The sequence below is a fragment of the Myxococcota bacterium genome (assembly GCA_039030075.1).
Classification (GTDB): domain Bacteria; phylum Myxococcota_A; class UBA9160; order UBA9160; family SMWR01; genus JAHEJV01.
Genome location: JBCCEW010000005.1, coordinates 230686 through 287601, shown reverse-complemented (window position 1 = coordinate 287601; position 56916 = coordinate 230686). Strand labels below are relative to the sequence as shown.

The 56916-nt window shown below is 69.2% G+C and carries 56 protein-coding genes (2 of these 56 cut by a window edge); 21 read left to right on the top strand and 35 right to left on the bottom strand.

The genetic code is table 11. From position 1 onward, the window contains the following. Positions 1-883 carry the 3' portion of a VCBS repeat-containing protein gene (locus AAF430_07960; GenBank protein MEM7410151.1) on the top strand. 704 nt of this gene lie to the left of the window's left edge, so only the last 883 of its 1587 coding nucleotides appear in the window; its start codon lies beyond the left edge, outside the window; the stop codon is at positions 881-883. Here the strand turns inward: AAF430_07960 and AAF430_07955 are convergent. The 6 genes from AAF430_07955 to AAF430_07930 all read right to left on the bottom strand — a co-directional run bounded on the left by AAF430_07955 (position 880) and on the right by AAF430_07930 (position 9217). Then, complete coding sequence (locus tag AAF430_07955; GenBank protein MEM7410150.1) at positions 880-2346, bottom strand: PQQ-dependent sugar dehydrogenase; 1467 nt, start codon at positions 2344-2346, stop codon at positions 880-882. The genes AAF430_07960 and AAF430_07955 overlap by 4 nt on opposite strands. Before the next feature lie 77 nt (positions 2347-2423). Beyond that, positions 2424-4169 (bottom strand): amidohydrolase, encoded by a 1746-nt coding sequence (locus AAF430_07950; protein ID MEM7410149.1) that lies wholly within the window; start codon positions 4167-4169, stop codon positions 2424-2426. Between the two features lie 58 nt (positions 4170-4227). Continuing rightward, positions 4228-5985, bottom strand: a complete 1758-nt coding sequence (locus tag AAF430_07945; protein MEM7410148.1) for an amidohydrolase — start codon at positions 5983-5985, stop codon at positions 4228-4230. A gap of 100 nt (positions 5986-6085) precedes the next feature. Then, positions 6086-7447: a sigma-54 dependent transcriptional regulator gene (locus AAF430_07940; protein MEM7410147.1), complete on the bottom strand. Its 1362-nt coding sequence runs from the start codon at positions 7445-7447 to the stop codon at positions 6086-6088. A gap of 1 nt (position 7448) precedes the next feature. Then, positions 7449-8723: a protoglobin domain-containing protein gene (locus AAF430_07935; protein ID MEM7410146.1), complete on the bottom strand. Its 1275-nt coding sequence runs from the start codon at positions 8721-8723 to the stop codon at positions 7449-7451. Between the two features lie 35 nt (positions 8724-8758). Further along, positions 8759-9217, bottom strand: coding sequence for a universal stress protein (locus AAF430_07930; GenBank protein MEM7410145.1), 459 nt, complete (start codon positions 9215-9217; stop codon positions 8759-8761). A 96-nt stretch (positions 9218-9313) separates the two neighbouring features. Between AAF430_07930 and AAF430_07925 the strand changes: the two genes are divergently transcribed. Continuing rightward, entirely contained in the window at positions 9314-9766 is a 453-nt protein-coding gene (locus AAF430_07925) for a hemerythrin domain-containing protein (protein MEM7410144.1), read from the top strand. Positions 9767-9772: 6 nt separating this feature from the next. Here AAF430_07925 and AAF430_07920 read toward each other — a convergent pair whose 3' ends face one another. Further along, positions 9773-10183, bottom strand: coding sequence for a hemerythrin domain-containing protein (locus AAF430_07920; GenBank protein ID MEM7410143.1), 411 nt, complete (start codon positions 10181-10183; stop codon positions 9773-9775). Between the two features lie 262 nt (positions 10184-10445). Between AAF430_07920 and AAF430_07915 the strand changes: the two genes are divergently transcribed. The 9 genes from AAF430_07915 (at position 10446) to AAF430_07875 (ending at position 19423) form a co-directional block, all read left to right on the top strand. Beyond that, entirely contained in the window at positions 10446-10886 is a 441-nt protein-coding gene (locus AAF430_07915; protein MEM7410142.1) for a c-type cytochrome, read from the top strand. Next, positions 10886-12097, top strand: coding sequence for a hypothetical protein (locus AAF430_07910; GenBank protein ID MEM7410141.1), 1212 nt, complete (start codon positions 10886-10888; stop codon positions 12095-12097). The genes AAF430_07915 and AAF430_07910 overlap by 1 nt, the downstream gene beginning before the upstream one ends. A 99-nt stretch (positions 12098-12196) precedes the next feature. Then, positions 12197-12556, top strand: a complete 360-nt coding sequence (locus tag AAF430_07905) for a YciI family protein (GenBank protein MEM7410140.1) — start codon at positions 12197-12199, stop codon at positions 12554-12556. Positions 12557-12586: 30 nt separating this feature from the next. Further along, entirely contained in the window at positions 12587-13822 is a 1236-nt protein-coding gene (locus AAF430_07900; protein ID MEM7410139.1) for a sigma-70 family RNA polymerase sigma factor, read from the top strand. A gap of 146 nt (positions 13823-13968) precedes the next feature. Next, positions 13969-14529 carry a hypothetical protein gene (locus tag AAF430_07895; protein MEM7410138.1) on the top strand — a complete coding sequence of 187 codons (561 nt, stop codon included), beginning with the start codon at positions 13969-13971 and terminating at the stop codon, positions 14527-14529. Positions 14530-14566: 37 nt separating this feature from the next. Continuing rightward, on the top strand, positions 14567-15907 hold the full coding sequence (locus AAF430_07890) for a hypothetical protein (protein MEM7410137.1): 1341 nt from the start codon (positions 14567-14569) through the stop codon (positions 15905-15907). Then, entirely contained in the window at positions 15907-16416 is a 510-nt protein-coding gene (locus AAF430_07885; protein MEM7410136.1) for a hypothetical protein, read from the top strand. The genes AAF430_07890 and AAF430_07885 overlap by 1 nt, the downstream gene beginning before the upstream one ends. Beyond that, a complete protein-coding gene (locus tag AAF430_07880; protein MEM7410135.1) occupies positions 16409-16789 on the top strand; it encodes a hypothetical protein in 381 nt (126 codons plus the stop codon). Before AAF430_07885 ends, AAF430_07880 begins: the two co-directional genes overlap by 8 nt. A gap of 93 nt (positions 16790-16882) precedes the next feature. Beyond that, positions 16883-19423, top strand: coding sequence for a hypothetical protein (locus AAF430_07875; GenBank protein MEM7410134.1), 2541 nt, complete (start codon positions 16883-16885; stop codon positions 19421-19423). Positions 19424-19447: 24 nt separating this feature from the next. Here the strand turns inward: AAF430_07875 and AAF430_07870 are convergent, their stop codons facing one another. The 14 genes from AAF430_07870 to prfA all read right to left on the bottom strand — a co-directional run bounded on the left by AAF430_07870 (position 19448) and on the right by prfA (position 34360). Further along, positions 19448-20254: an amidohydrolase family protein gene (locus tag AAF430_07870; GenBank protein MEM7410133.1), complete on the bottom strand. Its 807-nt coding sequence runs from the start codon at positions 20252-20254 to the stop codon at positions 19448-19450. Between the two features lie 209 nt (positions 20255-20463). After that, positions 20464-22281, bottom strand: coding sequence for an RNA polymerase sigma factor RpoD (gene rpoD / locus AAF430_07865; GenBank protein MEM7410132.1), 1818 nt, complete (start codon positions 22279-22281; stop codon positions 20464-20466). A 39-nt stretch (positions 22282-22320) separates the two neighbouring features. Beyond that, positions 22321-24084, bottom strand: coding sequence for a DNA primase (gene dnaG / locus AAF430_07860; protein ID MEM7410131.1), 1764 nt, complete (start codon positions 24082-24084; stop codon positions 22321-22323). A 13-nt stretch (positions 24085-24097) separates the two neighbouring features. Next, on the bottom strand, positions 24098-24295 hold the full coding sequence (gene rpsU, locus AAF430_07855) for a 30S ribosomal protein S21 (protein MEM7410130.1): 198 nt from the start codon (positions 24293-24295) through the stop codon (positions 24098-24100). Between the two features lie 272 nt (positions 24296-24567). Then, complete coding sequence (gene hisF, locus AAF430_07850; GenBank protein MEM7410129.1) at positions 24568-25380, bottom strand: imidazole glycerol phosphate synthase subunit HisF; 813 nt, start codon at positions 25378-25380, stop codon at positions 24568-24570. Further along, on the bottom strand, positions 25374-26120 hold the full coding sequence (hisA, locus tag AAF430_07845; protein MEM7410128.1) for a 1-(5-phosphoribosyl)-5-[(5-phosphoribosylamino)methylideneamino]imidazole-4-carboxamide isomerase: 747 nt from the start codon (positions 26118-26120) through the stop codon (positions 25374-25376). The genes hisF and hisA overlap by 7 nt, the downstream gene beginning before the upstream one ends. Beyond that, positions 26117-26761, bottom strand: coding sequence for a hypothetical protein (locus AAF430_07840; GenBank protein ID MEM7410127.1), 645 nt, complete (start codon positions 26759-26761; stop codon positions 26117-26119). The genes hisA and AAF430_07840 overlap by 4 nt, the downstream gene beginning before the upstream one ends. Then, positions 26758-27411 carry an imidazole glycerol phosphate synthase subunit HisH gene (hisH, locus tag AAF430_07835; GenBank protein ID MEM7410126.1) on the bottom strand — a complete coding sequence of 218 codons (654 nt, stop codon included), beginning with the start codon at positions 27409-27411 and terminating at the stop codon, positions 26758-26760. The genes AAF430_07840 and hisH overlap by 4 nt, the downstream gene beginning before the upstream one ends. Before the next feature lie 105 nt (positions 27412-27516). Then, positions 27517-29010 carry an arylsulfatase gene (locus tag AAF430_07830; protein ID MEM7410125.1) on the bottom strand — a complete coding sequence of 498 codons (1494 nt, stop codon included), beginning with the start codon at positions 29008-29010 and terminating at the stop codon, positions 27517-27519. 56 nt (positions 29011-29066) lie between these two features. Beyond that, entirely contained in the window at positions 29067-29675 is a 609-nt protein-coding gene (hisB, locus tag AAF430_07825) for an imidazoleglycerol-phosphate dehydratase HisB (GenBank protein ID MEM7410124.1), read from the bottom strand. Continuing rightward, positions 29672-31045: a histidinol dehydrogenase gene (gene hisD, locus AAF430_07820; protein ID MEM7410123.1), complete on the bottom strand. Its 1374-nt coding sequence runs from the start codon at positions 31043-31045 to the stop codon at positions 29672-29674. Before hisD ends, hisB begins: the two co-directional genes overlap by 4 nt. A gap of 2 nt (positions 31046-31047) precedes the next feature. After that, on the bottom strand, positions 31048-32307 hold the full coding sequence (gene murA, locus AAF430_07815) for a UDP-N-acetylglucosamine 1-carboxyvinyltransferase (protein ID MEM7410122.1): 1260 nt from the start codon (positions 32305-32307) through the stop codon (positions 31048-31050). Beyond that, a complete protein-coding gene (gene prmC / locus AAF430_07810; GenBank protein MEM7410121.1) occupies positions 32307-33287 on the bottom strand; it encodes a peptide chain release factor N(5)-glutamine methyltransferase in 981 nt (326 codons plus the stop codon). The genes murA and prmC overlap by 1 nt, the downstream gene beginning before the upstream one ends. Continuing rightward, positions 33284-34360 carry a peptide chain release factor 1 gene (gene prfA / locus AAF430_07805; GenBank protein MEM7410120.1) on the bottom strand — a complete coding sequence of 359 codons (1077 nt, stop codon included), beginning with the start codon at positions 34358-34360 and terminating at the stop codon, positions 33284-33286. The genes prmC and prfA overlap by 4 nt, the downstream gene beginning before the upstream one ends. Positions 34361-34911: 551 nt before the next feature. On the opposite strand from prfA, the gene AAF430_07800 reads away from it, so the two are divergent. Next, complete coding sequence (locus AAF430_07800) at positions 34912-35313, top strand: nuclear transport factor 2 family protein (protein ID MEM7410119.1); 402 nt, start codon at positions 34912-34914, stop codon at positions 35311-35313. A 12-nt stretch (positions 35314-35325) separates the two neighbouring features. Here the strand turns inward: AAF430_07800 and AAF430_07795 are convergent, their stop codons facing one another. The 9 genes from AAF430_07795 to selA all read right to left on the bottom strand — a co-directional run bounded on the left by AAF430_07795 (position 35326) and on the right by selA (position 43962). Next, complete coding sequence (locus tag AAF430_07795) at positions 35326-35673, bottom strand: putative quinol monooxygenase (protein MEM7410118.1); 348 nt, start codon at positions 35671-35673, stop codon at positions 35326-35328. A gap of 2 nt (positions 35674-35675) precedes the next feature. After that, positions 35676-36644: a TIGR03621 family F420-dependent LLM class oxidoreductase gene (locus AAF430_07790; GenBank protein MEM7410117.1), complete on the bottom strand. Its 969-nt coding sequence runs from the start codon at positions 36642-36644 to the stop codon at positions 35676-35678. A 345-nt stretch (positions 36645-36989) separates the two neighbouring features. Next, positions 36990-38279 (bottom strand): transcription termination factor Rho, encoded by a 1290-nt coding sequence (gene rho, locus AAF430_07785; protein MEM7410116.1) that lies wholly within the window; start codon positions 38277-38279, stop codon positions 36990-36992. A gap of 309 nt (positions 38280-38588) precedes the next feature. After that, the gene (locus tag AAF430_07780; GenBank protein MEM7410115.1) at positions 38589-39236 is read right to left on the bottom strand and encodes a polyphenol oxidase family protein; all 648 of its coding nucleotides are present in this window, start codon (positions 39234-39236) and stop codon (positions 38589-38591) included. After that, entirely contained in the window at positions 39233-40189 is a 957-nt protein-coding gene (locus AAF430_07775) for an RluA family pseudouridine synthase (protein MEM7410114.1), read from the bottom strand. Before AAF430_07775 ends, AAF430_07780 begins: the two co-directional genes overlap by 4 nt. Before the next feature lie 3 nt (positions 40190-40192). After that, a complete protein-coding gene (locus tag AAF430_07770) occupies positions 40193-40834 on the bottom strand; it encodes a helix-turn-helix domain-containing protein (protein ID MEM7410113.1) in 642 nt (213 codons plus the stop codon). Further along, positions 40831-41820 (bottom strand): P-loop NTPase, encoded by a 990-nt coding sequence (locus tag AAF430_07765; GenBank protein ID MEM7410112.1) that lies wholly within the window; start codon positions 41818-41820, stop codon positions 40831-40833. The genes AAF430_07770 and AAF430_07765 overlap by 4 nt, the downstream gene beginning before the upstream one ends. 116 nt (positions 41821-41936) lie before the next feature. Further along, positions 41937-42527: an HNH endonuclease gene (locus tag AAF430_07760; GenBank protein ID MEM7410111.1), complete on the bottom strand. Its 591-nt coding sequence runs from the start codon at positions 42525-42527 to the stop codon at positions 41937-41939. Positions 42528-42567: 40 nt separating this feature from the next. Further along, positions 42568-43962, bottom strand: a complete 1395-nt coding sequence (gene selA, locus AAF430_07755; GenBank protein ID MEM7410110.1) for an L-seryl-tRNA(Sec) selenium transferase — start codon at positions 43960-43962, stop codon at positions 42568-42570. Positions 43963-44402: 440 nt separating this feature from the next. On the opposite strand from selA, the gene AAF430_07750 reads away from it, so the two are divergent. The 8 genes from AAF430_07750 (at position 44403) to rsfS (ending at position 51808) form a co-directional block, all read left to right on the top strand. Then, the gene (locus tag AAF430_07750) at positions 44403-46472 is read left to right on the top strand and encodes an Rne/Rng family ribonuclease (protein ID MEM7410109.1); all 2070 of its coding nucleotides are present in this window, start codon (positions 44403-44405) and stop codon (positions 46470-46472) included. Continuing rightward, positions 46472-46783 carry a 50S ribosomal protein L21 gene (gene rplU, locus AAF430_07745; GenBank protein ID MEM7410108.1) on the top strand — a complete coding sequence of 104 codons (312 nt, stop codon included), beginning with the start codon at positions 46472-46474 and terminating at the stop codon, positions 46781-46783. Before AAF430_07750 ends, rplU begins: the two co-directional genes overlap by 1 nt. A gap of 3 nt (positions 46784-46786) precedes the next feature. Further along, positions 46787-47032, top strand: a complete 246-nt coding sequence (gene rpmA, locus AAF430_07740) for a 50S ribosomal protein L27 (protein MEM7410107.1) — start codon at positions 46787-46789, stop codon at positions 47030-47032. Between the two features lie 135 nt (positions 47033-47167). Then, positions 47168-48205, top strand: coding sequence for a GTPase ObgE (obgE, locus tag AAF430_07735; protein MEM7410106.1), 1038 nt, complete (start codon positions 47168-47170; stop codon positions 48203-48205). Further along, complete coding sequence (gene proB / locus AAF430_07730) at positions 48202-49338, top strand: glutamate 5-kinase (GenBank protein MEM7410105.1); 1137 nt, start codon at positions 48202-48204, stop codon at positions 49336-49338. The genes obgE and proB overlap by 4 nt, the downstream gene beginning before the upstream one ends. Positions 49339-49447: 109 nt before the next feature. Further along, a complete protein-coding gene (locus tag AAF430_07725) occupies positions 49448-50704 on the top strand; it encodes a glutamate-5-semialdehyde dehydrogenase (GenBank protein ID MEM7410104.1) in 1257 nt (418 codons plus the stop codon). Continuing rightward, positions 50701-51366 carry a nicotinate-nucleotide adenylyltransferase gene (nadD, locus tag AAF430_07720; GenBank protein MEM7410103.1) on the top strand — a complete coding sequence of 222 codons (666 nt, stop codon included), beginning with the start codon at positions 50701-50703 and terminating at the stop codon, positions 51364-51366. The genes AAF430_07725 and nadD overlap by 4 nt, the downstream gene beginning before the upstream one ends. Positions 51367-51436: 70 nt before the next feature. Further along, a complete protein-coding gene (rsfS, locus tag AAF430_07715; protein ID MEM7410102.1) occupies positions 51437-51808 on the top strand; it encodes a ribosome silencing factor in 372 nt (123 codons plus the stop codon). Here rsfS and AAF430_07710 read toward each other — a convergent pair. Continuing rightward, positions 51782-52060, bottom strand: a complete 279-nt coding sequence (locus AAF430_07710; protein MEM7410101.1) for a DUF6356 family protein — start codon at positions 52058-52060, stop codon at positions 51782-51784. The two genes, rsfS and AAF430_07710, sit on opposite strands and share 27 nt — an antisense overlap. 138 nt (positions 52061-52198) lie before the next feature. Between AAF430_07710 and AAF430_07705 the strand changes: the two genes are divergently transcribed. Continuing rightward, entirely contained in the window at positions 52199-52948 is a 750-nt protein-coding gene (locus tag AAF430_07705; protein MEM7410100.1) for a ComF family protein, read from the top strand. On the opposite strand, the gene AAF430_07700 is transcribed toward AAF430_07705, so the two are convergent. From AAF430_07700 to AAF430_07685, 4 genes are all read right to left on the bottom strand, one after another. Beyond that, positions 52945-54018 carry a response regulator gene (locus tag AAF430_07700; protein ID MEM7410099.1) on the bottom strand — a complete coding sequence of 358 codons (1074 nt, stop codon included), beginning with the start codon at positions 54016-54018 and terminating at the stop codon, positions 52945-52947. The genes AAF430_07705 and AAF430_07700 overlap by 4 nt on opposite strands. A gap of 49 nt (positions 54019-54067) precedes the next feature. Beyond that, complete coding sequence (gene trxB / locus AAF430_07695; protein ID MEM7410098.1) at positions 54068-55003, bottom strand: thioredoxin-disulfide reductase; 936 nt, start codon at positions 55001-55003, stop codon at positions 54068-54070. Then, positions 55000-55263, bottom strand: a complete 264-nt coding sequence (gene grxC, locus AAF430_07690) for a glutaredoxin 3 (protein ID MEM7410097.1) — start codon at positions 55261-55263, stop codon at positions 55000-55002. The genes trxB and grxC overlap by 4 nt, the downstream gene beginning before the upstream one ends. Positions 55264-55373: 110 nt before the next feature. Then, positions 55374-56916 carry the 3' portion of a hypothetical protein gene (locus AAF430_07685; protein ID MEM7410096.1) on the bottom strand. Its footprint extends 119 nt past the window's final position, so 1543 of the gene's 1662 nt are visible here — the last part of the coding sequence; the start codon falls outside the window, past its right edge — the gene reads right to left on this strand; the stop codon is at positions 55374-55376.

Sequence of the window (56916 nt, the reverse complement as noted above, 5' to 3'; positions counted from 1 at the left end):
CGACGGCGACCGCCTGCCCGAGCTCGTCGTCGCCCAGAACACGGGCGAGGTCGAGATCCTCGCCAACCGAGGCGACGGCCGCTTCGAGCGCATCCCCGTCGACACGGGCTTCGGCTTCTGGATGGGCCTCGCGATCGGCGACGTCGACGCCGACGGCGATGTCGATCTCTTCTTCAGCAACCTCGGCAACTCGATTCCCAACCTCTTCACCCGGGGCGACCTGCAGGACGGCCAGCGCCACGCGCCCGAGTGGTTGCTCCTGCGCAACGACGGCGGGCTGCGCTTCACCGACATCACCGCCGCTTCCGGGCTCACCGGCTACGGCTTCGCCTGGGGCGCCCTCTTCGAAGACCTCGACCTCGACGGCCGCCTCGATCTGCTGGTCGCGGAGAACTACGTGCGCTGGCCGCTGCACGGGCTGCGCAAGCTCCCGGGGAAGGGCCTCGTGCAGCGCGGGGAAGGCACACGTTTCTTCGCGAGCGAAGCCATCGACAACCGGGCCTTCGGCCAGACGCCGCTCTTCGCCGACTTCGACGGCGATGCCCGCCTCGATCTCTTCTGGTTGAACAACGACGCGCCGAGCCGGGCGTTCCGGAACCGGAGCGACCGCCCCTTCCTCTACCTGGACCTGCCCGACACGGCCTCGGCCGTGGGCGCGCAGGTCCGGCTCCTCGGCACCCAGGGCGCCGTCCACCAGGTGGCCAACGGCCAGGGTCTCGCCAGCGACAGCAGTGCGGCGAAGGTCTACGGCTTCGCCCCCGGCGCGCGGCCCACCGCCGTCGAGGTGACCTGGGCGAACGGGACCACCTGGCGCCTCGATCGGCCGCTCCTCGGGGTCAAGATCGCGGTGCCCCCGCCTTGGCGCGAAGGGTCGGTTCCCTAGCGAGACGGCGCTACGCGCTCGCGACACACCCGCGCGGCCGCGACCCCCAGCACGGACGCCAGGAGCCAGGGCCCGAACGGTCCGGGTGTGGCCGGCAGCGCCGCCGCGAACTCGGGGACGAGCCGGCGCAGCATGCCGTCCTGCTTCGTGGTGACGTAGAGCGTGCCCGCCGCGTCCGTGGCGAAGCGCAGGTCGACCCGCGGCAGCAGCGGGTTGCCGACGGCGTCGCGCACCACCTCGAGCAGCGTGTCCGGGCTGCCGCCGACGAGCAGGGTGAGCTCGTAGACCTGTGCGGTGGTGGCCGGGTCCCCGTCATCGGCGGCGAGCATCTGGGCGACATCAGTATAGAAGACGCGCCCGGTGACGATGTCGCCGAACACGAACTTGCCGTAGAGCGGGCTGCCGATCTGACCCTCGAAGATGACGCCGCCGGCGATCGCCGCGCCCTCGTCGTGGTCGTACTGGGCCACCGGGTAGCGGAAGCCGAAGGTCGAATCGTTCGGCGGGAGGCCGAACACGACGGTCGGGTTGATGAGGACGTCGATGGCGTAGGTGCCCTCGCGCTCGGGCCACCCGTAGTTCTCGCCTGCGACGAGACGGTTCACCTCTTCGAGGTTCGACTCGCCGATGTCGCTCACCCAGGGCCCGTCGAACTTCTCCGAGAAGTGGATCCGGTGGGCGTTGCGAAAGCCGTGGGCCAGGATCTCGGCGAAGGTGTTCGGGTCTCCGTCGCTGCCATACGGGTTGGACGCGGGGATGCCGTAGGAATAGGGCATGCCGGTGCCGCCGAGCGGGTCGATCCGCAGCACGGCGCCATAGAGCGTGTCGAGGCGCTGCAGCTGGCTGGGCTGGGACGTCACGACCGAACCGAAGTCGCCCGCGCCGATGTAGAGCCAGCCGTAGCCGGTGTCGCCCGGGCCCAGAGCCGGGTCGAAGGCGACCTCACCCAGGTTGTGGAAGTGATGGGGCGACTCGATCCGCAGCAGCTCGCGGGAGGTCCCCGCGAAGGTCGTGGCCGCCGGGTTCGTCGCGGTCCACTCGGTGACCACCGCGTGCTGGGCGATCGCCGTGGCCACGGCCGGCCCATGGGTGGCGGCGATCGAACCGACGTCGGCCGTGTGCACCGTGTAGAAGTGCCCGTTGCTCGCGAAGTCCGGGTGGAAGGCGAAGCTCACGAAGCCCGCCGCCAGGCCGGGCGCCGTGCGGAAGTCGACCACCGCGCTCGAGAGGTCGAGATAGGGGGTGAGCGCGGCGCCGTCCCAGGCGTAGAGCGGCCCGCGCAAATCATTCACGAACAGGCGCCCGCTGCCGTCGGGGGCCTCCTTCGTCTCATTGATCCGGGTGAGCGGCGAGCCGCCCGTGGTGGGCAGCTGCAGCACGTCTTCCAGGTCCGCCGTCACGCCCACGTCGAACACCGGGCCCGAGAGGGTCCCGGTGTGGGCCGGTGTCGCCGCAAGGAGCAAGAGCCCCGCGACCCACCCGATCGTGCATCGGTGCGACGCGTTTCCAGTCCGTCGCTCTCGAGCCGATAACCCGCGAACTAGTAGCCCTCGACCTCCCACACCGTCTCCCCTTCCTTGATCGTTTCGAGTATCTGGATGTCCCGCAGCTGCTCGGAGGGCGTGGTCAGAGGGTTGCGATCGAGAATCACGAAGTCGGCGAGCTTCCCCGCCTCGATCGATCCCTTCTGGTCCTCTTCGAAATACTGGTACGCGGCGTCGATGGTGATCGCGCGCAGCGCCTCGGCCACGCTGATGCGCTCTTCGGGGCCGATCACCTTCCCCGTACGCGACAGTCGCTCGGTCGCCGTCCACATCAGGAAGAGCGGATCGAGCGGCGTCACGCCGTAGTCGGTGTGGTTCGTGAAGCGAATGCCGCGCGCGGTAGCCGAGCGCAAAGGCGACAGGAAGAAGGCGCGCTCCTGGCCCAGGTTCTCGACGTGCACGTCGCCCCAGAAGAAGGCGTGGTTCGTGAAGAACGACGGCACCGCACCGATCCGCGCGTAGGCGTTGAGCTGGTCGGGCCGGATGAACTGGGAATGGATGATCACCGGCCGCCGCCCTTCGGGCGCGCCTGCGGCCTGGTGCGCGGCGAGGAACATGTCGATCGCCGCGTCCGCATTCGCGTGGGTGTAGGTCTGGATGTCGTTCTCGTAGGCGAGCCGGAAGACCGCATCGAGCGCTTCCTGGGGCACGATCGGCTGGCCGCGCCAGTCCTTCTCCCCGCCCGGGCCGGGCACCAGCATCGGCTCGGTCCAGTACGCGGTGCGTCCCTGGGGCGACCCGTCGGCCACGCTCTTCACGCCGCCCAGCTTGAGGCGCCCCTCGTACTTTCCGAACACGGGCGGCTCGTCGCTCTGCATGAGCTTCGTGAAGGTCTGCATCTCGGGCAGCGCCACCACGTCGAGGAAGAGCCGACCCTCGTTCGCGGCGTGCTGGAGGAGCTCGACGGCTTCGCCGCTCGCGGCGCCCTCCTGGATCGTCGTGTACCCGTTCGCGGCGTAGTGGAGCTGGGTCGGCCGCAGCGCCTCGAGCATCGAGACCGCCGAGGGCTGGGGCATCGCTCCCATCACCGCGAAGAAGGGCGTCTCCATCAACAGACCCGCCGGCTCCTGGCTGCCGGGCTTGCGCACGATCAGGCCGCCCGGCGGGGTCGGCGTGCTCGCGTCGATCCCCGCACGCGCCAGCGCCGCCGAGTTGAGTACGGCGCCATGGCTCGACACGTGGATCAGCACCACCGGGTTGTCGGGGAAGTGCGGGTCGAGGTCGTCGCGGGTGACCTCGCGGGCCTCGACCAGGCCTTCCTTCTCGTAGCCGTAGGCGATGATCCAATCGCCGGGCTGCTTGCGCGTGCGTTCGGCCAGCTCCTTCAGCGCATCGATCAGCTGGGGAATGCTGGTGACGCTGCCGACCGGCGGACGCGACACATTGGCGAAGCCCGAGAACGGGACGCCGTGCAGCGCGAAGTGGCTGTGCGGATCGACGAAGCCGGGCAACAGGGCCGCGCCCTCGAGGTCGTGCACCTCGGTGTCGGGCCCGCGGTGAGCCAGCACCTGCTCTTCGCCACCGACGAGGAGGATGCGTCCGCCCAACACCGCCACGGCTTCGGCCACGCTGCCGTTCTCGTCGACGGTGACGATGTCACCCAGGTAGATGGCATCGGCCGCCGGCTCGGCGCGCAGCGGCGCGATCGCGCTCGGCGAGAAGCCTTCGCACCCGAGGGAGAGGGCGAGCCCGACCCAGCCGATCGTCCGAGCGAGACGACGCGCGGTTCCGATTCCGTTCATGGTGTGTGCCTTCCTTCGTGTCGGGTTCACGGCGCGGCAGGGGCCGTGACGCGTCCGGTCAGTTCGCCCGCGGGTGCGGGGTGCCCTCGAAGACCGTTCCCCAGATGGGGATGTCGGCGAGTCGTTCGGGCGGCACCGCGGTGGGATCCTCTTCGAGCACCGTGAAGTCGGCCCGCTTGCCGACGCGGATGCTGCCCACCTCGTCTTCCATCTGGATCGCGTGGGCGGCATCGATGGTCACGGCGCGCAGCGCGTGATCGACGCTCAGCCGCTCGTCGGGCGCGTGCACGACGCCGTCGGCCGTCGTGCGGTTCGCCGCCACCCACGCCAGGCGCAGGGGCTCGAGGGGCGCCATCGTGAAGTCCGAGTGCAGGGAGATCGGAACGCCCGCCCGCGCCAGCGAGCCCAACCGCACCATGTGCGAGGCGCGCTCGGGGCCGAGCCCGACCTCGGAGTACGGATCCGCGAGGGCGTAGACGTAGAACGGGTTCGCCGAGACGAGCACGCCGGCGTCGGCGATCCGCCGCGACTGGGCGTCCTTGGAGTAGCCGAAGTGGTGAAGCGTGGTGCGATGGTCGTCCCGCGGCTTCTCGGCCTGGAGCGTGTCGAGCGCGTCGAGGGCCGACTTCACGCCGAGGTCGCCGTTCACGTGGATGTGCAGCTGGTACTCGCCGTGCCAGAAGGGACGCATGCCGGCGAGCAGCTGCTCGGGCGTCATCAACCACTCGCCGTGGTGCCCGTCGAGGTAGCCGTCGCCCATCTGCATGAGCTGGCTGTAGAAGGCGCCGTCGGCGAGGAACTTCACCTGATCGGCGATCTCGACCTTCGCCGAGGCCGGTTGGGGCAAGGACGCCACCCGGTCGAAGGCGGGTGCGGGTCCCATCACCAGCGTGAGCGGGCCGGCCGCAGGGATCAGGAGCGTGCGAAAGGGAACGTCCGCGCGCCCGAGAAAGGCGGGCATCACTTCGAGCTCGCGGTCGAGGTCGAAGATGCCCGTCGCCATGTCGGCGATCGTGGTCACGCCCCCCTGGTGCGCCGCCGCGATCACCAGCCGCAGGCCCTTCGAGATCCACTCGGGGGAGAGGATCGTCGGGTTGAGCTTCGCGACGACTGCGGCGAGGCCCGTCTCGTAGAAGTGGCCGCGCGCCCAGTCGACATGGGGGTGCCGACGCCAATCGCGGCGTTCGAGCTCCATCCAACGCATCGCCGCGTCGTTCAGGTAGATCTCGTGGAAGGAGCGGTGCCACACGATGATCGGGCGCGTCGTCGAGATCTGGTTGAGGTCGCGGCGCGCGAGCTCGCCGTGGAAGATCGGGTGATAGCCCCAGGCGAAGAGCGGCTCGCCTTCGGGGTGGGAGGCCTCTAGCTCCGCGAGTCGCGCGCGGTAGGCGTCCTGTCCCCGCACGCCGATCACCTGGCGGTCGGGCAGGTCCCAGTCATAGGGCGTCACGAACTCCATCGGCAGGAGCACGGCCGCCATCATCGGATGGATGTGGTTGTCGATCAGGCCGGGCAAGAGCGTCTTCTCGGCGAAGCGCATGTCGACGAGCACCTGGGAATGCTGACGCAGGTCGTTGCGCAGGCTGCTCAGATCACCCACGCCGACGATGCGCCCGTCTGCGACCGCCACCGCCTCGGCCGTCGGCTGCTCGGGATCCATCGTCAGGATCTGGCGCGCTACGTAGATCGTGGTCGCGGGTTCGGTCAGCGGCGGTGTGCTGACACAGCCGAGCGCCGCGAGCAGGCCCAGCCACGGCCACCACGAAGCTCGTCTCGCCCGCGCCTCGCGCGTCCCGCTGCAGCCCGGCGCCGACATCCCGCGATCCTCCCCGGCCCCGGTGCGGGGCGCCGCCATGATAGGCGCCCCCGGGCCCGAATGGGCGGGTTCGCGAAGCCGTCACGGCGACGCGCCCGGTTCAGTTCGGGCGCTGGGGCTGACGCCGGTAGAGGGTCTTGCGATCGATGCCCAGCCGCTGGGCCGCCTCGCCCTTCCGGCCGCCGGTGTGCAGGAGCACCTGATCGATGTAGCGATCCTCGAGCTCGCGCAGGGTGATCCCCCGCCGCGCCGCCTCGCGCAACACGAGTTCGGTCTCCTCGGCGTCGGTGTCGGTGTGATCCAGTCCGTCGAGCGCGGGGAGGTCGGTCACCTGGAGGACCGAGGCGTCGGAGAGTGCGAGGCTCCGCTCCACGAAGTTCTCGAGCTCGCGGGCGTTGCCCCGCCAGGCTTCCTGTTGGAGTCGACGAATCGAGTCGGCCGAGAAGCTCCGCGTACCATCGCCGTGTCGCGCCACGAAGGCCTTCACCAACGCCGGGATGTCCTCGGGTCGCTCGCGGAGCGGCGGAATGTGGATCGGGATGACGTTCAGTCGGTAGAAGAGGTCTTCGCGGAATCGGCCCTCCTCGATCGCTTCGGACAGGTCCTGGTTCGTCGCGGCGACGATGCGTACATCGACCTGCACCGCCTGGGTCCCGCCGACGGGGCGGATCTCCTGGTCCTGCAGCACCCGCAAGAGCTTCGACTGCGGCCCGGCGCCCATGTCCCCGATCTCGTCGAGGAAGAGCGTGCCACCGTTCGCCTTCTCGAAGAGACCGCGCTTCGTCGAGGTTGCCCCGGTGAAGGCCCCGCGCACGTGTCCGAAGAGCTCGCTCTCGAGGAGGCCCTCGGGAATCGCCGTGCAGTTGATCGGCAGGAAGGGACGCTCCTGGCGCGAGCCGTGATAGTGGAGCGTCCGCGCCACCACCTCTTTCCCGGTGCCGCTCTCGCCGGTGATCAGCACGCTGCTGCGACCCGCCGCGACCTTGCGAATCATCGCGAAGACCTCGCGCATGGCGGGGCTTTCACCGATCAGGTCGCCGAAGTTCGCGGTGCGCTCTACCGAGCTCCGCAGCTGCTGGTTCTCTTCCTCGAGCCGGCGCCGTTCGAGGGCGCGCTCGATGCGGAGCAACACCTGTTCGGGCTCGAAGGGCTTCGTCAGGTAATCGAGTGCGCCGGCCCGCATCGCATCCACCGCCGACTGGACGCTTCCGAAGGCGGTCATCAACACGACCGGGGTCTGGGGCCGGAGCTGACGCAACTCGCCCACCAGCGCGATCCCTGACTTCCCGGGCATCTTGATGTCGGACAGGACGACGTCGAACTCGGCGTCCTTCGCCAGATCGAGTGCCGCGTTCGCCGAAGACGCCTCGATCGTCTCGTAGGACTGCTCCTGGAACAGGGAGGCCAGCATTTCGCGCATGGCGGTGTCGTCGTCGACGATCAGGATCCGCGGACGTTCCATCTCAGTTTCCTCGCGCGGTGGCCGACGGCGGAGGCGACGTGGGGAGCACGATCCGGAACCGCGTGCCCTCGCCGACGTCGCTCTCGACGTCGATCGCGCCGCCGTGATCGGCGACGATGCCGTGGGACACCATCAGGCCCAGGCCGTTGCCCTGGCCCGCGTCCTTCGTGGTGTAGAAAGGCTCGAAGATCCGCGCGAGATCTTCGGGTGCGATGCCGATCCCCGTGTCCGACACCTCGACGCGGACCCCGGCGGGGTCCGGCGCCAGCACGACCGTGAGGTCGCCACCGTCGGGCATCGCGTCGGCCGCGTTCAAGAACAGGTTCAAGAAGAGCTGCTGCAGACGCTCTGCGTCTCCCGCCACCGACGGCGCGTCGGCGAACTCGGCGTGCAGCGTGATGGCGCGTCGTTCGAGCTTCTCCGAGACGAAGGAGAGCGTCTGTTCGATCAGCGGACGCAGGGCCACCGGGCGATGCGCCTTCGATCCGGGACGCGCCATGTTGAGCAGCGTCTGGATGATCCGGGAGATGCGCCCGATCTGCTCCTGGATCGTCGTGAGACGCCAGCGCGCATCGTCGTCACTCACCTTGCTCTCGAGGAGCTTCGCGTGGCCTTGGATCACGCCCATCGGCGTACCGATCTCGTGGGCCAGCCCGGCGACGAGGGTCGCGATCGAGGCCAGCTCTTCGGCCACGCGCGCGCGTCGCGTCGTCTCCCGCAGCGTCTCGTCCTGGTCGCGCAGGTCGGCCTGGAGCTGACGCCCCTCGCGCGCCAGCTCATCCGCCATGTAGGCCAGCTGCGCCTCGTGCCGCTCGATGTAGGCGTCGATCGCCAACTCGGCATCGAGGGTCAGGCGCTTCTGCAAGGCGACCAGAGTGCGGGTCGCCTTCTCGGGTTCGCGTTCGTAGGTCTGCATCACCAACGGAGTCAACAGGTTGAAGTAGAGCGAGTAGGCACCGAGATACCACTGGGGCTCGAGGCCGACTTCCACGTGGACCTCGCCGATGCGCCGTAGCTGGGCTTCGCGCTCGACACCGACGGAGGTGGAGGCGAGCGAGATCAGGTAGACGCGCTGCTTGCCGAGCAGCCGCTCCTTCGTCGCGGGGTCGCGCAGCAGGTTGCGGGTCACGTCGAAGGAGAGCAGATGCCGGTAGAACGCCTGAACCAGCTCGTCCGCGTGGGCCTCGAGGGGCGTCGCGAGCTCGCGGAGCAGCGCGAACTCGCTCTCGCCCAGTTCGAGATAGGCGAGCCGGGTGGCCAGGGGTTCCTTGGACATGTACTTCCGACATGCTCGGCTCCCGCGCTGGACTGTCAAGCGGCCGCGTCGTCGGGGTCGGCCTTGACGGTCAGCACCGCACACGGCGCGTGGCGCAGCGTGCGTTCGGCAACGCTGCCGAGCAGAACGTGTTTCAAACCCGTGAGCCCGCGCGTGCCCATCACGATCAGGTCGATGCCCTCGTCCTCGGCCAACTCGACGGCTGCTTCCGAAGCGGGCAACGACGTCAGATGGACCCGTACCGGAATGCCCGCCGCGCTCACCTTTTCGCCCCAGGCGTCGAGGGTGCGCTGGGCCGCGGCGCGCCAGTCCTTCTCGAGGGTGTCGGGGAACGGGACCCCGTAGGGCGTCATCGCGCCGACCGCGATCGGGTAGGAATGCAGCACGTCGATCGACCCGTCGAAGCGCTTCGCCAGCGCGATCGCCGTGTCCAGGGCCTGTGCGGCGTGCCCCGAGAAGTCGACGGGAACCAGGATGCGTTGGAACAAGCTCATGATCGGATCCTCCTTGCCCGTTTGACTAAGCAGGTTCCGTGCCAGCGCGCCGGGTGGCACCCATCTTGCGACTCCGCGAGGGCGGAGGGGAGAGACATGCAACCCAGTGAAGTGCGCGACTTCGTCCTCAAAGACCACGACCACCTGCGCGAGCGACTCGCCGAGATCGAGGCGACCCTGCGGGCCTACGTGGATGGCACCCCAGATGCCGCCGCCCAGCTGCGGCGCCGGGGCACCACGCTGCTCGCGGCCCTGTCGACGCACATGGACTGGGAGGAGCGCTTTCTGTTCCCGATGCTGCGCGACGCGGACGCCTGGGGCCCCGCGCGCGTCGAGCGCCTCACGCACGAACACCTGGAGCAGCGCGCTCAGCTCGCCCAGGAGCTCGAGCTGCTGACCGATCCGGCGCGTTCGAACGAACAGGTCGCAAAGAGCCTGCATGCATTCGTCGCACTGCTGCGCGCCGACATGGAAGAAGAGGAAAGCGCGTTCCTCGGAGCGGACCTGCTGCGCGACGACGTGGTCGGAATCGACGTCGAGACGGGCTGAAACCCGCTAGTCCGCACCCTTCGGTTCGGCCAGGGCACGGCGCAGCAGCGCCTCTTCGCGGGCTTCGTGCGCGCGGAGATGCGCGAGGAACTCCTGGGCGTGGGTCGACACGCGCGTCCCGTGACGAGCGAGTGTCGCGAGTTCCTCGCGCAACGCGTCGTGGTCGAGCGCGAGCTGCTCTAGATCCGCTTCGGTCTCGGGATGCAGGCCATGCACCGCGGGGAACACCGTGTCTTCTTCGAGGATGAAGTGCGCGCGCAGCGCCTCGGTGAAGCGATCGAAGTGGGCGGGTGACATCGGCTCGCTGACCGCTCCCAACGCCTGGGCAAGCGGCCGCAGCGTCTGGTGCTGACGCGCCATCTGGCGTCCGGCCCGCTGCAGACGCAGGCGCAGACCGCGCTCCATTCCCTCGCTCATGACGCCTTCCTCCTCCACGGACGCAGCCCCACGAAAAGCAAGAGACGCGCCGAGTCGGCGGAAGAGGAGCCTGCCGCACACGCCCCGTCGCGGGGCGATTCGCCCCAGTCGTGGAAGAGATGGGGCGCTCCTCCCCAGCCGTGGTGGGGATCCTGGCGGAGGCGGGCCGCGGAGCGTGGCACTGCCCTTGCACTCCCAGGGGGCGACGGCGGGCCTCCCCCAGTCCACCGCACGCGACAGCCAACCCCAACCAGGAGATGTCATGAACCGCATCGCGACCGCGCTCGGAATCGGGCTCGGATTCGGACTGGCCGGAGGCGTCGGGGCCTCGCCCGTCGCCGCCGAGCCCGAGCCGGCCGACCCGGTCCTCGCCGAGATGGGGGCCCCGCTCTTCGCGCGCTACTGCGCTTCGTGTCACGGCGCGCAGGCACGCGGCGACGGTCCGGTCGCCAAGGCGTTGAACCCGCCGCCCGCCGACCTCACCCGGATCGCGACGCGACGCGGTGGCGACTTCCCGGAAGGCGAGATCGCGCGCTTCATCGACGGTCGCTTCAACCTGGATGCCCACGGCAGCCGCGAGATGCCCGTGTGGGGCGAGCGACTGGCCCCGGCCGTTCCCGACGCCGGCATCTCGGAAGCCATCGTGCGCGGCAACATCGTGTCGCTGGTCGAGTACCTGAAGAGCCTCCAGGAGGAGAAGTGATGCCGCGTCCGATGAACTTCCCGTCCACGTGCTTCGCACGCGCGGGACGCGCCATGCGCGGGACGCTCGCCGGCCTCGCACTCGCAGCGCTGCCCCTCGTCGGCTCGGCGGACACCGCCTCCGACGCCACCACCCGCGACCAGATGGCCCAGGTGTACCAGGCGATGCAGGTGCTGTTTCCGCTCTCCGTCGATGCGGACGCCTTCCGCGATCCCGAGAACCAGGTGCAGATTCGCGCCGCCCTCGCCCAGCTCGCCGCGGCGAGCGAAGGCCTCGCCGAACATGGCGCCGAAGGCCCGGCGAGCTTCGCCTACCTGAGTCATGCCCTCGCCAACGACGCACGCGACATCCGCGATCGGCACGGTGCCGGCCACACCCAGGAAGCCCGCTTCCTCGTGCAGACGCTGGCCGAGACCTGCGTGGCCTGCCATTCGCGTCTGCCCGCGGATCGCGACGCGCCGCGCAGCCAGGACTTCGTCGACCAGGGCCGGCTCGCGAGTCTCCCCACGCCGGCGCGCGCGCGACTCGCGTACGCGACGCGTCAGTTCGAGCGGGCCCAACAGCTCTTCGAAGCGCTCCTCGTCGACCCGCGTTCGCAGCCGACCGATCTCGACCTCGAGGGCATTCTCGACGACTACCTCGAGCTCGCGGTGCGCGTGCGGCGCAACCCGGAACGTGCGCGTGCCCGGTTGGCGGTGTTCGCCGAACGGCACGACATGCCCGAGAAGCTGCGCCGGGACGTCGAGGGCTGGCGGCGCGATCTCGAGACGACGGCGAAGCGCCCGGCCCCGAAGCATCCGCTCGTGCTCGCGCGTTCGCTCGTCGAGGACGCCGAGGGGCGCGTGCGGACCGGGCGCGAACGCTCGGCCCTGGTGCCCTACCTCGAAGCGTCGGGTTGGCTGCTGCGGGCCCTCGAACTCGAGAGCACGCTCTCGAGACAAGAGCGCGCCGAGGCCTACGCCCTGCTCGGGACGATCGAGACGCGCATCGGGCGATCGTTCTGGCTGTCTCAGGCCGAGGCCTACCTCGAGGTGGCGATCCGCAGCTGGCCCCATTCCCGGGTTGCCGAGGACGCCTTCGCCACCCTGAACGACTACCTGGTCGGGGGCTACTCGGGTTCGTCCGGAACCCACCTCCCGCCCGACATCGCCGCGAAGCTCGACGAGCTCGCCGGCCTGGCGATGCGTCCCGAACCGGCCGCGACGCCCTAGCCGAGAAGGGAGGCCGCAGAAAAAGAGCCTCGGGTGCGAAAAAAGTCGTCGAATTCCGGCGCCGACTCCGTTGGAGTAGAAACCACAGGAGGACGGCCGATGCCGAAATTCATGCTGCTCATGCTCGAGGATCCCCACAGCGAGTATCCCGAGGGCGAGCCCCAGGAAATGATGCAGAAGATGGGGAAGTTCGCGGGCGAGCTCGCCCAGAAGGGACAGATGGTCGAGGGCAGCCCGCTCGAGACGATTCGCGATGCGGCGCGCGTGCGCCTCGAAGGCGAGACCCGACACGTCACCGACGGACCCTTCGCCGAGACGAAGGAGATGATCTCGGGCTACTTCGTGATCGAAGCCGCCGACCGCAACGAGGCGATCGAGATCGCGAAGCGCGTCCCGGCCCTCGAGGTCGGCGCGGTCGAGGTGCGCCAGATCATGGAAGTCGGCGGCCCGCCCGCGTGACGACGGCTCCTCGCACACGCGGGGTGCCAGGTGGAAGGCGAGCTGTCCGCGCTCTATCGCCGAGAGCGCGGGCAGCTGCTCGCCACCGTCGCGCGCCTGGTGGGCGACCTCGATCGCGCCGAAGAGATCGTCCAAGAGGCGTGGCTGCGCGCGACGGACCACTGGCGCGGCGGCCTACCCGAGAACCCGGGCGCCTGGCTCACCACGGTGGCGAAGCGTCTCGCGATCGACGAGCACCGCGCGCGCCGGCGCTGGGCGCCCGAAGCCGTCGATGTCCCGGGCGCTGACGCCGAGGACATCGAAGCCCAGGTCGAACGCGCGCTGGCGCCCGAGCTCTTGCGCGACGACCCGCTGCGCCTGCTCTTCGTCTGCTGCCATCCCCTGCTCCCCCCCGAGAGCCAGGTGGCGCTGACCCTGCGCACCCTCGGCGGACTCGGGACGCCCGAAGTCGCGCGCGCCTTCCTGCGTTCCGAGACCGCGGTGGGCCAGCGCATCCACCGCGCGAAGCGCCTGCTGCGTGAGCGCGCGGTTCCCTACCGCGTGCCTTCCGCCTGGGAGCTCCCCGAGCGCGTGCCGTCGGTGCTCGACGTGATCTATCTGATCTTCAACGAGGGCTACGCGGCGCGCGAAGGCGAGAGTCCGGTCCGCCACGAACTCTGCGAGGAAGCGCTGCGCCTCGCCGCCCTGATGAGCGAAGGCCTTCGCGATGTGGGCGAGATCCACGGGCTGCACGCGCTGCTGCTCTTCCAGGCCTCCCGGCTCCATGCGCGCACCGACGCGCAGGGAGCGATCGTGCTGCTGGCCGACCAGGACCGCCGCTCCTGGGACCAGGCGCGGATCGCGGCGGGCGATCGCGAACTCGAGCGGGCCCGCCGCAGCGGCCACCCGGGACGCTTCGTCCTGCAGGCGGAGATCGCGGCGTGCCATGCCCAAGCCGCCTCCTTCGAGGCGACGGACTGGGGAGCGATCGTCGACCACTATGACGCGCTGCTGGCCCGGGCTCCGTCCCCCGTCGTGGCCCTCAACCGGGCGGTCGCGGTCGGCCGGGCCTCGGGGCCGGCGGCCGGACTGGCCGCGCTCGACGCCGTCGCGGACGACCCCCGCCTCGCCGGCTACCCCTGGCTACCCGCGGCACGCGCCGACTGCCTCGAGCGTCTGGGCCGGAGCGAGGAGGCTGCCCAGACCTACGAGGCAGCCGCGGACGCGACGGAAAACGCGGCCGAGGCGGAGCTCTTACGGCGCCGCGCTGCCGATTGCCGAAGCTGAGTCGAGCCTCGACTGAGGGGACTCCACCACGCGAACCCCTGATTTTGTGATCCACGTCACAAAACTGAGCCCCCGACCCGTCGAACCGGGCCCGTATGGTGAGCCCCCGCACACTTTCGACTGGTTTCCGACCCTCCCTCCTCCTGGTGGCGTGCTTCGCCCTGGGCTGCGCGTCGCTGGAGGAACCCAAGCAGGACAACGAGGGCTGGGCGGACGAGGTGAAGTCGTCTGCCTCGGCTGCCGCGGATGTCACTGCGCGCGGCGCGAAAGCCGCGGGCTCGGCGATGGGCACGGCCTACCGCGGGGTGCGCGACGGGTACGCCACACCCGAGGATGCGGCCTACGGGCCGCCGCCCCAGAACTACGCGCGGACCATCAAGAAGCACATGGTCCGCTTCGAAGGCATCCCGGCCGAGTCGAGCTTCCAGTTCGGTCGCCCGGAGCGCGGCTACATGAACAAGGGCATCCTGGCCGGTGGCTCGATCGCCTGGCAGGGCTACCTCGTCGAAGTGCGGGTCGTGCAGGAGTCCCTGTTCGCGAGTCAGGCTCGGCCTATCGGCTACGTCGTGCGCATGAAGGATGGCGACGTGGTCGAGGTGATGGAAGCCGACTACGCCGACGCGCTGCGCTGGACCGATCGCCGGGAAGACGATCCGGCCGATTCCGGCACGACCCACAGCGGAGTCGCCGCACCGGCTGACGACTGACCCGCACCCCAGCACGGCGGGTTACACTTCCGGCCCCATGGCTGTACAACATCCGACCCACTGCGTCGCCGTCATCGGAGGCGCCGTGGCGGGCGCCGAAGTGGCCGGCGCCCTTGCGGAACGCGGCATCGAAGTGGTCGTGTTCGAACAGAACCGCCGACCCTACGGCAAGATCGAAGACGGTCTGCCCCGCTGGCACGTCGCGCTCCGCGAGAAGGAGTACGCGACGATCGGCACGAAGCTCGGGCTCTCGAACGTCCACTTCGTCCCGCTCACCGAGATCGGCAAGGACGTGGGCTTCCGCGAGCTCGTCGAGGAATGGGGCTTCACCGGTGTCGTGCTCGCCAACGGTGCGTGGCGCGACCGTCCCCTGCCCCTCGACGGCGCCGACGACTACGTCGACAAGGGCCTGATCTACCAGAACCCCTTCATCATCTGGTTCAACCACTCGGAAGAGCCCGACTACGACGGCCCCACCTTCGTCCCGAAGGACGGCGCGCTCGTCGTCGGCGGCGGGCTCGCCTCGATCGACGTGGTGAAGGTGCTGATGCTCGAGACGACGCGCGAGAAGCTGCGCGAGCGCGGCATCGAGGTCGATCTGGTCGAGCTCGAGGTCAAGGGGATCCCCAAGATCCTCGACAAGCACGGTCTCCAGTACGAGGAGCTCGGGCTCGAGGGAGCCACCCTCTTCTACCGCCGCAGCGAAGCCGACATGCCGCTGATGGAGATGCCCGACGGCGCCGACGAGAAGCGCCAGGAGAAGGTCCGGGCCGGGCGCCAGAAGATGTTGGCGAAGGCGATGGACAAGTACCGGTTCAAGTTCGAGCCGAACTGCATGCCCGATGGGCTGATCGTGGAAGACGGCCAGCTGGTGGGGATGCGCTTCCGCCGGACGAAGATCGAGAACGGCCGCGTCGTGCCCCAGGACGAGACCTTCGAGCGACGCGGCGTCTACACGATCTCCTCGATCGGCAGCATCCCCCTCGAGATCCCCGGCATTCCGATGAAGGGCGAGCTCTTCGACTTCCGGGACTGGGACCTGGGCCGCCTGCCCGACTTCCCCACCGTGTTCTCGGCGGGCAACGTCGTGACCGGCAAGGGCAACATCGTGTCGTCGCGGAAGCACGCCCGCGAGGTGAGCGGCAGTGTGCTCGAGGCCTTCCTCGGGATTGGTGACGATGCTCACGCGGGTGAAGAAGCGGTGGCCGATGCCCTCCATGCGGATGCGAAAGCCGCCGCGGAGGACATTGCGATGGCGATCGAGCAGCAGCCGCCCATCGAAGACGCAGCCCTCTCCCTGATCCGAGAACGCACCCGTGCCCGTCAAGAAGATGTCGGGTACGGAGGCGACTACGCGGCCTGGGTGAAGGCGGGCTAGTGCGCCGACTCCTCCTTGGACTGGTCCTGGGCGCGCTGCTGCTCGGTGGCACGGGCTGTTTTCGCGTCGGCGTGACCGCTGGCTTCGAGATCCCCCAGAGTCGCGTCGATCAGATCGTCCCCGGCGAGACGACGAAAGCGGACATCCTGCAGTGGTTCGGGGCGCCGGCCGACGCCACCGACGGCGAGATCTTCGCGCGCCTCTTCGACGCCGGCGAAGTCTCGGCTGACGACCTCGTCGCCCTGCCCTTCTCCGATCTACTCGTCTACGAGATCACCGACGGCGAAGCCCGCATCCTGATGACCATCCTCTACAACTGGTCGCGGGTCGACATCCACCGCGACCGGCTGATGATCTTCTTCGACGAGAACGACGTGGTGCTCTACTACGGCATCACGCGCCAGCGACCGCAAGATCGCGAGCCGGTGGAGCAGGAGGTGAGCGGCGGCGGCAGCACGCGAGCGGCCCAGCCCGAAGCCGCGCCCGCGGAGCCCGAACCCGATGCGTAGGTGGGGCGTCGCGCTTCTCTGCCTCTCCCTCTGCGCCTGCACGATCGGGCGGGACTACATCGGCAACGAGCTTCGCGCGGTCCCCGGCGAGGTGCTGAAGCCCGGCGCGACCACGCTCGGCGAGGTGCTCCAGACCTTCGGCGCGCCCGACCGCATCCAACGACGGCGCAACGGCGAGATCCTCACCTACCGCTTCGTGCGCGGGAACGAGAGCACGCTCACCCTCGAGGAGCCCGTCATCACCGGCGTCACGTTCTTCATCTATACGAAGAAACAGGTGAAGGCGAACCGTCTCACCCTCTTCTTCGACGACGCGGGCGTGCTCGAGACCTTCGGATACACGACGGGCACCGAAGAACTCGAAGCGCTCTAGTCGGACTCCCGAGGCGCCACCCCGCCCTTGACACGGCGGCGCGTCGCGCAGCACAGTACGCACAGGGAAGGGGCCCCTTCGAGGCGCCCCCTGATGCGGACCCGTTCCTGGCTCGCCCCCTGGCCGATTCGTCCCTGCTCCCTCGCCCGCGGGCCCGTCCTGCTCGCCCTGGGACTGCTGTGCGGCTCCGGCCTTCCCGCATCGGGCGAGACCGTCGAGCTGCTTGGCCAGAACGGGCGCACCGGCGGTTTCGATTTCCGGGGAGACGGCCTCCCGGGCGGCGACGGCGAGTCGGTCGTGGCCGAAGCCCTGGCACCCGAGGCGAGCAACACGGCCATCGCGATTGCCGGAAATGGCGGCAGCGGCCTGACGGGACGGGACGGTCGCCCGGCCTCTCCCCGCGGCAAGAACGCGGGCGCGGGCGGGGACGCCGGCGACGCGACCGCCCGTGCCGTCGCGACGGCGACCCGACTCGCGCGGGGGTTGGCGACCGCCATCGCCGAGGGTGGGTCGGCCGGCGGTGCAGGCAACCCCGGCGTCGGTACCCCGAACGGAATCCCCGCGATCGACGGTCGACCCGGCTCAGCGACGGCATCCGCCTCAGCGACCTCCATCATCGGGGACATCATTGCGTCCGCGTCGGCGGAGGGAGGCGCCGGGCGTGATTTCGGGGCGGGCGATGCCACCGTCCTGCGCGTGGAAGGCTCCTCGACCCTGGGTGGGAACGTCCAGTTGGATGCGCAGGCCACGGGGGGCTTCCTCCGACAGCCCCGCTTCGGTCAGGCCGCAGCCGCCGGATCCGCACGGATCGAGAACGCGCTTCGGGGCTCGACCACCGAGAGCACCTTCTTCCCTGCCGGCACACTCACCGGAACCCAACGCGCGCGCGGCGGGGAGGCCGAGCTCGGGAATTTCCAGGGGCGCAACCCGGACACCCTCGGCGGCGACGCGACGAGCATTCTCTCGGGGGACTTTCCCTCGGCCGCGACCGAGCTGACCGTCGAGGCCTTCGGGGGAGACGGCCCGATGGGTGGGGTCGCGAACGCCAGCGCCGACGCCTCGAACTCGACCGGCCCGGTCACGCTGCGCGTGCTCAGCCGCAGCGGAGACACGGATCGCAGCGACGCACCGACCACGACTGCGTTTGCCCAGGCCGCGACGAATCGCGACGGAGACACGGTGCGGGTCGGCGATCCGAGCGCACCAAACTCGGGCGCCCTCGGGTCGTCGCCGGACATCTCCGCGCGGGGCGGCGACGCCATCAGCACGTCCATCGGGATCGCGCGCGGCAACAGCGAGGTCTTCGTACACGACCGGGCGTGGGGTGGCGACGGCGGGACGCGAAGCGGCGATGGCGGCGCGGCCGAATCCTCGGCCGAAGGCAGCAACGCGGGCGATGCCGCCGTCCAGGTCGTGGCCGAAGCGCGTGGAGGCTCGTCGGGCTTCGCGGCCAGCGATGGTGTGATCGGTACGCCGGGAGCCGTGACCGCGACCGCAACGGGAAGCTCGAGTGGCGGCGGCGATGTGCACGTGAGCGCCCTGATCACCGGCGGCGAAGGGGGAGCCCTCGGCGGCCGCGGTGGCGATGTGGCCGGGGAAGCCGACGGCGTGTCGGGTTCCACGGCGGGCACGCTCACCCTGCGGCAAGTGGTCACCGGCGGAAACGGAGGCGGGGGACAGAACATCGGCATGAGACCCGCCGGCGACGGTGGCGACGCATTGGCCCGAATCGCCGGGGCCAACGCGGCTGGCGGCAGGCTGATCGTGGAGAGCGTCGCGCAGGGCGGACGCGGGGGTCGGCGCGACCCGATCATGCCGGGGCTCACCGGTGTGCGGGGGACGGCCAACGCCTTCGCCTCCGGCGTCGGGTCCGGCGGGGTGGACGTGCACGCCGTCGCGACGCCCGGCGAAGGCGCGCTTCTGCCGGGCACGCGCATGCGTTTCCAGGGACTCCAGGCACGGGCCCGTGGCGATGTTGCGCTCCCGCTCGAGGCCCTGGCCATGGCTCAGCTGCGCCCCGGTGCCCTGCCGTCGGGGATGGGCGATGCCGATGTGTTCGCGAGCGTGCTCGCCCTCTCGGACCGGGCCGCCGTCGGTGCGGCGATCGCCAGCGACCCGCGGGCGCGTGAGCTCTTCAGCCTCGCGAACCCTCCCGAAGGCGCCGCGCTGATCGGCTTGGGGGCACGAGCGCCCGCGGGCTCGGGGGGTGAATCCATCCTGCTGACGAGTGAGGTGTCGCTCGAGATCCAGCTCTCCGGCCTGCCAGTCGCCGATTCCTGGACCGTCGCGTTCCTGGATTCGGACGTGGGCACCGCCGCCTTCGACGCGCTCCGTTTCGCGATCGAGCTCGAGGGCGGGGTCGTTCTCGACCGAAGTTTCTCCGACGCCGCCAGTGCCCTGCAGTTCTTCGAAGACGGCCTCTTCGAGCTGGACCTCGCCGGGACCCTGGTGCTCGGCAACCTCGACCTGCGGTTCTTGTTGGAACTCGAGGGGAGCGCTCCCGGTGCCGGTTTCGGGCTCGAACTGTTCGTCACCAACGGCGCGCCCGTCCCCGAGCCGTCGACCCTGGTGCTGACCCTCTTCGGTCTCGCCATGTTGCGGGCGCGCGGCGTCGCCGCCCGGCGTGCAGGCTGAGGGAACGCGCGCGGAACGAACGTCCTAGAGCCCGTAGACGCGCTCCGCGTTCCCGGCGAGGAAGAGCGCGCGGGTGTCTGCGTCGAGCTCGAGCTCGTCGAGACCCCCCAGCGCCTGGGCGGGCGTCATCATCGGGTAGTTGGTGCCGAAGAGCACCTTCTTCGCGCCGTGGCGACGCAGGTACCGGACGAGCTCGGGCGGGTAGCGGCGCGCGGTGTACGCCGACGTGTCGATGTAGAAGTTCTCGTGCTTCGTGGCGACGGCGATCGCTTCCTCGGTCCACGGGTAGCCGATGTGACCGCCCACGATCACGAGTTCTGGGAAGTCGAGGGCCACCTGGTCGAGGTAGATCGGTCGCCCCACTTCCGACGTCATGAGCGGACCGGTGTGTCCGATCTGGGTGCAGAAGGGCACGCCCATCTCGCAGCAGGCGACGTAGACCGGGTAGAAGCGGCGGTCCGTCGGCGGGATCTCCCAGAGCCAGGGCAAGACGCGAATGCCCTTGAAGCCGAGCTCTTCGACGCAGCGTCGCACTTCGGCCACCGCGTCCATCGGTCGCGAGATGTCGACCGAGCCCACCCCGACGAACCGGTCGGGTGCTTCGGCGATGAAACCCGCGACCTCGTCGTTCGAGATCATCACGTTGCGCGGACCCACCCAGGCGCTGATCAGCGCGCGGTCCACGCCCGCCGCGTCCATCAAGGCGACCGTCGTCGAAACCGGGAGCGGCTCGGTCGGCGCCTCCGTGCGCGTCCACCGGCGCAGCGAATCGAAGATCCGGTCCGATTGGTGGCGCAGCGTCGGATGCTGGGCCCAGGCGTCGATCACCATCTGTTCTCCAGTCTACGGTGCCGCGGCGGGACGTTTCCGAAGACTCAGCGCAGCAGGAAGCCTGGCTCGAAGAGGGAGCTCTCCCCCGACCGATCGGATCGACGAACCGCCCGAGCCCCAAGCGAGCCATTCCGCGGAGGAAGCGTCCCGTTGTGGGACCTCGCCCATCGCCATTCCGCGGAGGGAATGGGACGCGCTCGCGCCTAGACTCAACCCTCGGTAAAGCTCTTCAGCAACTTGCTCCGCGACGGGTGGCGCAGCTTCCGCAACGCCTTCGCCTCGATCTGTCGAATCCGCTCGCGCGTCACCTCAAAGTCCTGACCGACTTCCTCGAGGGTGTGGTTCGCGCGCTCGCCGATCCCGAAGCGCATCTTCAGCACCTGCTCCTCGCGCGGCGAGAGCGTCGCCAGCACCTTGCGGGTGTTCTCGGCGAGGTTCGAGTTGACGATCGCTTCCTGGGGACATACTGCCGCCTTGTCCTCGATGAAGTCACCGAGGTGGCTGTCGTCCTCTTCGCCCACCGGCGTCTCGAGGCTGATCGGCTCCTTCGCGATCTTCAGCACCATGCGGACCTTCTCGATCGGCAGCTCGAGCTGACTCGAGAGCTCCTCCGCATCGGGCTCGCGACCGAGCACCTGCACCAGGTGGCGCTGGGCCCGCACGAGCTTGTTGATCGTCTCGATCATGTGGACCGGGATCCGGATCGTGCGCGCCTGATCGGCGATCGCACGCGTGATCGCCTGGCGGATCCACCAGGTGGCGTAGGTCGAGAACTTGTAGCCGCGCTGGTACTCGAACTTGTCCACCGCCTTCATCAGGCCGATGTTGCCCTCCTGGATGAGATCCAGGAACTGCAGGCCGCGGTTCGTGTACTTCTTTGCGATCGAGACCACGAGGCGCAGGTTCGCCTCGACCAGCTCGCTCTTCGCTTCGTGGGTACGCTCGGCCGCCTCGCGAAGCTTGATGATGGCCTGCTTCACGTCGTCGCCCGACATGCGCAGATCGCCTTCGATCGCGCCGATCTCTTCCTGCACCGCGTCGAGCCGCTGCAGACCTTCGGCCACGAGCTCGGCATCGCCGCGGAGCTGCGCCAGCGCTTCCTTCGCCTTCTTCGAGCGACGCGTCGAGAGCACCGCCAGCTCGCGGAAGGCGTCGGGCTTCTGCCCGAAGGGCCGCGTGATCCGGCGCGCCTTGGTGCCGAGCTGTCGCAGCTGGGCGTAGGTCGCTTCGACCTTCGCCTCGACCTCCAGGATGCGAGCGCCCGCGAAGCGCGTCTCGCGCAGGGTGCCGACGGCCTTGCCGTAGAGCTCGTCCACCTCGCCCTGGAGGCGCGTGCGGGTGTCGTCACTGGTGCGCGAGTTGTTGATCGACGCCTGCTTCTTGGCGATCTCGGTGTCGATCCGCTTGACCTTCGTGATCTTCGAGAAGAAGTCGCGGCGTCGCTCTTCCGGGGTATGCACCGGCTCGACGTCGTCGAGCCCGTCTACCACCGTCTTCAGCTCGACCTTGTTCTTCTTGAGCTCCTCGGCCAGCGCGAGCACTTCACGCATGCCGAGCGGCGTCCCCAGGACGGCGCGCTCCTGATCGTGCTCCCCCGCCTCGATGCGCATCGCGATCTCGACCTCGCCCTCGCGGGTGAGGAGGGAGACCTGGCCCATCTCGCGGAGATAGACGCGTACCGGATCGTTGGTCGGGGAGTCGTCGCCCGAGCGGGCGCCCTGGGCGCGGCGCGGTGCCGGGCGTCGGCCGGCCGCGATGCGGATGCCCTTCTCGCCTGCCAGCGCATGCACTTCGGCGAGCTTCTCCTCGGCGAAGTTCGGCAGCGCGCGCGCCATCTCTTCCGGGGTCAGATAGCCGCGGAGAAGTCCCATCTCCACCAGCTTCTGCACGGCCGGTAATGCGCGCGTCTCGGCGCTGATCCGATCGGCTCCGGCGACATCGGTGCCGTTCTTCGCAGCAGCCGCACGCTTCTTGCGCGTTCGGGGGGGCGTGACGTCCGTCGTGGTGGGGGGGACCGTCGTGGACATTGCGGGGGGACTCCTCGGACCGGTGGGGTGGTCACCGGATCATGCGACCGACCCCACAGGGTGAGTGGCCGCGAGACGTTGCTTGGTGAGACGTTGTTTTTCTTCGAGGATGGCCTTTACGTCCGCATTGGGATCGCGTAGCCGCAAAGTAAGTGCATGTAGCTGCTCTTTGATGTGCTGTTTGCGCAGCCAAATCAAAGTGTCGTCGATCGTCCGTTCGGCGATGTCTGCTTCCAGAACATCCTCCGCAACGGCGAGTTGGCGCAGCAGCTGCGCACTGTTGTCGGACAGGTTCTCCGCAAGCTCCTCGACCCGGACCGAGCGATCCTCGGCCGCGGCTTCGACGAGCGCACGAATCAGCTCCCGCAGGGGCCCTGCGGGCACGAGCTCGGCCACTTCATCGCGCGGAACGCGAGCGGCGAGACTCGGATGATCGACCAAGCTGCGGGCGAGTTGCCGGAGCTTGCGTTCCTGTGCCCCGGTCATGCGGGGCGCCACCGGGACGGCATCGCGGGCATCTTCGCCCCGCGAGGCGGCGCGCACGGCATCTTCGACGTGGCGCACTTCGGTGCCCACCGACAGGGCCAGCCGCTGGGCGAATTCGGAGCGCTCCACCCCGGACGGGATCTTCGCGAGCAGCGGCGCCACCGAGGCCACCGCATCGGCCTTCTCCCAGGGCGTGGCGCAACCGCGGCCCACGGCGCGCTCGATCACGAAGTCGAGGGCGGCCGGGGCTTCGTCGACCACCGCGCGCAGCGCCTCGGGACCCTGCTCGCGCAGCAGATCATCTGGGTCCGCACCGGCCGGCAACAGCGCGGCGCGCACCCGCAGGCCCTCGGGCAACAGCACCTCGAGCGAACGCTCCATCGCCTTCTGGCCGGCTTCGTCGCCGTCGTAGAGGAGCACGACGTTGCGGGTGCGCCGGCGCAGGTGGCGGGCATGCCCTTCGGAGAGCGCGGTCCCGCAGGTGGCCAGCGACTCTTCGACACCCGCCCGCGCAAGCGCGATGCGATCGAAGTAGCCCTCGACCACGACGGCACGATCGTTCTGGCGGATCGGCGCAAGCGCTTCGGGCAGTCCGTAGAAGGATTCGCGCTTGCGGAAGACCGGGCTCTCGGGCGTGTTCAGATACTTCGGCTCCTGGCCCTCACCGAGGGCGCGACCGCCGAAGCCAATGACGCGGCCACGGGCGTCGCGAATCGGAAAGGTCAGCCGGCCCCGTAACCGGTCATAGAAGCCGTCGCCGCGCTGGCGCGGAGCCAGCAGGCCAGCCTTCTCGCCGATGTCGGCCGCGACTTTTCCCTGCCGCAGGGCCTGGGCCACCGTGTCCCAACGGTCCGGCGCGAAGCCCACCTCGAAGCGGGTGGCGTCCTCTTCACTGAGGCCGCGCTTCGTGAGATAGGCGGGGACCGGGTTGTCCTCGGAGGCGAGTGCCTTGCGGTAGGTCGCCTGGGCCAGGTCGTTGGCCGCGAAGATTGCCTCGCTCTGACCGCCGTCGCGCCGGCCGGTCTCGGGCACCTCGATGTTGCAGTCCTTCGCGAGGCTGCGAACCGCCTCGTGAAACTGCAGGCCCTCGGTCTTCATCAGGAAGGCGAAGGCGTCGCCGCCCTCCTGGCAGCCGAAGCAGTAGTAGCTGCCCCGGTCGGGATTCACGTGGAAGGAGGGCGTCTTCTCGTGATGGAAGGGGCACAGCCCTTTGTAGCTGCGCCCCGCACGCTTCAGGGAAACCGTTCGCCCGACGAGCTCCACGATGTCCGCTTGATCGCGGACTCGCTGGATGATGTCGTCGGGGATACGACCCACAGCTTGCCTCGGCTCAGCGGGCCATCCGGCGCATCTTCTTGAGAGCGCGCTTGCGGGCGGCGGCTGCCTTCTTCTTCTTGCGGATGCTCGGCTTGTCGTAGTACTCGCGACGCTTCAGCTCGCTGAGGATGCCGGCCTTCTCGCACTGTTTCTTGAAACGCTTCATCGCGACCTCGAAGGGCTCGTTGTCGCGGACTTTGATCACGGGCATGAGCGCGTTCGCTCTCCTATCGGGGTGGGGCGCAGCGCCGTGCGGCGCGCCTCCTGGGCTTGAGTGGTGACCGAACCTCGCATCGTGTCGGATTCCAGACCCAGGAAAGTCAAGTGCAGATCACCGGAACGCTAGCCCCACGCCAAACCCCTTTCCATGACGCGGTGCAGCGTGTTCCGGACACCTTGCCCGACCCCCCGGAGAAGCGAAAAACCGAATACTTCCGAGGTGTTTCGAGCGGCCCGGCACACTAGCGCAGGGGCCTTTGGTGATCAACCGACGGCGTCTGGAGAGGGGGCGCGCACGGCGATTCCGAGGTCCGCCAGGCGCCGCTTCACCTCGGGGACGGTCGTCTCGTGGAAGTGGAAGATCGAGGCCGCCAAGGCCGCCTGGCAGTGCCCTCCCGCCGGCCCGTCGTCCAGGGCGGCCGCGAGGTCCTCGGCGCTGCCCCCGCCGCCCGAGGCGATCACGGGGACCGCGACCCGGTCGGCCACGGCCCGCAGCATCTCGAGGTCGTAGCCGCTCTTGGTGCCGTCCTTGTCCATGCTGGTCAGCAGGATTTCGCCGGCCCCGGCCTCCGCCATCCGCGCCGCCCACTCGACCGCGTCGATCCCGGTCGGGCGCCGACCGCCATGGGTGCAGACCTCCCAGCCCTCGCCCGATCCGTCGCCTTCGATCGCACTTCGACGCCGCGCGTCAATGGCCACCACCAAATTTGCGCTTCCGATCATCACGGCGGCCTCGCCAACGAGATCCGGGTTCTGCACGGCGGCCGTCATGATCGAGACCTTGTCGGCACCGGCGTTCAGCAGATCGCGGATGTCCTCGAGCGAGCGAACACCACCGCCCACGGTGAGCGGCATGAAGACGCTCTCGGCCGTGCGCGACACCACGTCGAGTAGGATGCGCCGCTCCTCGTGACTCGCGGTGATGTCGAGGAAGGTGATCTCGTCGGCTTCCTGCGCGTCGTAGCGCCGGGCGACCTCGACCGGATCGCCGGCGTCGACGTGGTCGACGTACTGGACGCCCTTCACCACGCGCCCCTGGTCGACGTCGAGACAGGGAATGATGCGCTTGTTCAGCACGCGACGTCCTCCACCCGGGCGAGTGCCGTCGCGAGATCGACGTCGCCGGTGTAGAGCGCACGGCCGACGATCGCGCCCGCGATGCCGCGCGCGCTCTCCCGCGCCGCTGCTTCCAGGTCTTCCACGCTCGACACGCCGCCACTCACGATCACCGGGATCTCGATGGCGTCCGCCAATGCCGCCGTGGCCTCGAGGTTGGGGCCGGTGAGCATCCCGTCGCGAGCGATGTCGGTATGGACGATGGCCGCCACCCCGGCGTCCTCGAAGCGTCGCGCCACGTCGGCCACGAGCGCCTCGCCGGTCTCGAGCCAGCCCTCGACGGACACGCGGCCGTCCTTCGCGTCGAGGCCTACCACGATCTGACCGGGGAAACGCTTCGCGGCCTCGCGCACGAGGTCGGGATCACGCAGAGCTGCGGTGCCGAGGACGACGCGCTGCACACCCGTGTCGAGCGCGGCGACCACACTCTCGAGATTGCGCAACCCGCCGCCGAGCTGCACGGGGATGTCGCCGACCGCACCCACGATCGCGGCAATCGCGGCCCGGTTGGTCGGCTTGCCGTCGCGCGCACCGTCGAGGTCGACGACGTGGAGCCGCCGGATGCGCTGCTCTGCGAACCGCGCGGCCGCGCGCGCCGGGTCGGCCTCGTAGACGGTCGCCGCGTCGTAGCGCCCCTGGGCGAGCCGAACGCACTCGCCCCCGAGCAGGTCGATCGCGGGAATCACTTCGAAGCCGCTCACTGCATCTCCCAGGCGTTCTGCGCCGCGTTGCGCGCGCCCCACTGGGCGAGCTCGGCCGCGCTCAGCCAGCGCGAACCCGCGCCCGGGTAGTTGCGTGCCGTGAAGACGTCGGCGCTGAGGGCGCGCTGGGTGTGATCGAAGCGCGCCGTCCAGAGCTTGCGCAGATCGGGCGTGGCGTAGAGCTCGAGGGCGAACGCGACGCTCGCCGGGCCCTTCGCGCCGAACTCGCCGCCGTCACGTTCTCGGTAGCGCGTGAGTCGTCCCCACAAGAGCGACGTGGCGCCGAACTCGCGGGCCGCCACTTCGGCGAAGACCCTCGGATCTTCGCGGTTGATGATCTCGGCGCGCGCCGCCAGCAACTGCATGAGGTCCGACGCGGGCACCATCTCGAAGCCTTCGGCGGCGAACGCTTCGCTCACGAACCGCGTCATGAGCGCGGCCTGCTCCTCGGCCACTTTGCGCTGGCCGGCCGCGACCTCCAGATCGGTGTCCAGCGGGCCATGCAGCTCCGGATCGACGAGGAAGGGCGCGACGGCGATCCGGGCGAATGCGTCGGGCGCGACCTCGATGACGTGGTCCTCGACGATCGGGCCGGCACAGCCCAGCGCGAAGCACGCGAGCCCGACGGCGAACCACTTCACGACGCGATCCAGGCGGCGAAGGCGTCGAGCAGTCGGCGTCCGGCCGACTGACTCTTCTCGGGATGGAACTGCACGGCGAACACGTTGTCGCGTGCCACGGCCGCCGCGAAGGGCGCCCCGTAGTCGACGGTGCCGGCGAGGATCGCCTCGTCCTTCGGTACCGCGCGATACGAGTGCACGAAATAGTAGGTGTCGCCGGCGCCCAGTCGCTGGGTGACCGGGTGGTCGCCCTGGAACTGCACGGCGTTCCAACCGATGTGGGGTACATGGGGCGGAGCGCCCGGTTGGCCCGGGTCCGGAAAGCGCTCGACCCTCCCCGCCAACAGACCCAGCCCCGCGTTCACGCCGTGCTCGTCGCACTCTTCGAAGAGCAGCTGCAGCCCGAGGCACAGCCCCAGATAGGGCGTCCCGGACTCGATGGCCTTGCGGACCGCGCTGTCGAGGCCCTGGGCCTGGAGCTTCCCGACCGCGTCGGCGAAGGCGCCGACGCCCGGCAGGACGATCGCGTCGGCGCGGGTCAACTCACTCGCGTCGCCGGTCACGACGGGGGTCATGCCCGAGCGCTCGAGGGCACGAGACACACTGCGCAGGTTGCCGGCGCCGTAGTCGACGACGGCCACGCGCGGACCGGGGGAGGTGGAGGAGGTCAAACGAGGAGTTCCCGCACCGGATCGGTGCGCAAGAAGCGTGGAGTGAATCGCGTCTGGCGGCGGGGCGCTAGCCGAACGACGGCCCAACCGCAGCCGAGAGGGCGCTCAGGGTGACTCGGCCTGCCGACTTCGCTCACGCGCGACGTCGGCCCACGGCTCCCGATCCTCGACGCCCCCGAACGAGTCCGGATCCCAGAGGATCTCGACGATCGAACGGTCGAGCGGTGCACCGCGGGGCCATCGGCGCGCCACGTCCACCAGCTCCGCGACGAGATCCGGAGCGTCGGCGGCACGGTCGCGCGTCTCCAGCGGGTCGTCGGTGAGGTGATAGAGCCGGGGAGCGTCCGGGTCGATGAGCTTCCACGGATACCGATAGACGGCCACGCCCTCCAAACCGGACACCAGGTAATCCGGCGGTTCCCCCGCGTCTGCGCCCTGCAGCGCACTCCACTGACTCCGCCCGTCGAGCCCCTGCGGCAACGCGTCTTCACCGCCGATGGCTTCGAGTAGTGTCGGAAGCACGTCGGAGACGGTCATGAATCCGTCGTGCCGGCCTCCCTCCAGGCGGCCCGGCCACCAGATCGCCGCAGGAACACGGACACCGCCCTCGGAAACACTGCCCTTTCCCTTCGGAAGCGGCCGGTTGTCGCTGCCCCCGTCGAGGACGTTCACCGCCAGGAGTTCGACGCCAGCAACGGGGAGCGGACGACCGAAGGCCCACACGAGGGCATCCATCGCAGTCCGGAGCGAATCGTCGACAGCCGCCGGCGTCGCGCCTCCGTTGTCACTTGCGAAGAACACGAGAGTGTTCGCGAGCATGCCCCGCCGCTCGAAGGACGCGAGCAGACGACCGATCCCGGCATCGAGCTCGGAAACCATGGCCGCATGAATCCGACGGCGCTCGTCTTCGATGGCGCCGTAGCGTTGGATCGTGGCGGGTGGTGCTTCGTTGGGAAGATGCGGCGCGTGAAACGCCGCGTAGAGGAAGATCGGGCGCTCGTCATCGGCGCTGTCGAGCAGACGTTCCGCCTCTTCGACGACCAGGTGCGTGGTGTAGCCCTCTTCGCGCAGCGTGCGGCCGTTGCGCTGCCAGTCGTGCCCGCCACCGTGGTTGTGATCCCAATAGCCGATGCCGCCCGTGACGCTGCCGTAGAAATGCTCGAAGCCGCGCGCCTGGGGAAACCAATCCGGGGTGTAATGCCCGAGATGCCACTTCCCCACGAGCCAGCGTCGGTAGCCGAGACCCGCCAGAACCTCGGGCAGCAGCGTTTCCTCGAGCGGCAGCCCGGTACGCTCGATCTTCGAGATCGGTCGGTCGATCCCCAGCCGAAGCGGCGACTTCCCCGTCATCAACGCGGCGCGCGTCGGACTGCAGGAAGGCTGCGCGTAGAAGCGGTCGAGTTCGATGCCCTCGTTCGCGATCCGATCGATGTGGGGTGTCTCGATCTCGCTTCCGTGATAACCGACGTCGCGCCAACCGAGATCGTCGGCGACGATCAGCAGGATGTGAGGACGCGCCGCCGCCGGGCTCGGCACAGTGAGACACGCGGCCCACAGGATCCCGATGAGCCGAACCGCAACGCGCAGGGGGGTAGGCAAGATCGCACCCATCGGATGACCGCAGCCCGACGCGGTCGGAATCGGTTGCGGAACTCCTAGAGCGCGCCCTTGACGGTCGGGAGGCCGACGCCGCGTGGGTCGATCTCGAGTGCGACGCGCAGCGCGCGGGCCGCGCCCTTGAACGCCGCCTCGACGACGTGGTGGGGACTCTTCCCGTACCGGAGATCCACGTGGAGATCGAGCCCCGCGTTGTGGGCGAAGGCGTAGAAGAAGTCCTCCGCCAGAGTGGCGTCGAACTGACCGATCGTCGTGTTGTCGAGCGGAACCTGGTAGACGAGGTAGGGCCGGTTCGAGACGTCGACCGCGACCTCGACCTTCGCCTCGGCCATCGGCAGCAGCTGCTGGCCGTAGCGGCGGATGCCGCTGGCGTCGCCCAGGGCTTCGCGCATCGCCTGGCCCAGGGTGATGCCCACGTCCTCCACCGTGTGGTGAAGGTCGACATCGATGTCGCCCGTGGCAGAGATCTCGAGATCGAAGAGCCCGTGCTTCGCGAAGCTCTCGAGCATGTGATCGAAGAACGGAATGCCGGTCTCGATCTGGTAGCTGCCGCTGCCGTCCAGGTCGATGGAGACGCGGATGTCCGTCTCTTTCGTCTTCCGGTGGAGGCTGGCGCGGCGCGATGACGGGGGGGTCGTCTTGCTCATAGCTCGAGTTCGGCCTCCGCCTCCCGCGCAGCTTCGCGCTCGCGTCGCGCGCGGCGAATCTTCTGCAGGCGCATCTCCACGGACCTGCCGTGACCGGTCAGGCCTTCCATCTCCGAGAGACGCACCACGTCGAGCCCCAGCTCGCGGAGCTTCGGCGGCTCGAAGCGTACGATACTCGTGCGCTTCAAGAAATCATCGACCCCCAAGGGCGAGAAGAAGCGCGCCGAGCCGCCCGTGGGCAGCACGTGGTTCGGACCCGCGAGATAGTCGCCGACCGCCACGGGCGTGTAATGCCCGAGGAAGATCGCGCCGGCGTTCTGGATCTCCTTGCTGATCTTGTCCGCGTCGTCGCTGGCGATCAGCAGGTGCTCGGGCGCGTAGCGGTCCGAGATCTCGATGCACTGGGCCATGTCCTTCGCCAGGATCACGGCGCTGCGCGTCGCCAACGCCTTCTTCGCGATCTTTGCGCGGTCCAGGGTCTTCAGCTGCTTCGCGATCTGGTCCTGCACGCGGGTCGCGATCGACTTCAGCGGCGTCACCAGGATGGCCTGGGCGAGTTCGTCGTGCTCGGCCTGGGAGATCAGGTCGGCTGCGAGCCACGCCGGGTTGGCACTGCGATCGGCGATCACCAGCACCTCGGTCGGGCCGGCCTCGCTGTCGATGCCCACCTCGCCGAAGACTTCCTTCTTCGCCGTGGCGACGTAGATGTTCCCCGGGCCCACGATCTTGTCGACGCGCGGCACGGTGTCCGTCCCGAACGCCATTGCGGCCACGGCCTGTGCGCCACCCATCTTGAAGACGCGGTGCACGCCGGCCACCTTCGCGGCCATCAGCACCTCGGGTCGCAGCTTTCCGTCCGCATCGGGCGGCGACGCCATCACGATCTCGGGCACTTCGACCACCGACGCCGGTACGGCGTTCATGATCACGCTCGACGGATACACCGCCTTGCCGCCCGGCACGTAGATGCCCACGCGGTGGAGCGGTCGCACGCGCGTTCCGAACGTGCCGCCGCCTTCTTCGCGAATCTCCCAGCTTGAGGGAATCCGTTTGCGGTGGAACTCGCGCACGCGCATCGCGGCCTTGCCGAGCGCAGCGCGGTCGGCCGGGTCGATCAGCTCACCCGCCTCTTCGAACTCGGCGGGCGTCACCTCGAGTTCCTCGAGGTCGGCGCCATCGAACTTCTTGGTCAGCGCGAAGACTTCATCGTCCCCGTGCTCGCGGACGCGCTCGACGATCTTGCGAACCGTCTTCGCGACGTCCTCCTCACCAATGTCGCGCCGCTGCAACAGCTTCTCGAACGCGCGTTCGAATCCGCTGTCGGCCGTGCGCAAGAGGGGGATGGCCTTGCTCGTTTCACGGGCTGCCATGACTAGCCCTCCCGTCGGATCTCCGCTCCGAGTGTGCGGAGTTTCTCCTCGATTCGTTCATAGCCTCGATCGATGTGGTAGACGCGGTTGATCACCGTTTCTCCCTCGGCGGCGAGTGCCGCCACGACCAGACCTGCCGAGGCACGCAGGTCTGTCGCCATGACTTGAGCTCCCGAGAGCCGCGCCACGCCACGCACGTGAGCCGAGCGTCCCGACAAGGTGATATCGGCGCCCATACGCTGCAGTTCGGGGACGTGCATGAAGCGGTTCTCGAAGACGCGTTCGGTCACCACGCTCGCTCCCTCCGCCACGCACAGCGTCGCCATCAGCTGCGCCTGCATGTCGGTCGGGAAACCCGGGAAGGGCGCCGTGGTGAAGCTGAGCGCCTGGGGGCGTGCCGGCGAGCGCAGCTGCACGCTCGTGGCATCGGTCTCGAGCTGCGCTCCGCACTCGCGGAGCTTGTCGAGCGTCGATTCGAGATTCGCCGGGTCGACCCCAGTGACGCGCACGTCACCGCCGGTCGTGAGCCCGGCCGCGAGCAGCGTACCCGCTTCGATCCGGTCGCCCGCGACCGCGTGGCGAATGCCGCGCAGCGAATCGACGCCGTGGATCAGGATGCGGTCACTGCCGGCGCCGCGAATCTCGGCGCCCATCTTCAAGAGCACCTCGGCGAGCTCGAGCACTTCCGGCTCGCGCGCGGCGTTCTCGATGACGGTTTCGCCCTCTGCGAGCGCGGCGGCCATCATCACGTTCTGGGTGCCGTTCACGGTCGTGAGATCGAAGCTGACGCGGCCGCCGATGAGGCGCGCCGCCTGGGCTTCGACGTAGCCGTGGTCGAGGGACAGCTTCGCGCCCAGCGCACGGAGCCCTTTCAGGTGCTGATCGACCGGACGCACGCCAATCGCGCAGCCGCCGGGTTCGGAGACCCGCGCGCTGCCGAAGCGGGCCAGCAGCGGACCGAGCACCAGGAACGACGCGCGCATCTTGCGCACGAGGTCGTAGGGCGCCTCCGGGCTGCGAATGGTGCTCGCGTCGATGAGCACGGCGTGCTCGTCGTCCGGATCCCACTCCGCGCGCGCACCCAGCGCCCGCAGAATCTCGAGCATCGCCGACACGTCGCGGAGCCGCGGCACGTTCGACAACCGCGTTTCGCCGCGGGCCAGCAGGCCTGCCGCCATCAACGCCAGCGTCGAGTTCTTCGAACCCGACGCGGCGACCTCACCTTGGAGCGTCGCTCCCCCCCGGACCACGATGCGCTGCATCAGCATCCCCCCCTGGTGTCGGAAGGTGCCGGGATTCCTGCGTTCGCGCGACCCACCTCCGGGCCGCGACGGCCGGTGACGACCCGCGGTCGGCCCGCGAGGTCCCGCTCGAGACCCGGCGTGAGGCCGGCTTCGGCGACCCACCCCATCACGGCCTGCTCCTGGCCCGGCGCGAGTTCGAGGGCCACGCCTCCGTCCTCGGCGAGCAGTTCCGGCAGCTTCCGGCCGAGACGCTCGAGATCGCGCAGCCCATCCTCACCGGCGAAGAGCGCTCCGTCGGGTTCGTGGGACAGCTCGGGCGCGAGCCCCGTCCGCTCGCCCTCGGCGAGATACGGCGGGTTCGAGACGACGCAATCGAAGGGGCCGCGGAGGGCCGCCTCCCAATCGCCGCGAACGAATTCGATTCGCGCTTGCATATCGAGTGTTTCGGCATTGTGTTGCGCGAGTTTGAGCGCTTCCTGCGAGATATCCGTGGCGACGATCACCGCCTGTGGGCATTCCGACGCGAGGGCCAGGGCCACCGCTCCCGACCCGGTCCCCAAATCGAGAATCCGGACGGGGGCTTGGCGATCCCCCAGCAGATCCAGGGCCGCCGAGACGAGGGTCTCGGTTTCGGGCCGCGGAATCAGGACGTGGGAATTAACCCCCAGAGATAGCGACCAGAACTCGCGGGCGCCCGTGAGCTGGGCCACCGGAATCCGCTCTTGGCCCCGCTTCCGGACGAGCTCCCGGAAGGGCTCCCGCTCGGCCGGCAGCACCGGCTTCTCGAAGTCGAGGTAGAGCTGGAGCCGCTGGACGCCCAGGGCGTGGGCGAGCAGACACTCGGCGTCGAGCCGGGCCGACTCGATGCCGCGCTCGGCAAAATGGTCCGTCGTCCAGCGCAGCAGGTCGAGCACGGTCCAGACCCGATCGCCGGAGTCGTTCCGCTCGCGCCGCGCGGGGGCCGCGTCGCCCGCTGCCGGGGGAGCGGGGGAGGTCACGCCGGATCGGGCTCCATGTTCTTGGCGTTCATGAAGCTGTGGACCGCGTCGAGCAACTCGTCGAGGTCGCCTTCGAGTGCGGCGTCGAGCTTGTGGAGGGTCACGCTCGCGCGGTGATCCGTGATGCGGGTCTGGGGGAAGTTGTAGGTGCGGATCTTCTCGCTGCGCTCGCCGGTCCCCACCTGGGCGCGGCGCTCGCTGGCCCGTTCGCCGGCGGCGCGCTCCTGCTCGGCTTCGAGGATCCGCGAGCGCAGCACCTTCATCGCCTTCGCCTTGTTCTTGTGCTGGCTCTTCTCGTCCTGACACTGGACGACGACACCCGTCGGCACGTGGGTGATGCGCACCGCCGAGTCCGTCGTGTTGACGCTCTGGCCACCGGGCCCCGACGAGCGATACACGTCGATGCGCAGGTCGCTCGGGTCGAGGGCGATGTCGACGTCCTCGGCCTCGGGCAGCACCGCCACCGTCACCGTCGAGGTGTGGATGCGTCCCTGGCTCTCGGTAGCGGGGACGCGCTGCACCCGGTGGACGCCGCGCTCGTACTTCATGCGGTGGAAGACCTGATCACCGCTGACCGACGCGATCACTTCCTTCAGGCCGCCCCCGTCGGACTCGGACATCGAGAGCGGCTCCACCTTCCAGCCCTGGCGCTCGGCGTAGCGCGAGTACATGCGGAAGAGATCCATCCCGAAGAGCGCCGCCTCCTGACCGCCGGTGCCGGCGCGGATCTCGAGGATGGCGTTCTTCTCGTCGTTGGGATCGCGGGGCAGGAGCAGCAGCCGGATCTCCTGCTCGAGGGGCTCCTGGCGCTCTTCCAGCGACTCGATCTCCGCTTTCGCCAGCTCGCGCATCTCCTCGTCGTCTTCCTCGAGCATGGCGCGGGCGCCTTCGAGGTCGTCGAGCAGCTTGCGGTAGGTCGCGGCGGCTTCGGCCGCGGGACGCAGGCGCGCGAGCTCCTTCGCCCGAGTGCCGTATTCGGTCGGGTTCGCAGCGATCTCGGGATCGCCGAGCTCGGTCTCGAGGGCCGCAGCGCGATCCGCGAAGACCTGGATCTTGTCGAGCAGGTCGGACATGAGAATTCCGAAAACAGGAGACGGCGAGGGAAGTTACGGAATCGCCGGGGCGGATGCGAACGAGCGGTTCGGCGAGGGGGCTTCGGGGAGCCGTGGCGAGCTGGCTCAAGTCCCGTTCTCGGCGACCGATAACGCCATTACTTTGCGCTCCGATTCCCCCTGACGTGATGCGGGTCACGCAGCCCACCGGCAACTGGGCCGAAGCCAGGATCGTGTTCACGCGATTTCCGCGTTGGACGGAACTGGAGGGCCGCATTGGAGCCGGAAGCGATCGAGATCTTCAAATGGGGGAGCCCCTTGCTCCTCATCCTCCGCGGAGTGTCCTTTCGTCTCGAGCTCTTCTCGAATCCGTCGGAAACCCGCGAGGTTCGCGTCGCGATCGGCTACGAGGGCCGTCGACGGGAGAAGGCGAAGCGCAAGCGTGCGCGGTCGTGAGCGAAACGAGCCACCGGTCCGAGATCTCGCGCTGCCTGGGTCCCTCGTCCGCTAGGTTGTCGCAGGTCGCGTCGGTCCGGCTCTCGCCCATGGCGCAGGGAGAGGATTCCGCACCCATGAGCTTCCACGGACCTCTCGAGGATCGCCTGGCGATCCGGGAACTCGTCGATCGCTACAGCGATGCGGTGAGCCGTTTCGACCTCGCCGTCTGGGAAACCCTCTGGGCCGAGGACGGGGAATGGGAGCTGATGGGAAACCATCTGCGGGGCGCCGAGGCGATCCATGATTTCTGGAAGGCCGTGCTGGGTTCGCTCGAGTTCGTGTTCTTCCAGGCGCAACCGGTGGCCGTCGACATCTCCGGAGACCGTGCGACGGGTCGTGTCCTCGTGGCCGAAACCCTGAAGCCGAAGAACGGCGACCGGCGCGTCGTGCAGGCCACCTACGACGACACCTACACGAAGCGCGACGGCGAGTGGCGCTTCCAGACGCGTCGCCACCACGTCCTCAGCGATTTCTGAGAGCGCGGACGCCTAGCCCGTCGCGAAGTCGCCGCGCGGCGTACCGTTCTCGTCGTAGACGGGCGCCTCGCGATCGACGCGGAACTTGCGCGTCACCGCCGAGCGAATCCCCGCCGCGCCCAGGTGCGCGAGCATCTTCACGTACGAGGGGGCCGTGAGGTGCGTGCTGAGAGTCGCCTCGTCCTCCCACTCCTCGAAGACGTGGATCCGACCCGGCTCGAAGGGGTCGGCGGTCCAGACGTAGGCCAGGCATCCCGGCTCGCCGAGCGCTTCTTCGATCAGCGGCTGCGCCTCACGCAACGCGACATCGCGCTTCTCGGGAGCGATCTCGACGGTGCCCGCGATCAGGACCTTTGCCACCGCTACTGACCGCTGAGCCGCGCGACGACCGGCGCGAACGCGTCCTGCGCCTCGGCACCGACGGTGATGTAGGAAATGCCGTAGCGCTGGCGCCGCCGTTCGAGTTCGTCGCACACCTCGGCGACGTCCCCGAAGAGACCGTGGGGATGCTCGCGCATGGCTTCGGCCGAGAGGCCGATCCCCTTCCCCATGCCCTCGGCGATCTTCGCCGACCCCGGACCGACGAAGGCGAAGTAGCAGCCGATCTCGAGCTCGAGGGAACCGAAGCGTTCGCCCGCCGCGTCGCGGATCCAGCCGATCTTCTCGGCGGTCGCGTCGGCGGTGCCGCTCTTCACACCGTCGGCCCCGAGGACGCCCGCGCGGTTGTTGAAGTTGAGGCTCACGACGTCGGCCTCGCGAGCCGCCAGCGAGAGCACCCGCCGGCTGCCGCCTCCGATCATGATCGGCGGACGCGGCTGCTGTACCGGCTGAGGGGCCCCCTCGTACCCGTGCACGTTCACGTGGGTGCCCGAGACGGCGAGCTGCCCCTTCGAGAGGTGTTGCTTCAGGAAGCCGACCGTCTCCGCGAGCCGGTCGATGCGAACGCCAATCGGGTCGAAGTCGATGCCAACGGCTTCGTACTCCCCGCGCAGCCATCCCGCACCGAGCCCGACCTCGAGCCGACCTTCCGACAGCAAGTCGAGGGTCGCGATCTCCTTCGCGAGCACCGCCGCGGGCCGATAGTCGATGCAGAACACGCGGCACCCGACGCGCAGCGTGGTAGTCGCCTCGGCGGCCACCGCCATCGCCGGCACGGCCGCGAGCGTCTGCAACGGGTGGTTCGTCGCTTCCAGCGCGGGGCCCGGCCCCAGGATGTGGTCGGCCAGATGCAGCGCCGAGTAGCCCTGCTCCTCGGCCTTCCGCGCACCCTCGCGCCACTCCGCCGCCGACTCCGCGTGAAACGACTGAACCCCGAAGCGAAAAGGCTTCATGAACGACTCCGCGGCACAGCCCGCCTCGCGCTCACGCTACCACGCGCCGCGGGTGTCGCGAAGCGACACCTGCGGAGCCGCCGGCAGAGCGAAGCGATGCCGGCGCCCCCCCTCCCCCCACCACGCCGCGTTCCTGGCGTCGACCCTCGTCCCCGAGTTCGGTCGCGAGGCACGGGGCGCGGGAAGTTCCGAAGCGAGACTCAGCGCAGCCCGAGGAACGGTAGGGGGGAGAGGTACCGGAGCGTCGGGTCATCGAGCTCGCCGAACACCACCGAGCGCGCGGCGAGCCATCTCGCGGAGGAACTCCCCGCGACCCGTCCCTGGTGCCCCGCGTCACCCGCAACGCTACGAGTGCATCGACTCCAGGAACTCGGCGTTCGACTTCGTCCCTTGGATCTTTTCGAGCAAGAACTCCATCGAATCCACCGCATTCAACGGCGCCAGCACTTTTCGCAGAATGTACATTCGGCCCAGCGTCCCCTCGTCGAGCAGCAGCTCTTCCCGACGCGTCGCCGAGCGGTTGATCTCGATCGCCGGATAGGCCCGCCGATCGGCCAACTTCCGATCGAGCACGATCTCCGCGTTCCCGGTGCCCTTGAACTCCTCGAAGATCACCTCGTCCATGCGTGAGCCCGTCTCGATCAACGCCGTGCCGATGATCGTGAGACTGCCGCCTTCCTCGAGGTTCCGCGCAGCCCCGAAGAATCGCTTCGGCTTGTGCAGCGCGTTCGAATCGACGCCACCCGAGAGGATCTTCCCCGAGTGGGGTACGACCGTGTTGTGGGCGCGCGCGAGCCGCGTGATCGAATCGAGCAGAATCACCACATCGCGCCGATGCTCGACGAGCCGCCGGGCCTTCTCGATCACCATCTCGGCCACCTGGACGTGACGCGACGCGGGTTCGTCGAAGGTCGACGAGATCACCTCGGCCTGCACGTTGCGCTGCATGTCGGTCACCTCTTCGGGCCGCTCGTCGATGAGCAGCACGATCAGGTAGACCTCCGGGTGGTTCTCGGTGATCGCGTTGGCGATGTCCTTCAGGACCATCGTCTTCCCCGCCTTCGGCGGCGAGGTGATCAAAGCGCGCTGGCCTTTGCCGATCGGCGCGATCAGATCGATGACTCGGGTGGTCATGCCGCCCGATTCCGACTCGAGCCTGAACTTCTCCTCGGCATAGAGGGGCGTGAGATTGTCGAAGAGGATCTTCTGCTTCGCGGCGTCCGGCGATTCGAAGTTGATCTCATCGACCTTGAGCAGGGCGAAGTAGCGCTCGCCCTCCTTCGGTGGCCGCACCTGACCGACGACGGTGTCACCGGTGCGCAGGTTGAAGCGCCGAATCTGGGACGGTGACACGTAGATGTCGTCGGGCCCCGCCAGGTAGTTCTGATCGGGTGCGCGCAGGAAGCCGAAGCCATCGGGCAGGGTCTCGAGCACCCCTTCGGCGTAGACCCGCCCCCCACGCGCGGCCTGGGCCTTCAGGATGGCGAAGATCAGGTCCTGCTTGCGAAGGCCAGCCGCGTTCTCGACGTCGAGGGTCTCGGCCAACGCGGTGAGGGCCTGCATCGACTGGGCCTTCAAGGCGCGCACGTGGAGTTCACCGTCGGACGCGGTAGCTCCGTTCGACGCAACCGCGATCGGCGTCGAGTCGCTCGATTCCGCGTCGGTGCCGCTGCGATCGGTGCGCGCACGTCGACGCCGCACGACGGGAGTGTCCGGGTCCTGGGGTTGCCCAGTGCTCACAGGCGAATCCTGAGCGTGCACGACGGAGTCGTGACGGTGCGGGTTGGGGGAACACCGCGAGGTCGCTGGCCGTTCTATCGGAAACGATCGCGACCGCGAGGGAGGAGCAGGGATCGAAGGGGAGGAAGGAAATGGGGCGTCGGGGGCGCAGAGAAGCGCCGTCGGGGCCGACGGAAGCCAGGCTATGCCCACGCCCCGAGGGTGTCAAGCGGAGCGGGGCTGGATCCAGTGCACGAGGCGGCCCGAACGCGGTCCATCACGGCGATAGGAGTGGAACCGCTCGGTGTCACACGACGTACACGCATCCGGCACTCGGCCGCGAGCCACAGTCGGGATCCCGGCCGCTCCGAGCGCAGCGTTCGCCAATACCCCGAGATCGAGCCACCAGTGTTCGGGCCGGCTCTCGCGGCAGGCCGCGGTCAGGGCGTCGGGGTCGCGGGGACGCAGCGCGTCGAGAACGGGCGCGTCGACTTCGTAGCAACACGGCCCGATGTGCGGACCCACGACGGCGCGCAGCGATGTCGTGGATGCGCCCAGAGCCGCGAGCCCTGCTTCGATCACGCCGGACGCGAGACCGCGCCAACCCGCATGGATCGCCGCCACCGTGCCGCCCTCGGCGTCCGACACCAGGATCGGAACACAGTCGGCGGTCACCACGGCCACGGCCGGGTCGCCCGCTCTGGCGAAGACGGCGTCGGCTTCGACTTCGGCCGCCGCGCACGCCGTCGCCGAGACGACCGCACGGCCGTGCACCTGGCGCGGTCGCACCGTGTCGCGCGGCGCTTCGCTCGTGCGGGTCCCGAAGCCGTGGGCGATGCCGGCGTCCTCGAGCAGGGGATGCGTCAGCGTCACGAGGTCTCTCTTCGTCGAAGTGCGGCCAGGCGCTCGGCGATGTCCTGGGGAGGCTGGGCCTCGAAGCGCATGCGTTCGCGCGTGCGCGGATGATCGATCGCGAGCACGCGCGCATGCAAGGCGGGGCGGTCGAGTCCGGGTTCCTCGCGCGCACGGCCGCGGCGCCCGTAGACCGGGTCGCCCGCGATCGGCAGGCCGACCGAGGCCAGGTGCACGCGGATCTGATGGGTGCGCCCCGTCTCGGGACGAATCTCGAGCCACGAGCGACGACTCACGGGGAAGCGCTCGAGCACGCTCCATGCGGTTTGCGCCTCGCGCGCAGTACCCCGCACCGGACCGCGCGCATCCGAGACGACCGTCATGCGCTTGCGGTCTCGCGGGTGGCGCGCGATCGCGGCATCGATGCGACCGCGGTCGGTCGCTGGCGTCCCACGTACCAGCGCCTGGTAGACGCGCTCGATGCTGTGATCTTGGAACTGGGCCGCGAGAAACTGATGGGCGTCGTCGTCCTTCGCCACGACCAGCACGCCCGAAGTCCCCCGGTCGAGCCGATGGACGATCCCGGGGCGTTCGACGCCACCGATCCCCGCCAGGTCACCGCAGTGATGCAAGAGCGCATGCACGAGGGTCCCGGTCTCGTTGCCAGGAGCTGGGTGCACCACCATGTCGGCGCTCTTGTCCACGACGACGATCGCATCGTCCTCGTAGAGGATCGCGAGGGGAATCGCCTCGGGGACGATCTCGCTCGGAACGGCCGGCGGCGGCTCGGCGTCGATGACGTCGCCCGTTGCGACCTTGCGACTCGGGGCCGCGCGCTCGCCGTTCAGCAGCACGCGCCCCTCGTCGATCCAACGACGCGCCTGGGAGCGGCTCGGCCCGGCGAGGGCCGCGACGGTCGCGTCCAGACGCTCGCCGTCCTCCCCCTCGCCGACCCGATAGCGCGGCGGCGACAACCGCTACTTGCGCGAGAACAGGCCGCGCTTCACGCCGCCCTTGCTCTCTTCGTAGCGCTCCATGTAGGCGCCAGCGACCTGCTTCGGGTCCAGCCCCAGGCAGCCAGCGTATCCCTGGACGAAACCGCGGACATACACCGAAGCCGGTAACCCCTCGTAGCGCTCTTCTTCCAGAAAGCGCAGATACGTCGGGTTCACCTTGGTGACGTCGGCGATGTCCTCGAGTTCGACGCCCTGGCGCAGACGCGTTCGCCGCAGCCGCGCGCCGGTCCAATCCCCGTCCTGCTCGTCGAGGTCCTCCAGTGCATCGAGCGGCTCGAGCGCAGGCGGCGCCGGCTTCTCGGCAGTGGTGGCGAAGACTTCCGGGTCCGAACCCGCCGTGTCGGTGGGCAGGGCATCGTCGCGATCCGAGATCTCGAGGTCGTAGCGGCTGCGCGAATCGGGTTCGCTCAGCGTCTGGTACGCGATCTCGATGCGCTCCCGCAGCACGTCCACGTCGCCCTCTTCGAAGACGGAGTAGCCCGCCAGCGAATCGGCCGAGTAGGTGGAGATCGCGAGCTTGTAGGCGCGCTCGATCTCCTCGGGCTCCGCACTGCGCGGAACGTCGAGGGTCTCGTAGTAGTCCTGATCCGAAAGCGGCTTCATGCAGGCGCTCCCATCGCCTGGGGGGCCGGTGTCGGTGCGGAAGGCGCCACGGGTGTCCGCGGCGCGATCAGTTTGCGCGCGATCCGCGTGAGATACACGGCCGCGTCGGAGCGGGGGTCGATGTCCACGAGCGGGCGCCGCGCCTTCACCGAGGCACGCGCCGAAGCGTCGTGGTTCACGTAGCCCAGGTACTCCGCATCGATCGCGAAATACTTGCGGCAGACGCTGCGCACCGCGAAGCCGAGCTTGATGTCCTCGGCGGTGCGTACGTCGTTCACCACGATGCGCGGCCGGAAGGCGCGCATCACCTCGACGAAGCGGCGCCCTTCCTGGGAATCGAGCGCCTGCACCTCGCGCAGCAGGTCGAGCGGCGTGCGGATCCCCCGCTCGTTTCGCTCGTCCATCGCCATCGCGACGATCTTGCGGACCTCCCCCGACAGCATCGAGAGCCGGAGCCGCCGGTAGAAGGCTGCGCGCATGAACGCGTAGGCGTTCTCGACCGAGGTCGGCTCGGGCGCGATCACGACGACCCCGTCGTCGCCCACCATGAAGTAGTCCATCACCGCCGCGTCGCTGCCCGCGCCGAGATCGAGGATCACGAAATCGGCGTCGAGCTTCCGAAGCGCGCGCACGAAGCGCACACGCAGGGCGTGGCTCGGCTGGGGACTCGCCAGGTTCGGCCGGGTGGCCGCGATCATCCGGAGATTCGGATAGGGCGTGTCTTCCAGGAGCTTCTGGACATCCTCTTCCCGCTCCGACGCGTACTCGGCCACGCTGTGGCGCGGTTTCGGTACGCCCAGCGCCGTGTGCAGGTTCGCCCCTTCGAGGTCGCCATCGACGGCGACCACCCGGTGCCCTGCCTTGGCGAGGGTCGCTGCGAGATTCGCCGCCACGAACGTCTTGCCGACGCCGCCCTTGCCGCCGCCGAACGGAATCAGACGCGGCGTCCTCGGACCGTGCGGTCCGGCGCGAGTTCCGCTGATCACCTCTCACCCCCTCGGTCGCGTCCCCGCGACCCTTCGTCCTCGGAGCTTCGCTTCTCTGCCACCGCCCCCCGGCGGTGCTCCACGAACGCCCACTCTCTGCGCCGCGCTGCGGCGCCTCAGCCTCCGGCCGCGACCCCGCCTTCGGGCGACGCGATGTGCAAGAACGGACGCCACTCGTCGTAGCGCACCTTCGAACCGATGTGCGTGAGCATCGGCGTCCAACTCGGCTTCACCGGTCGCCGCTCGAGGCGCAGGCGCGCTTGTGCCGGTGTGCGGCCGCCCTTGCGTCGGTTGCACTCGATGCACGAGCACACGACGTTCTCCCAGGTCGTGCGCCCACCGAGCGCGCGCGGCACGACGTGATCCAGGTTCAGCTTAGAACGGTGCGGACGCTCGCCGCAGTACTGACACGTGTAGTTGTCACGCGCGAAGATGTTGAGGCGGCTGTAGCGCACGTGACGCCGCGGCACGCGGTCGTAGCCCTGGAGCACGATCACTCTTGGCACCCGGATCGAGCCATCCGGCGTTCCCACCCCATCTTCCCCGTCGGACTCGACGCGACTCCAGGCTTCGAAGTCGAACGTCTCGTACCGCGAGTTCACCGCCAAGGCGGTCCCCTGATAGATCAGCGAAAAGGCACGACGAACCGACGTGACGTGGATCGGAAGGTAGGACCGATTCAGGACCAAGACGTTCGAGTTCAGCATGCCAACCGTCCGGGAATTCTACGAAAATCAGTCGCGTCGATCAACGCAGGGCGGCGTTGACCCCCTCGATCAACGCCTCGTCGTCTCCCTCGAGCAGGGTTCGCACGTCGAAACGCAGCGTGTCGTCCTGGATCCGCGCCAGGATCGCGGGCCGTCCGGCACGCAAGCGACTCGCGACACGCTCGGCGCTGCCTGGGGTTTGCACTTCGACCACCCAGCTCTCGAGGGCGTGATCGGGAAGGGACCCGCCGCCCGCCAGGCCCTCGGAGGGTCGCGCCTGCACCTCGACTCCGTCGGGGACCACGGCCGCCAGGCGCCGCGCCAGGGCTTCCGCCGCATGCTGCAGCGCCTCGGGTTTCGCGAGCAGCGCACGCAAGACCGGAACCTCGCTCTCGGCGCGACCCTCGAGGTGGGCGCGCAGGGTCCAGTCCAGAGCGGTCAGGGTGAGCTTGTCGAGCCTCAGGGCCCGGGCCAGCGGATGACGTCGCAAGACGTCGGCGACCTTCGCCTCCCGGGTGAGGATCAAGCCCGCCTGAGGCCCCCCGAGCAGTTTGTCGCCCGAGAAGCAGACGACGTCGGCACCGGCGGCCAGACGCGCCGGGGCGTGGGCCTCTGCCGGGTAGCCATGCGTCGTCAGGTCGAAGAGCGTGCCGCTGCCGAGGTCCTCTACGAGCGGCAGCCCGTGTTCGCGCGCCAGCCCGGCGAGCGCAGGCAGATCCACCTCGGCCGTGAATCCGCTCTGAGCGAAGTTGCTGCGGTGCACCTTCAGGAGCAGCGCCGTCTCGGGCCCGATAGCGGCGGCGTAGTCGCGCAGGTGGGTCCGGTTGGTCGTGCCCACCTCGAGCAGGCGCACACCGGCCGACGCCATGATGTCCGGGACCCGAAACGAGCCACCGATCTCCACCAGCTCGCCCCTCGACACGACCGCACCGCGGCCTGCGCCGAGGGCCGCCAGCACCAGGAAGATCGCCGCAGCGTTGTTGTTCACGACGACCGCACCCGCGGCACCGCTGAGCAGCCGCAGCTGCTGTTCGACGGAGGAGGTGCGGGAACCGCGCTTCCCCGTCTCGAGATCGAGTTCGAGGTCGCCGTAGCTGCGCGCGACCTGCGCGATCGCCTCGGACGCGCCCACACCCAGGGGCGCCCGCCCGAGGTTCGTGTGGAGCACGATCCCCGTCGCATTGATGACGCGCTGCGGTTGGGGCTGCGTCATGCGGTCGGCCGCGCGCGCCGCCTCGGCGAGGAGCGATTCCTCTGTCGGTGGCGTGTCGGCCTGGGCGAGTCGGGCGCGGGCCTGGGCCAGGACCTGCCGGGACGCCTCCCGCCGCGCCCAGTCGGGCAGCGTCGGATGGGCTTCAGTCAGCGCCCGGGCCAGGCGATCCACCGAAGGGAGCGCCCGACGCGGGTCGCTCTTGACCTCGGGTCGCGGATTCATGATTCTGTGACCATCAGTTTTCGAGCAGCTCTCCGAGTTGCCCCGCGGGAAGCATCCGCTGTCTCCGCCAAAAGTCCGGGCCGAGTTTCCAGAGGCATGTCGCCCTGGCGAGCCTGCGACGCACGAGGAGGCGAGGCAGCGGCGCCGAACGCTTCCCGGGACCGTGGCAACTCAGCAAGGAGATCGGAGCGGATCGGACGGGCGGCGGGGCCGCAGCGTGGGATCCACCTCGATCACGGGGCTGCACCGTATAGAGACTTCCTGTGCGAGTCAACGTTTTCAATAGCGATTTCGGGACATTAGAGAGAGTTCCCGTCCGCTCGGAGAGGGGCTGGACCCCTCCCGATCCCGACTAGGCCCCGCCCCGGGCGTCTGCCGAGGCGCCCACTGACAGACTCTGTCCGAAGCCCGAAAGGCTCGCCAACGCCGGAGGATACGGCGTGGCGTCCAGTGGACATCGATCGAGCGGGGGCCGCGCTGCGGTCTCGAACGAGATCATCATCAACGCAAGCGCGGGAGAAACGCGCGTCGCCCTGGTCGAACAGGGCACCTTCACAGAACTCCACATAGAACGCGAACGCGATCGCAATGTGGCAGGCATGGTGGCCCTCGGGAGGGTCACCCGCGTCCTGCCGGGCATGCAGGCCGCGTTCGTCGACATCGGGCTCGAGAAGGCCGCCTTCCTCTACGTCGGCGACTACCTCGACGGCAACGGCCAGCTCGACGGCGCCGACGACGACCCGCGTCCCCGCCGGGGGCGGCGCGGTCAGCGCCAGATCCCGCGCATCGAGACCCTCCTCGAAGAGGGCCAGGAGATCGTGGTCCAGATCGCCAAGGAGCCGATCGGCACCAAGGGCGCACGGATCACCAGCCACCTCTCGATCGCCGGTCGCCACCTGGTGCTCACCCCGTGGTCGAAGCGGGTGGGCGTCTCCCGGCGGATCGGGTCCGACCGCGAGCGGCGACGACTGCGCGACATCGTGCAGAAGTCGCGACCGAAGGACCTCGGGTTCATCATCCGCACCGCCGGCGAGGGAACCCGCGAGGCCGATATCGAGGCCGACGTGAAGTACCTGTCGGCCGTCTGGGAAGAGATCCAGCGCGCGCGCAAGAGCGCGAAGGCGCCGGCCCTGCTCTACGAGGAGCTCTCGCTCCCGCTGCGGACGATCCGCGACTTCGCCAACAGCAAGACGAAGCGCATCGTGGTCGACGACCCGCCGACCCACGAGAAGATGCAGGCCTTCCTCGACCAGTTCGTGGCCGACCCGAGGCCGAACCTCGAGCTCTACGAGGGCGACCTGCCGCTCTACGACCACGAGGGCCTCGAGTCGCGCATCGACGAGAACCTGGGGCGCAAGGTCTGGCTGAAGTCGGGCGGCTACCTGATCGTGGATCAGAGCGAAGCGCTCACCGCGATCGACGTGAATACCGGCCGCTACGTCGGCAAGCGCGATCTCGAGGAAACGGTGCTCAAGACCAACCTCGAAGCGGTGCAAGAGGTCGTCTACCAGCTGCGCTTCCGGAACCTCGGCGGGCTGATCATCATCGACCTGATCGACATGGAGAGCGCCGAGAACCGCGAGAAGGTCTACCGCGCCCTCCAGGAAGCGCTCCGCTACGACAAGGCGCGCACCAACATCCTGAAGATCTCCGAACTCGGCCTGGTCGAGATGACGCGGAAGCGCACGCGGGAAAACCTCGTGCAGCAGCTCTGCGAGCCCTGCAGCTTCTGCGAGGGACGCGGCTACGTCCTCTCCGCCGAGACCGTGGCCTACAAGCTGCTGCGCGAGATCCGGAAGGACCTGCCGCGCTTCAGCGGCACCGAGATCCAGGTCGCCGTGAACCCGCGCGTCGCGGAGATGTTCTCGGGCCCCGCGCATCGGGCGCTGCAAGCGCTGAGCACCCAGCTGGGTCGCGAGATCCACATCCAGTCGCGCACCGGGCTCCACCAGGAGCAGTTCGAGGTGATCGCGGTCGACCAGGGTCCCGCGGTGAAGATCCCGATCCGCTGGCTCGAGAGCCGGGAGGAGCGGGCCGCTGCCGAGGCCAAGGCAGCCGAAGACGCGCGCCGCGCGAAGGAAGAAGCCGCCGCGAAGGCCAAGGCCGAAGAGGAGGCCCGAGCCGCCGAGGAGGCGGCGCGCGCCCAGGCCGAGGCCGAGGCGAAGGCCGCAAAGGAAGCCGCCCGGGCCGCCAAGCGGGCAGAGGCCGAAGCGGCCCGACGCGAGGCCTCCCCCGGGGCGGACGCCAGCGAGGCGACGCCCGAGACCGCCGCCGTGCCGCCAGCGCCTCTGGCTGCGGGGGGCGTCGCGATGGCCCTGGCCGAGGCCGGCGCCGAGGACGACCTCGAAGAGCCCAAGCCCGAGCCGACCGCGGCCGATGGCTCGGAAGCGGAGGGGGCGGGGCCCGAGGCCCCGGAACCGGCGCCCCCCGAGCCTTCGGCGGCGGAAGCCGTTGACGGACCGGCGGAAGACCCCATACTCCGCGGGCTCCAGAACAGTGAGGAAGTGTGATGTACGCCGTGATCCGCACGGGTGGAAAACAGCACCGGGTCCAGCCGGGCCAGTCGATTCGCGTCGAGCGCCTGGCGGGCGATGTAGGCGATTCGATCGAGCTGCCCGAGGTGCTCCTGGTCGGCGGTGAAGGCGAAGCACGGGTGGGTCAGCCGCTCGTGGCCGGCGCCAAGGCCGTCGGCACCATCACCGCCCAGGGCCGCGGTCCGAAGATCACCATCTTCAAGATGAAGCGCCGCAAGGGCTACCGACGCAAGCAGGGCCACCGGCAGGACTTCACCGAAATTCGCGTCGACAAGATCGAGGGCTGAGCGATGTCACACAAGAAGGGTCAGGGCAGCTCCCGGAACGGGCGCGACAGCAACGCGCAGCGGCGCGGCATCAAGGTCTACTCGGGTCAGCGCGTGAGCGCCGGCTCGATCCTCGTGCGGCAGGTCGGCACCCGCGTGCATGCGGGTGAAGGCGTCGGTGTAGGCCGGGACTACACCCTGTTCGCGCTCGCCGACGGCACGGTCCAGTACGCGAAGAGCCGCGGCAAGCTCGTCGCCAACGTCGTCTAAGACCGGCGAGCGACCGCGCAGCCCCGCACGCCCGAACGCGCCTCGGCGCGGGAGGGATCGGTGCATCCCGGGTAGGATGTCCCGACAACGCCCGGATGCGGCGCGCATCGCGCTCCCGGCGGATGGGTGCATCCCATGGATTCCAACTTCATCGACGAAGCCGTGATCCAGGTCCGGTCGGGGGCGGGCGGAGACGGCTCGAAGAGCTTTCGGCGGGAGAAGTTCGTCCCGCTCGGCGGACCGGATGGCGGTGACGGAGGCCGCGGCGGCAACGTCGTGCTCGAGGCCGACCGCAACCTCGCCACGCTGATCGAGCAGCGGGTCAAGCGCAAGGTGCGCGCCGAGAGCGGCGCGAACGGCGCCGGCGCCAACAAGACCGGCAAGAGCGGTGCGGACCTCGTGATCCGCGTGCCCGTCGGCACCGTGGTGCGCGACACCGAGGACGACCCGGAAACCGAGCCCCTCGCCGATCTGACCCACGACGGCGATCGCTGCATCGTGGCGAAGGGCGGCCGCGGCGGTCGCGGCAACACGCGCTTCAAGACGTCGACGCGTCAGACGCCCGACTTCGCCGAGAGCGGGCGCCCGGGGGAAAAGCGCGAACTCCGCCTGTCGCTCAAGCTTCTGGCCGACGTCGGGCTGGTCGGCTTCCCGAACGCCGGAAAGAGCACGCTGCTTCAACGCATCTCCGCCGCCCGCCCGCGCGTCGGCGCGTACCCCTTCACCACGTTGGTGCCCAACCTGGGCGTCGCCGAGGTCGGCGAGCGCCGCTTCGTGGTCGCCGACATCCCGGGCCTCGTCGAAGGCGCGAGTGAAGGGGCGGGCCTGGGCGATCGCTTCCTGCGCCACATCGAACGCACGCGGCTGATCCTCCACCTGGTCGACGCGGGTACGGCGTTCCTCGAGGAACGCGACCCGCTCGAGAGCTACGAGCAGATCCGCTCCGAGCTCTCGGCCTATGCCGAGAGCCTCGCCGAGCGACGCGAACTGGTGGTGTTGAACAAGATCGACCTGATCCCGGATCGCTCCCAGCTCGACGCAACGATCGAAGTGCTCGAAGGCCGGGGCTGTTCCGTCTTCCTGCTCTCCGGCGCCACCGGAGAAGGCGTCGAACCCCTGCTCGCCGCCGCGGCACGAGGCCTGGACGAAGTCGACGCGGAGGCCGCCGCGTGACCGACGCGAAACGCGAAGCCCCGCGCGCGGCGAAGCGCGTCGTCGTGAAGATCGGCAGTGGCCTGCTGACCCGCGAGGGTCAGGTCGACACGGCCGCGTTCGGTCGCATCGCGAAGCAGATTGCGACGCTGGTCCACGGCGGGCGCCAGGTCGTGCTCGTCTCGTCGGGCGCCATCGCCGTCGGCAGCAACGCGCTCGGCTGGGACCACCCGGGACGCTCGATCCCCGAGAAGCAGGCCGCGGCCGCGGTCGGGCAGACCGGCTTGATGGAGCTCTACAAGCGCCGCTTCGCCCGGCACGAGCTCGACGTCGCACAGGTGCTGCTCACCCGGGTGGGGCTCGAACAACGCGAGCGCTTCCTCAACGCGCGACACACCCTGCAGACCCTGCTCGACCTCGGCGTCGTTCCGATCGTGAACGAGAACGACACGGTCGCCACCGAAGAGATCCGCTTCGGCGACAACGACAACCTTTCGGCGACGGTCGTCAACCTGATCGGTGCGGACCTGCTGATCATCGCGACCGACGTCGACGGCCTCTACCGCGAGCCTCCGGAAGACGGAAAGCCGACCCCTCCGCTCTTCGACGTGATCGAGCGCATCGACGCGCCTGTGACTCGCGCCGCCGCAGGTTCCCAGCGCGCGTTCGGGCGCGGCGGCATGCAGACGAAGCTCGAGGCCGCGAAGGCCGCGCAGCGCGGCGGCGCCGCGACCGTGCTCTGCAACGGACGCACGAAAGACGTGCTGCTCCGCGTGGCCGATGGCGAACCGATCGGAACGCTCTTCACCACCGGCGATCGACTCGCCAGCCGCAAGCACTGGTTGGCCTTCACCACCCGCACGCGCGGCGAGATCACCGTCGACGACGGTGCCGTCCGCGCGCTCGTCGAGCGCGGCAAGAGCCTCTTGCCCGCGGGCATCACGGGCATCCGGGGCGAGTTCGGCATCGGAGATCCGGTGGCCTGCCTCGACACCCGTGGCGTGGAAGTCGCGCGCGGCCTGGTCGCCTACTCGTCCGACGCGATCGAGCGTATCGCCGGGCTCCCGACGCGACGTATCGACCAGGTGCTAGGATATTCGAACGGCGGTGAAGTGATTCATCGCGACGACCTCGTGCTCACCGCCGAGGTCTGACCCTCCCACAGCCTGCCCCCGTCGAAGCTGACGCCGAAGCGCGCCGCCTCTCGCGCGGGTCCAGTCCCTGCCGGCGGCCCCGCCGCTCGACCCCCGACTCGAGAACGCCATGAATCTTCAGGAGATGATCCACGACATCGCTGGGAAGGCGCGCACCGCCTCCGAGCGAACCGGGGAGCTCAGCGCCGCCCAGAAGAACGCCTGGCTCCTGCGCAGCACCGAGCGCCTCGAAGCCGCGCGCGAGAAGATCCGCGCGGCGAATGCCGAGGACATGCAGGAGGCCCGCGAGAAGGGCGTGGCGGCCCCCCTGGTCGGACGCCTCGAGCTGGCCGACGGCAAGTGGAAGGACATGCTCCAGGGCCTGCGCGACGTCGCGGCCTTGCCCGACCCGGTGGGCCGGATCGAGCAGAGCTCGGTGCGTCCGAACGGGCTGCTGGTCGGTCGCATGCGCATTCCGCTCGGCGTCATCGGCATGATCTACGAGTCGCGGCCGAACGTCACCGTCGACGCCGCCGCGCTGTGCGTGAAGGCGGGGAACGCCGTGATCCTGCGTGGGGGTTCGGAAGCGCTTCGCTCCAACCTCGCCCTCGCCGACGAGCTGCGTGCCGCGGCGCGCGACACCGACGTGCCCGAGGACGCGATCTCGGTCATCCCGCGCACCGACCGCATGGCGATCGATCACCTGCTGCACGAGGACCAGCTGGTCGACCTGATCATTCCGCGCGGCGGTCCCGGGCTGATCCGCAAGGTCGCCGAGACCTCGCGGATTCCCGTCATCAAGCACGACGCCGGTGTGTGTCACATCTTCCTCGACGCCAGCGCCGACGTCGCAATGGCCCGCGACATCGTGCTCGACTCGAAGCTGCGCCAGATGGCCGTGTGCAACGGGCTCGAGACGCTGCTCGTGCATCAGGAAGCCGCGGCGCGCGTCCTCCCCGATGTCTTGAAGGCGCTCCACGAAGCCGGCGTCGAGATCCGCGGCGACGATGCGACGTGTGAAGTCTATGGCGACACGGTGCCCGCGCGCGAAGCAGATTGGGCCGAGGAGTACCTCGCACCCATCGTGGCCGTGCGCGTCGTCGCCGACATGGACGCGGCGATCACCCACATCCGCCGCTACGGCTCGGACCACACCGAGATCCTGGTGACCGAGAGCTATGCGAACTCCCAGGCGTGGCTCCGCCGGGTGAGCTCGTCGACGGTGGGCGTGAACTGTTCGACGGCGTTCGCCGACGGCTTCCGCCTCGGGCTCGGCGCCGAGATCGGAATCTCGACCTCGAAGCTTCACGCCTACGGGCCGATGGGGCTCGAAGGGCTCACGACCCTCAAGTTCGTCCTTCAGGGGAACGGTCAACTCCGCGAATGAACCGCTTCGGGGTCCTCGGGGGCACGTTCAACCCGATCCACTTCGGCCACCTGCGCGCCGCGACCGAGGTGGCCGAGCGCCTGGAGCTCGAACGCGTGCTCCTGGTGCCGTCGGCCCAGCCGCCGCACAAGCAGGGCTCCGGGGAAGATCCGGTCGCGCCGGCGGAGCTCCGCCTGGCCTGGGTCGAGCGCGTGTGTACCGACGACCCGCGCTTCGAGGCGTGCGATCTCGAGGTGCGGCGCGGCGGTGCCTCCTACACGGTCGACACCCTGCGCGCCCTGGCCGAGCAGCATCCCGGCGCCCGACCCGTCTTCCTGATCGGCAGCGATGCCTTCATGTTGTTGGGCACCTGGCGCGAACCGAAGCAGCTGTTCGGTCTCGCCGACTTTGCGGTGATGACCCGGCCGGGCACCCCGGGTGACCTGCGCGATTGGATTCCCGAGGCAATGCGCCCCGACTTCGAGATCGCAGCGAGCGGCCAGATCGCCACCCACCGGGCGACGGGCGGCGCCGTCTCGGCGGTCTCGATCTCGGCCCTCGAGATCTCGTCTTCGGACATCCGGGCGCGCCTGCGCGAGGGCCGCTCGATTCACTACCTGGTCCCCAGCGCCGTGCGCCGAGACATCGAGGCCCGCGGCGTCTACGCTCTAGGGGAAGGTTGAACGTCCCAGAAGTCGGGCTTCCCGGAAGTTCGACGACCCAGAAGCAGCCGAGGAACGAAGCAGGAGCGTCATGGCGGAGCGAGCGGAACAGCTGGAACGCGCAGGCTGGATCATCGAAGCAGCGCAGGACAAGAAGGCGGTCGAGCTGGTCGCCCTCGACGTCCGCGAGCTCACCTCCTACGCCGATACCTTCGTACTCGCGACGGGCACGTCGGACCGACACGCACGCTCGGTGGCCGATTCGATTCGCGAGGCGGCCTCGGTGCGCGGCGAGAAGCCGATCGGCGTCGAGGGCTACGACGAAGCGCGCTGGGTGCTGATCGACCTGGGCGACGTGATCGTCCACGTCTTCCAGCCCGACGTGCGCGAGTCCTACGACCTCGAGCGGCTGTGGAGCGACGCGACCTCGCTCGACCTACCCGCCCTCGCCGCGGCCGGCTGAGTCGAGGCCGGCGCCACCGCCGCGCGCAGCCATCTCCCGCGCGAGGCCTTGGACCTCGCAGCTCGCCGTGCGCGTACACCAGGCCGGCACCCAGGCGTGGAGCCAGCACGCCAGCCCCGCCCGGATCAGGCGCCCCCCAATGCGGGCCGCCGCCCACCAGTGCTCGCCGTAGGATTCCCCGACCTGGCGCGGGTGCGCCTGGAACCAGGCGACCCAGGCGGACGCGAACGGCGTAGGGATCGGCGAGCGCATACAGTGAGTATCGGATCGTTGCTGCTCGAAATTCTCTCAAAATCAGGGAAGAAAGAACGTAATCTTGGGAGATTATGATACGCAGGCCCCGGGGACCCAGCGGGGCTAGCCTGGCGGACCCGGTCCTGGGTTCTCGCCATGAAGCGCCTTCTGGCCCGCACCTGGGCCTCGCTCCGTCCGCGCCCCGGCGACCTCGCCGCCCTGTTCCCGCGCGCCTGTGCGGGCTGCGGCGGCCGCACCCCCGCAGAGCACGCGGTGGTGTGTGCCGACTGCCAGCGGGGCGTCCCCTGGATCGCCACCTCGGTCTGCCCCCACTGCCAGGCCCACGAGGGCCGCGGCGACGCCTGTGGCACGCGTCCAACCGGGGATCCCCTCGGCGGCGCCATCGCCGCGGCGTGGTGGGAACCGCCGGTCTCGGATTGGATCGCGGCCTTCAAGTACCCGGCGCGCGGCTGGCGGGGTCTCGACCCCAAGCCCGAAGCCGCGACGCGCTGGCTGATCGAAGCGGCCGTGGCCCGCACGCGCGGCGCGCCGGACCTCGTGGTTCCCGTACCGCTCCATCCGCGCCGTGTGCGCGAGCGCGGCTTTCAGCCCGCTGGCCTCCTGGCGCAACACGTGGCGCGACACCTGGGCGTCCCCGTGTCCGTGGATGCCCTGGTGCGCACCCGCGCCACGCCCAGCCAGACGGGGATGAGCGCCGCGGCGCGGCGTCGCAACCTCGCCGGCGCGATCGCGTCCCGGCGCGCGCTGTCGGGAACGCTCTGGATCGTCGACGACGTCGTCACCACCGGCGCAACGCTTCGGGAAACCGCGCGGGTGGCGCGTGCTGCGGGGGCCGAGCGGGTGGTCGGCGTGTGTGCCGCACGCACGGCGGCGCGCGCCGACTAGGCGTCGCGCTTCGTCGCGTCGACGGTCTGTTCGATCACCTCGATCAACCGCTTCGGGTCGACGGGCTTCTTGAAGATCACGCCCTCGAGACCTTCGATCCGACTGCGCTTGATGATGTGGTCCCGGTCGTAGTGGAAGGCGGTCATCATCAGCACCGGCAGGGCGGGACGCGACTCGCGAAGCCGGGTGTAGAGCTCGTAGCCGTCCATCTCGGGCATCACGACGTCCGAGAGCACCACGTCCACGGCTTCTTCCTGGGCGCAGCGCAGGCCCGCCGCGCCATCGTTGGCGGTCGTCACCTCACAGCCGGCAGCGCTCAGGATCTCCTGAATGGAGTGACAGATGCCCAGATCGTCGTCGACCACGAGTACCCGCACCCCGGAGAGCTTCGGCGCCTCGGGGAGCGCGCGCCGCTCGCGCAGGTCGATCATCCGCGCCGGTCCCGCGTAGGCGATGGTCTCGTAGCTCTCGGTCTCGACCATCTCGCCCAGGCGCGACAGGATCCCGGAGATGCGCTCGATCTCGCGGCGCATGGCGTCGATCCGCTCGCACTCGACGCTGGCGTCTGCGTCGCCGGCGAGCTGGAACACCTCGCGCTCGAGCAACTCGAGCTGATTCACGATCACGCCCAGCGGGTTGTTGATCTCGTGGGACAGGCCGATTGCGACCTCACCGAGGGTGGCCAGCTGGTCTTTCCGGAGGATCTGGGTCAGATCCTTTGCAAAGCCGATCGTGCCGTCCTCGGCTCCCTCCGCGTCGTGGAGGAGCGTTCCAGAGATCGCTACCGGGATCTCGTCACCGGCCTTCGAGCGGAACACGGTCTGCAAGCTGTCGCAGACACCGGCGCCGCCGTGTCCCGGCTCGCGAATCGCCTTCATCACCCGCTTCGCCTCTTCCAGCGAGGGGTACAGCGATACGACTTCCTGCCCGAGGATCTCGGCCGACCGGTAGCCCAGGATGCGCGACGCGCCGTCGTTGTAGTAGACGACTCTCCCCTCGCGACTCGTGGCGACCACGATGTCGGTGGATCGCGCGATCAGGCGCTCGAGGTCCTCTTTCTTGAGGCTCATGGGCGCACCAGTCTAAACCCTTTTGGGGTCGGCAAGGCAAGTGGTCGGGTCAGGCCAGCCCACGCTCCGCGAGCCAACGCTCGGCGTCGATGGCCGCCATGCAGCCCGTTCCCGCGGCGGTGACCGCCTGACGATAGATCGGGTCCATCGCGTCCCCGCAGGCGAAGACCCCTTCGCTCGAGGTGTAGGTGCCCTTCGTCGTCTTGATGTAGCCGGTGTCGTCGAGGTCGATCTGGCCGGTAAACAGATCCGTGTTCGGCTTGTGGCCGATCGCGATGAAGAGCGCCTCGACCGGCACCTCGCGCTTCTCACCGGTCTGGGTGTCGAGCAGCCGGACGCCGGTCACGAACTCGTCGCCCAGCACCTCATCGACCTCCGAGTTCCAGGCGAAGGAGATCTTCTCGTGATCGAGGGCACGCTCCTGCATGATCTTCGACGCACGCAGGGCGTCGCGGCGATGCACGACGGTCACCTCCGTCGCGAAGCGGGTGAGGAAGAGCGCCTCTTCCATGGCCGTGTCGCCGCCACCGACCACCGCCATCGGCTTGCCGCGGTAGAGCGCGCCATCGCAGGTGGCGCAGGCCGACACGCCCTGGTTGGTGAGCCTCTCCTCCGACGGCAGGCCCAACCAACGCGCCGACGCACCGGTGGCCAGGATGACCGCGTCGGCGCTGAAGCTGCGCGAAGCCGTCTTGATCTGGAACGGGGGCGCGGTCAACGAGACCTCGGTCGCGTCTTCGAGCAGCACCTCGGCGCCGAAGCGTTCGGCCTGCTTCTGGAAGAGCTCCATCATCTCGGGCCCGGTCACGCCGTCCGGGAATCCCGGGTAGTTCTCGACGTCGGTGGTCAGCATCAGCTGCCCGCCGAACTGGAGTCCCGCCACCACCACCGGCTCGAGCTCTGCCCGAGCGGCGTAGATCGCCGCGGTATAGCCCGCCGGCCCACTGCCGACGATCACGACCTTTCGATGTTCCGTATCGCTCATGCGTTCCCCTGCAAGAGTGCGTCCAGGCGGCCCGCGGCATCGAGGGCCATCAATTCGTCACAGCCACCCACGTGATCCCCGTCGATCCAGATCTGGGGGACGCTCGTGCGTCCGCCCGTGCGCTCGATCATCTCCTGGCGCCGACCGGGCTCCTCGTCGAGATCGACTTCATCCCAGGTCACCCCCTTCGACTCCAACAGCGCTTTCGCGCGGTTGCAGTACGGGCACCAGGAGGTCGCGTAGACCTGAATCTTCGCCATGCCGTTTCATGCCTTTCCGCGGGCCGCGGGGCCGCGCGACAGAATAGAGATTCGATGCCGGGCTCACCAAAGGGGTGCAGCCACGGGCCCGCGCGGAAGCGGGCGCCCGGCTAGAGCGGCTCGGTGATCGGCAACTCCTCCCACATCAGCTGCAGGAACGTGCCGATGAAGAACGACATGAATGCCATCATCATCACCGCCGACGGGAACACGTAGAGCGGCTCGACCCCGAGTGCGACCGGGAGCTGCCCGATGAAGGGGTCCGCCGCGGCGCGCAGCGACTCGACGCTCATCTCCGCGTCGCCTCCCTGCCAGTTGCGTGCAGCCATGAAGCGACCGATCACACCGGTCAGGATCACGCCGATGCCGGACGCCTGTAGTACGCCCAGCAGGAAGATCTGTCGGGCGCGGGCGATCGCGGCCTGGCTCTCGCCGAGCCGACGCTGCACCTCGATATAGATGTAGAGCAGCGTGGTCGTCCCCAGTAGCACCACGATCAAGAGCAGCGTGGGCCAGGGACGTGCAGCGAGGCTCCACACCTCGTCGATGAAGAAGATCGGCAGGTAGCCGACGATGATTCCCGCCATGATGCGGGGCACCGACGCGTGGAACAGGGTGAGGTCCCGTTTCCACAGGAACCGGTAGAACAGGAACCATCCGACCAGCAGACTGGTCACTCCGATCTGGACCGCGGAGAGCCAGTCGAAGAAGCGCGGTGCCTCGTCGTAGAAGAAGGCCGCGAGCGCGAAGGGCCCGACGATGGCCGTCAGCACCGCCACGTAGCTGCGCGTGCGATGGCGCGACAACACGCTGTCCGTATCGTCGCGGCGGTTCGCGATGTGATCGGCGTGCTGGATCATCGATGCCGCGTGATGGATATCGTACTGGCGCAGGAACCAGGCCTCGAGCCGCCCGAGCAGGCGCACCACGTCGCGGTTGCCGCGGCGCCGCAGGTAGGGCGTGAGGTCCCGGCCGCGCTCGACGACGTCGCCGCCCTCCCGATGGATCACCGCCATCACTTCGGTCTCGCGCGACGCGAAGGGCGAGTTCTCGCTCTCGAAGGCGCCGTTCGACTCGTCGAGACAGACCTCGTCGAGCCAGCGGTAGAAGGCGCGTTCGCTGAGCCGCAGAAGGATGCGCTCTCGGGTCTCCGTGTCGTCGGATTCGAGGGCGTGGGCGAAGCCGGCCTCGGAGAGGTCGTCGGCCGGGTCGACAGGATCGAGCGCTCCGCTGACGTAGCCCTGGAGCGTCTCTGCCGACACCCGGCGCCGCACGAGCGCGTCGAGGCCGCGGTAGAGGAGCTTGCGCAGGTGGAAGACCGAGAGCTGCAGTCCGGGCTGCTCGGTGTGGAGGCGCTCGTCGGCGAAACGCACGACGAGCTCACTCAGCAGCGCCATGTCGGCGTAGACGTTCTCGAGCCGCTTCGGGTCGAGGCGTTCGTCGGTTTCCAGTCGGTCGAGCACGCCCTCGAGGTAGCGCGGTAGCGCCAGCACCAGACGCGAGACCAGGAGTTCGGTGTCGCGCTTGCGGGCGCCGGGCGCCAACAGCCGCGGATTCTCCGAGAGGTCGACCAGCTGCAGGAAGAGTTCGGCAGGATCGTGGCGGGCGATGTGGAACGAGAACGTCTCGGGGAAGACGCGCTCGAAGCCCTCG

Excerpts from the sequence above, each read along its gene's own strand:
- AAF430_07950 (MEM7410149.1), bottom strand. The coding sequence starts at position 4,169 with ATGAACGGAATCGGAACCGCGCGTCGTCTCGCTCGGACGATCGGCTGG.
- AAF430_07945 (MEM7410148.1), bottom strand. The coding sequence starts at position 5,985 with ATGTCGGCGCCGGGCTGCAGCGGGACGCGCGAGGCGCGGGCGAGACGA.
- AAF430_07940 (MEM7410147.1), bottom strand. The coding sequence starts at position 7,447 with ATGGAACGTCCGCGGATCCTGATCGTCGACGACGACACCGCCATGCGC.
- AAF430_07935 (MEM7410146.1), bottom strand. The coding sequence starts at position 8,723 with ATGTCCAAGGAACCCCTGGCCACCCGGCTCGCCTATCTCGAACTGGGC.
- AAF430_07930 (MEM7410145.1), bottom strand. The coding sequence starts at position 9,217 with ATGAGCTTGTTCCAACGCATCCTGGTTCCCGTCGACTTCTCGGGGCAC.
- AAF430_07925 (MEM7410144.1), top strand. The coding sequence starts at position 9,314 with ATGCAACCCAGTGAAGTGCGCGACTTCGTCCTCAAAGACCACGACCAC.
- AAF430_07920 (MEM7410143.1), bottom strand. The coding sequence starts at position 10,183 with ATGAGCGAGGGAATGGAGCGCGGTCTGCGCCTGCGTCTGCAGCGGGCC.
- AAF430_07915 (MEM7410142.1), top strand. The coding sequence starts at position 10,446 with ATGAACCGCATCGCGACCGCGCTCGGAATCGGGCTCGGATTCGGACTG.
- AAF430_07910 (MEM7410141.1), top strand. The coding sequence starts at position 10,886 with ATGCCGCGTCCGATGAACTTCCCGTCCACGTGCTTCGCACGCGCGGGA.
- AAF430_07905 (MEM7410140.1), top strand. The coding sequence starts at position 12,197 with ATGCCGAAATTCATGCTGCTCATGCTCGAGGATCCCCACAGCGAGTAT.
- AAF430_07890 (MEM7410137.1), top strand. The coding sequence starts at position 14,567 with ATGGCTGTACAACATCCGACCCACTGCGTCGCCGTCATCGGAGGCGCC.
- AAF430_07880 (MEM7410135.1), top strand. The coding sequence starts at position 16,409 with ATGCGTAGGTGGGGCGTCGCGCTTCTCTGCCTCTCCCTCTGCGCCTGC.
- AAF430_07875 (MEM7410134.1), top strand. The coding sequence starts at position 16,883 with ATGCGGACCCGTTCCTGGCTCGCCCCCTGGCCGATTCGTCCCTGCTCC.
- AAF430_07870 (MEM7410133.1), bottom strand. The coding sequence starts at position 20,254 with ATGGTGATCGACGCCTGGGCCCAGCATCCGACGCTGCGCCACCAATCG.
- rpoD (MEM7410132.1), bottom strand. The coding sequence starts at position 22,281 with ATGTCCACGACGGTCCCCCCCACCACGACGGACGTCACGCCCCCCCGA.
- rpsU (MEM7410130.1), bottom strand. The coding sequence starts at position 24,295 with ATGCCCGTGATCAAAGTCCGCGACAACGAGCCCTTCGAGGTCGCGATG.
- hisB (MEM7410124.1), bottom strand. The coding sequence starts at position 29,675 with ATGAGCAAGACGACCCCCCCGTCATCGCGCCGCGCCAGCCTCCACCGG.
- hisD (MEM7410123.1), bottom strand. The coding sequence starts at position 31,045 with ATGGCAGCCCGTGAAACGAGCAAGGCCATCCCCCTCTTGCGCACGGCC.
- murA (MEM7410122.1), bottom strand. The coding sequence starts at position 32,307 with ATGCAGCGCATCGTGGTCCGGGGGGGAGCGACGCTCCAAGGTGAGGTC.
- prfA (MEM7410120.1), bottom strand. The coding sequence starts at position 34,360 with ATGTCCGACCTGCTCGACAAGATCCAGGTCTTCGCGGATCGCGCTGCG.
- AAF430_07800 (MEM7410119.1), top strand. The coding sequence starts at position 34,912 with ATGAGCTTCCACGGACCTCTCGAGGATCGCCTGGCGATCCGGGAACTC.
- AAF430_07790 (MEM7410117.1), bottom strand. The coding sequence starts at position 36,644 with ATGAAGCCTTTTCGCTTCGGGGTTCAGTCGTTTCACGCGGAGTCGGCG.
- AAF430_07770 (MEM7410113.1), bottom strand. The coding sequence starts at position 40,834 with ATGAAGCCGCTTTCGGATCAGGACTACTACGAGACCCTCGACGTTCCG.
- AAF430_07760 (MEM7410111.1), bottom strand. The coding sequence starts at position 42,527 with ATGCTGAACTCGAACGTCTTGGTCCTGAATCGGTCCTACCTTCCGATC.
- selA (MEM7410110.1), bottom strand. The coding sequence starts at position 43,962 with ATGAATCCGCGACCCGAGGTCAAGAGCGACCCGCGTCGGGCGCTCCCT.
- rplU (MEM7410108.1), top strand. The coding sequence starts at position 46,472 with ATGTACGCCGTGATCCGCACGGGTGGAAAACAGCACCGGGTCCAGCCG.
- rpmA (MEM7410107.1), top strand. The coding sequence starts at position 46,787 with ATGTCACACAAGAAGGGTCAGGGCAGCTCCCGGAACGGGCGCGACAGC.
- obgE (MEM7410106.1), top strand. The coding sequence starts at position 47,168 with ATGGATTCCAACTTCATCGACGAAGCCGTGATCCAGGTCCGGTCGGGG.
- AAF430_07725 (MEM7410104.1), top strand. The coding sequence starts at position 49,448 with ATGAATCTTCAGGAGATGATCCACGACATCGCTGGGAAGGCGCGCACC.
- nadD (MEM7410103.1), top strand. The coding sequence starts at position 50,701 with ATGAACCGCTTCGGGGTCCTCGGGGGCACGTTCAACCCGATCCACTTC.
- rsfS (MEM7410102.1), top strand. The coding sequence starts at position 51,437 with ATGGCGGAGCGAGCGGAACAGCTGGAACGCGCAGGCTGGATCATCGAA.
- AAF430_07710 (MEM7410101.1), bottom strand. The coding sequence starts at position 52,060 with ATGCGCTCGCCGATCCCTACGCCGTTCGCGTCCGCCTGGGTCGCCTGG.
- AAF430_07705 (MEM7410100.1), top strand. The coding sequence starts at position 52,199 with ATGAAGCGCCTTCTGGCCCGCACCTGGGCCTCGCTCCGTCCGCGCCCC.
- AAF430_07700 (MEM7410099.1), bottom strand. The coding sequence starts at position 54,018 with ATGAGCCTCAAGAAAGAGGACCTCGAGCGCCTGATCGCGCGATCCACC.
- trxB (MEM7410098.1), bottom strand. The coding sequence starts at position 55,003 with ATGAGCGATACGGAACATCGAAAGGTCGTGATCGTCGGCAGTGGGCCG.
- grxC (MEM7410097.1), bottom strand. The coding sequence starts at position 55,263 with ATGGCGAAGATTCAGGTCTACGCGACCTCCTGGTGCCCGTACTGCAAC.